The organism is Streptomyces sp. NPDC003016 (genome assembly GCF_053591455.1).
The window spans coordinates 114884-170963 of record NZ_JBSFTV010000001.1 but is presented as its reverse complement, the minus strand read 5'-3'; the positions used below and the strand labels follow the sequence as shown (position 1 = coordinate 170963).

At 71.1% G+C, this 56080-nt stretch carries 51 protein-coding genes and 1 pseudogene (1 of these 52 only partly in view); 19 read left to right on the top strand and 33 right to left on the bottom strand.

Annotation, left to right across the window (positions count from 1 at the left end):
- The 3 genes in view from zwf to pgl are tightly spaced (each overlapping or abutting the next) and all read left to right on the top strand, a layout consistent with a single transcriptional unit that may run on beyond the window.
- Nucleotides 1-579: the final stretch of a glucose-6-phosphate dehydrogenase gene (gene zwf / locus ACWDZ4_RS00720; RefSeq protein ID WP_451506288.1), read on the top strand. The gene continues 945 nt to the left of window position 1, outside the view; only the last 579 of its 1524 coding nucleotides appear in the window; the start codon falls outside the window, past its left edge; its stop codon occupies nt 577-579.
- Nucleotides 576-1628 carry a glucose-6-phosphate dehydrogenase assembly protein OpcA gene (gene opcA / locus ACWDZ4_RS00715; RefSeq protein ID WP_451506287.1) on the top strand — a complete coding sequence of 351 codons (1053 nt, stop codon included), beginning with the start codon at nt 576-578 and terminating at the stop codon, nt 1626-1628. Before zwf ends, opcA begins: the two co-directional genes overlap by 4 nt.
- Nucleotides 1625-2407, top strand: coding sequence for a 6-phosphogluconolactonase (gene pgl / locus ACWDZ4_RS00710; RefSeq protein WP_451506286.1), 783 nt, complete (start codon nt 1625-1627; stop codon nt 2405-2407). Before opcA ends, pgl begins: the two co-directional genes overlap by 4 nt.
- A gap of 307 nt (nt 2408-2714) precedes the next feature.
- Here the strand turns inward: pgl and ACWDZ4_RS00705 are convergent, their stop codons facing one another.
- From ACWDZ4_RS00705 to ACWDZ4_RS00635, 15 genes are all read right to left on the bottom strand, one after another.
- Nucleotides 2715-4256, bottom strand: a complete 1542-nt coding sequence (locus ACWDZ4_RS00705; protein WP_451506285.1) for a PH domain-containing protein — start codon at nt 4254-4256, stop codon at nt 2715-2717.
- Nucleotides 4253-4756, bottom strand: coding sequence for a PH domain-containing protein (locus ACWDZ4_RS00700; RefSeq protein WP_451506284.1), 504 nt, complete (start codon nt 4754-4756; stop codon nt 4253-4255). Before ACWDZ4_RS00700 ends, ACWDZ4_RS00705 begins: the two co-directional genes overlap by 4 nt.
- A 27-nt stretch (nt 4757-4783) precedes the next feature.
- Entirely contained in the window at nt 4784-6436 is a 1653-nt protein-coding gene (pgi, locus tag ACWDZ4_RS00695; protein ID WP_451506415.1) for a glucose-6-phosphate isomerase, read from the bottom strand.
- A gap of 58 nt (nt 6437-6494) precedes the next feature.
- Entirely contained in the window at nt 6495-7727 is a 1233-nt protein-coding gene (locus ACWDZ4_RS00690; RefSeq protein ID WP_451506283.1) for an MFS transporter, read from the bottom strand.
- A 124-nt stretch (nt 7728-7851) separates the two neighbouring features.
- A complete protein-coding gene (locus tag ACWDZ4_RS00685; RefSeq protein WP_451506282.1) occupies nt 7852-8187 on the bottom strand; it encodes an RNA polymerase-binding protein RbpA in 336 nt (111 codons plus the stop codon).
- A 203-nt stretch (nt 8188-8390) separates the two neighbouring features.
- Nucleotides 8391-8621: a preprotein translocase subunit SecG gene (secG, locus tag ACWDZ4_RS00680; RefSeq protein ID WP_344498424.1), complete on the bottom strand. Its 231-nt coding sequence runs from the start codon at nt 8619-8621 to the stop codon at nt 8391-8393.
- A gap of 122 nt (nt 8622-8743) precedes the next feature.
- Complete coding sequence (gene tpiA, locus ACWDZ4_RS00675; protein ID WP_451506281.1) at nt 8744-9532, bottom strand: triose-phosphate isomerase; 789 nt, start codon at nt 9530-9532, stop codon at nt 8744-8746.
- A 6-nt stretch (nt 9533-9538) separates the two neighbouring features.
- Nucleotides 9539-10750: a phosphoglycerate kinase gene (locus ACWDZ4_RS00670; protein ID WP_451506280.1), complete on the bottom strand. Its 1212-nt coding sequence runs from the start codon at nt 10748-10750 to the stop codon at nt 9539-9541.
- Between the two features lie 104 nt (nt 10751-10854).
- Entirely contained in the window at nt 10855-11859 is a 1005-nt protein-coding gene (gap, locus tag ACWDZ4_RS00665; RefSeq protein ID WP_451506279.1) for a type I glyceraldehyde-3-phosphate dehydrogenase, read from the bottom strand.
- 220 nt (nt 11860-12079) lie between these two features.
- Nucleotides 12080-15067, bottom strand: a complete 2988-nt coding sequence (locus tag ACWDZ4_RS00660; protein ID WP_451506278.1) for a M14 family zinc carboxypeptidase — start codon at nt 15065-15067, stop codon at nt 12080-12082.
- A 150-nt stretch (nt 15068-15217) separates the two neighbouring features.
- Nucleotides 15218-16207 (bottom strand): DNA-binding protein WhiA, encoded by a 990-nt coding sequence (gene whiA, locus ACWDZ4_RS00655; protein ID WP_093801389.1) that lies wholly within the window; start codon nt 16205-16207, stop codon nt 15218-15220.
- Nucleotides 16198-17232, bottom strand: a complete 1035-nt coding sequence (locus ACWDZ4_RS00650) for a gluconeogenesis factor YvcK family protein (protein WP_451506277.1) — start codon at nt 17230-17232, stop codon at nt 16198-16200. The genes whiA and ACWDZ4_RS00650 overlap by 10 nt, the downstream gene beginning before the upstream one ends.
- A complete protein-coding gene (gene rapZ / locus ACWDZ4_RS00645; RefSeq protein ID WP_451506276.1) occupies nt 17229-18182 on the bottom strand; it encodes an RNase adapter RapZ in 954 nt (317 codons plus the stop codon). The genes ACWDZ4_RS00650 and rapZ overlap by 4 nt, the downstream gene beginning before the upstream one ends.
- Nucleotides 18179-20242 carry an excinuclease ABC subunit UvrC gene (gene uvrC / locus ACWDZ4_RS00640; RefSeq protein ID WP_451506275.1) on the bottom strand — a complete coding sequence of 688 codons (2064 nt, stop codon included), beginning with the start codon at nt 20240-20242 and terminating at the stop codon, nt 18179-18181. Before uvrC ends, rapZ begins: the two co-directional genes overlap by 4 nt.
- A 139-nt stretch (nt 20243-20381) precedes the next feature.
- On the bottom strand, nt 20382-20807 hold the full coding sequence (locus ACWDZ4_RS00635) for a Rieske (2Fe-2S) protein (protein WP_451506274.1): 426 nt from the start codon (nt 20805-20807) through the stop codon (nt 20382-20384).
- 177 nt (nt 20808-20984) lie between these two features.
- Here ACWDZ4_RS00635 and ACWDZ4_RS00630 point away from each other — a divergent pair, with 177 nt between their 5' ends.
- The gene (locus tag ACWDZ4_RS00630) at nt 20985-21896 is read left to right on the top strand and encodes a carbohydrate kinase family protein (RefSeq protein WP_451506273.1); all 912 of its coding nucleotides are present in this window, start codon (nt 20985-20987) and stop codon (nt 21894-21896) included.
- Nucleotides 21897-22058: 162 nt separating this feature from the next.
- Here ACWDZ4_RS00630 and uvrA read toward each other — a convergent pair whose 3' ends face one another.
- The gene (gene uvrA / locus ACWDZ4_RS00625) at nt 22059-25064 is read right to left on the bottom strand and encodes an excinuclease ABC subunit UvrA (RefSeq protein ID WP_451506272.1); all 3006 of its coding nucleotides are present in this window, start codon (nt 25062-25064) and stop codon (nt 22059-22061) included.
- Nucleotides 25065-25251: 187 nt separating this feature from the next.
- On the opposite strand from uvrA, the gene ACWDZ4_RS00620 reads away from it, so the two are divergent.
- The 3 genes from ACWDZ4_RS00620 (at nt 25252) to ACWDZ4_RS00610 (ending at nt 28007) form a co-directional block, all read left to right on the top strand.
- Entirely contained in the window at nt 25252-25938 is a 687-nt protein-coding gene (locus ACWDZ4_RS00620; RefSeq protein ID WP_451506271.1) for a maleylpyruvate isomerase family mycothiol-dependent enzyme, read from the top strand.
- A 9-nt stretch (nt 25939-25947) separates the two neighbouring features.
- On the top strand, nt 25948-26604 hold the full coding sequence (locus ACWDZ4_RS00615; protein ID WP_451506270.1) for an MBL fold metallo-hydrolase: 657 nt from the start codon (nt 25948-25950) through the stop codon (nt 26602-26604).
- Between the two features lie 125 nt (nt 26605-26729).
- Nucleotides 26730-28007: an MFS transporter gene (locus tag ACWDZ4_RS00610; RefSeq protein WP_451506269.1), complete on the top strand. Its 1278-nt coding sequence runs from the start codon at nt 26730-26732 to the stop codon at nt 28005-28007.
- Nucleotides 28008-28102: 95 nt separating this feature from the next.
- On the opposite strand, the gene ACWDZ4_RS00605 is transcribed toward ACWDZ4_RS00610, so the two are convergent.
- From ACWDZ4_RS00605 to ACWDZ4_RS00585, 5 genes are all read right to left on the bottom strand, one after another.
- Nucleotides 28103-29104, bottom strand: a complete 1002-nt coding sequence (locus ACWDZ4_RS00605; protein WP_451506268.1) for a TerC family protein — start codon at nt 29102-29104, stop codon at nt 28103-28105.
- Between the two features lie 242 nt (nt 29105-29346).
- Nucleotides 29347-31317, bottom strand: coding sequence for a TerD family protein (locus ACWDZ4_RS00600; RefSeq protein ID WP_451506267.1), 1971 nt, complete (start codon nt 31315-31317; stop codon nt 29347-29349).
- Between the two features lie 119 nt (nt 31318-31436).
- A complete protein-coding gene (locus ACWDZ4_RS00595; RefSeq protein WP_451506266.1) occupies nt 31437-32015 on the bottom strand; it encodes a TerD family protein in 579 nt (192 codons plus the stop codon).
- 133 nt (nt 32016-32148) lie between these two features.
- The gene (gene uvrB / locus ACWDZ4_RS00590) at nt 32149-34281 is read right to left on the bottom strand and encodes an excinuclease ABC subunit UvrB (protein WP_451506265.1); all 2133 of its coding nucleotides are present in this window, start codon (nt 34279-34281) and stop codon (nt 32149-32151) included.
- 50 nt (nt 34282-34331) lie between these two features.
- Nucleotides 34332-35135 carry an MHYT domain-containing protein gene (locus tag ACWDZ4_RS00585; protein WP_451506264.1) on the bottom strand — a complete coding sequence of 268 codons (804 nt, stop codon included), beginning with the start codon at nt 35133-35135 and terminating at the stop codon, nt 34332-34334.
- A 251-nt stretch (nt 35136-35386) separates the two neighbouring features.
- On the opposite strand from ACWDZ4_RS00585, the gene ACWDZ4_RS00580 reads away from it, so the two are divergent.
- The 4 genes from ACWDZ4_RS00580 (at nt 35387) to ACWDZ4_RS00565 (ending at nt 38946) form a co-directional block, all read left to right on the top strand.
- Nucleotides 35387-36268 (top strand): glycerophosphodiester phosphodiesterase, encoded by an 882-nt coding sequence (locus ACWDZ4_RS00580; protein ID WP_451506263.1) that lies wholly within the window; start codon nt 35387-35389, stop codon nt 36266-36268.
- 48 nt (nt 36269-36316) lie between these two features.
- On the top strand, nt 36317-36871 hold the full coding sequence (locus tag ACWDZ4_RS00575) for a methylated-DNA--[protein]-cysteine S-methyltransferase (protein ID WP_451506262.1): 555 nt from the start codon (nt 36317-36319) through the stop codon (nt 36869-36871).
- Nucleotides 36872-36937: 66 nt separating this feature from the next.
- Nucleotides 36938-37570: a hypothetical protein gene (locus ACWDZ4_RS00570; protein WP_451506261.1), complete on the top strand. Its 633-nt coding sequence runs from the start codon at nt 36938-36940 to the stop codon at nt 37568-37570.
- A 56-nt stretch (nt 37571-37626) separates the two neighbouring features.
- Nucleotides 37627-38946 carry an MFS transporter gene (locus ACWDZ4_RS00565; protein ID WP_451506414.1) on the top strand — a complete coding sequence of 440 codons (1320 nt, stop codon included), beginning with the start codon at nt 37627-37629 and terminating at the stop codon, nt 38944-38946.
- Here ACWDZ4_RS00565 and ACWDZ4_RS00560 read toward each other — a convergent pair.
- A complete protein-coding gene (locus ACWDZ4_RS00560; RefSeq protein ID WP_451506260.1) occupies nt 38936-39298 on the bottom strand; it encodes a cupin domain-containing protein in 363 nt (120 codons plus the stop codon). The two genes, ACWDZ4_RS00565 and ACWDZ4_RS00560, sit on opposite strands and share 11 nt — an antisense overlap.
- A gap of 250 nt (nt 39299-39548) precedes the next feature.
- Here ACWDZ4_RS00560 and ACWDZ4_RS00555 point away from each other — a divergent pair, with 250 nt between their 5' ends.
- Nucleotides 39549-41009: a WGR domain-containing protein gene (locus ACWDZ4_RS00555; RefSeq protein ID WP_451506259.1), complete on the top strand. Its 1461-nt coding sequence runs from the start codon at nt 39549-39551 to the stop codon at nt 41007-41009.
- A 49-nt stretch (nt 41010-41058) separates the two neighbouring features.
- Here the strand turns inward: ACWDZ4_RS00555 and ACWDZ4_RS00550 are convergent, their stop codons facing one another.
- Nucleotides 41059-41484: a VOC family protein gene (locus ACWDZ4_RS00550; RefSeq protein ID WP_451506258.1), complete on the bottom strand. Its 426-nt coding sequence runs from the start codon at nt 41482-41484 to the stop codon at nt 41059-41061.
- A gap of 89 nt (nt 41485-41573) precedes the next feature.
- On the opposite strand from ACWDZ4_RS00550, the gene ACWDZ4_RS00545 reads away from it, so the two are divergent.
- The 3 genes from ACWDZ4_RS00545 (at nt 41574) to ACWDZ4_RS00535 (ending at nt 44470) form a co-directional block, all read left to right on the top strand.
- Nucleotides 41574-42491 (top strand): pseudouridine-5'-phosphate glycosidase, encoded by a 918-nt coding sequence (locus ACWDZ4_RS00545; RefSeq protein ID WP_451506257.1) that lies wholly within the window; start codon nt 41574-41576, stop codon nt 42489-42491.
- Nucleotides 42488-43501: a carbohydrate kinase family protein gene (locus ACWDZ4_RS00540; RefSeq protein WP_451506256.1), complete on the top strand. Its 1014-nt coding sequence runs from the start codon at nt 42488-42490 to the stop codon at nt 43499-43501. Before ACWDZ4_RS00545 ends, ACWDZ4_RS00540 begins: the two co-directional genes overlap by 4 nt.
- Before the next feature lie 717 nt (nt 43502-44218).
- Nucleotides 44219-44470, top strand: coding sequence for a hypothetical protein (locus ACWDZ4_RS00535; RefSeq protein WP_451506255.1), 252 nt, complete (start codon nt 44219-44221; stop codon nt 44468-44470).
- 135 nt (nt 44471-44605) lie between these two features.
- Here the strand turns inward: ACWDZ4_RS00535 and ACWDZ4_RS00530 are convergent, their stop codons facing one another.
- The 4 genes and pseudogenes from ACWDZ4_RS00530 to ACWDZ4_RS00515 all read right to left on the bottom strand — a co-directional run.
- Entirely contained in the window at nt 44606-45292 is a 687-nt protein-coding gene (locus ACWDZ4_RS00530; RefSeq protein WP_451506254.1) for a uridine kinase, read from the bottom strand.
- Nucleotides 45293-45299: 7 nt separating this feature from the next.
- Nucleotides 45300-45545, bottom strand: coding sequence for a hypothetical protein (locus tag ACWDZ4_RS00525; protein WP_451506253.1), 246 nt, complete (start codon nt 45543-45545; stop codon nt 45300-45302).
- An 82-nt stretch (nt 45546-45627) separates the two neighbouring features.
- Nucleotides 45628-46101, bottom strand: coding sequence for a cupin domain-containing protein (locus tag ACWDZ4_RS00520; RefSeq protein WP_451506413.1), 474 nt, complete (start codon nt 46099-46101; stop codon nt 45628-45630).
- A gap of 339 nt (nt 46102-46440) precedes the next feature.
- Nucleotides 46441-46816 (bottom strand): annotated as a pseudogene (locus ACWDZ4_RS00515) (DUF7873 family protein); the annotation flags it as partial.
- Nucleotides 46817-46892: 76 nt separating this feature from the next.
- Here ACWDZ4_RS00515 and ACWDZ4_RS00510 point away from each other — a divergent pair.
- Together ACWDZ4_RS00510 and ACWDZ4_RS00505 are read left to right on the top strand one after the other, a co-directional pair.
- Entirely contained in the window at nt 46893-47351 is a 459-nt protein-coding gene (locus tag ACWDZ4_RS00510; RefSeq protein ID WP_451506252.1) for a hypothetical protein, read from the top strand.
- A 1-nt stretch (nt 47352) separates the two neighbouring features.
- Nucleotides 47353-48051: a DUF2293 domain-containing protein gene (locus ACWDZ4_RS00505; protein WP_451506251.1), complete on the top strand. Its 699-nt coding sequence runs from the start codon at nt 47353-47355 to the stop codon at nt 48049-48051.
- 234 nt (nt 48052-48285) lie between these two features.
- On the opposite strand, the gene ACWDZ4_RS00500 is transcribed toward ACWDZ4_RS00505, so the two are convergent.
- Both ACWDZ4_RS00500 and ACWDZ4_RS00495 read right to left on the bottom strand, forming a co-directional pair.
- Nucleotides 48286-49491 carry an SWIM zinc finger family protein gene (locus ACWDZ4_RS00500; protein ID WP_451506250.1) on the bottom strand — a complete coding sequence of 402 codons (1206 nt, stop codon included), beginning with the start codon at nt 49489-49491 and terminating at the stop codon, nt 48286-48288.
- Entirely contained in the window at nt 49488-52382 is a 2895-nt protein-coding gene (locus ACWDZ4_RS00495) for a DEAD/DEAH box helicase (protein WP_451506249.1), read from the bottom strand. The genes ACWDZ4_RS00500 and ACWDZ4_RS00495 overlap by 4 nt, the downstream gene beginning before the upstream one ends.
- A gap of 206 nt (nt 52383-52588) precedes the next feature.
- On the opposite strand from ACWDZ4_RS00495, the gene ACWDZ4_RS00490 reads away from it, so the two are divergent.
- Entirely contained in the window at nt 52589-52816 is a 228-nt protein-coding gene (locus ACWDZ4_RS00490; protein ID WP_451506248.1) for a hypothetical protein, read from the top strand.
- Between the two features lie 63 nt (nt 52817-52879).
- Here the strand turns inward: ACWDZ4_RS00490 and ACWDZ4_RS00485 are convergent, their stop codons facing one another.
- Nucleotides 52880-53356: a DoxX family protein gene (locus tag ACWDZ4_RS00485; RefSeq protein WP_451506247.1), complete on the bottom strand. Its 477-nt coding sequence runs from the start codon at nt 53354-53356 to the stop codon at nt 52880-52882.
- A 146-nt stretch (nt 53357-53502) separates the two neighbouring features.
- Between ACWDZ4_RS00485 and ACWDZ4_RS00480 the strand changes: the two genes are divergently transcribed.
- Nucleotides 53503-53760, top strand: a complete 258-nt coding sequence (locus tag ACWDZ4_RS00480) for a DUF6343 family protein (protein WP_451506412.1) — start codon at nt 53503-53505, stop codon at nt 53758-53760.
- Nucleotides 53761-53811: 51 nt separating this feature from the next.
- Here ACWDZ4_RS00480 and ACWDZ4_RS00475 read toward each other — a convergent pair whose 3' ends face one another.
- The 3 genes from ACWDZ4_RS00475 to ACWDZ4_RS00465 all read right to left on the bottom strand — a co-directional run bounded on the left by ACWDZ4_RS00475 (nt 53812) and on the right by ACWDZ4_RS00465 (nt 55781).
- The gene (locus ACWDZ4_RS00475) at nt 53812-54180 is read right to left on the bottom strand and encodes a tetratricopeptide repeat protein (RefSeq protein WP_451506246.1); all 369 of its coding nucleotides are present in this window, start codon (nt 54178-54180) and stop codon (nt 53812-53814) included.
- 77 nt (nt 54181-54257) lie between these two features.
- Nucleotides 54258-54866, bottom strand: coding sequence for a dephospho-CoA kinase (gene coaE, locus ACWDZ4_RS00470; protein WP_451506245.1), 609 nt, complete (start codon nt 54864-54866; stop codon nt 54258-54260).
- Between the two features lie 33 nt (nt 54867-54899).
- Nucleotides 54900-55781: a PAC2 family protein gene (locus ACWDZ4_RS00465; RefSeq protein ID WP_451506411.1), complete on the bottom strand. Its 882-nt coding sequence runs from the start codon at nt 55779-55781 to the stop codon at nt 54900-54902.
- Nucleotides 55782-56080 lie beyond the last annotated feature (299 nt).

The window sequence follows — 56080 nt, the reverse complement described above, 5'->3', positions numbered from 1 at the left end:
GCGAAGGCCGTCGGCTACCTCCAGGAAGAGGGCATCGACCCCAAGTCGAAGACCGACACCTACGCTGCGATCAAGCTGGAGATCGACAACCGCCGCTGGGCGGGCGTCCCGTTCTACCTCCGTACCGGCAAGCGCCTCGGCCGCCGCGTCACCGAGATCGCGGTCGTCTTCCAGCGCGCCCCGCACTCCCCCTTCGACCAGACGGCCACGGAAGAGCTGGGGCAGAACGCCCTGGTCATCCGCGTCCAGCCGGACGAGGGCGTCACGGTCCGTTTCGGCTCCAAGGTGCCGGGCACCTCGATGGAGGTGCGGGACGTGTCGATGGACTTCGCGTACGGCGAGTCCTTCACCGAGTCCAGCCCGGAGGCGTACGAGCGCCTGATCCTGGACGTCCTGCTCGGCGACGCCAACCTCTTCCCGCGTCTGGAGGAGGTCGAACAGTCCTGGCGCATCCTCGACCCGATCGAGGAGTACTGGGACACCCACGGCAAGCCCGCGCAGTACCCGGCCGGAACCTGGGGCCCGGTCGAGGCGGACGAAATGCTCGCACGAGACGGACGGAGCTGGCGTCGGCCATGAAAATCGACCTGACGGACACCACGTCCAGCAAGATCAACAAGGCTCTCGTCCAGGGCCGCCGCGCCATCGGCACGCCGGCCGTGGGCATGGTCCTCACACTGGTCATCGTCACCGACGAGGAGAACGCGTACGACGCGCTCAAGGCGGCCAACGAGGCCTCCCGCGAGCACCCTTCGCGCACCCTCGTCGTCATCAAGCGGGTCTCGCGCTCGCCGCGCGACCGCGCCAAGGCGCGCCTCGACGCCGAAGTGCGGGTGGGCACGGCGGCGGGCACCGGCGAGACGGTGATCCTGCGGCTGTACGGCGAGGTCATCGACCACGCGCAGTCGGTGGTGCTGCCCCTGCTGCTGCCGGACGCGCCCGTCGTGGTGTGGTGGGCGGCCAACGCGCCGCTCGACCCGGCGAACGACCCGCTCGGCGCGCTCGCGCAGCGCCGCGTCACGGACACGTACGCCGCCGAACACCCGGTCGACGAGCTGAGGGCGCGCGCCGAGGCCTACACGCCGGGCGACACCGACCTGTCGTGGACGCGCATCACGCCGTGGCGCTCGATGCTCGCGGCCGCGCTGGACCAGGTGGAGTGCGAGGTCACCTCGGTGGAGGTGGAGGGCGAGGAGTTCAACCCGAGCGTCGAGCTGCTCGGCATGTGGCTCGCCGACCGGCTCCACGTACCCGTGAAGCGTTCGGTGTCTTCGGGTCCGGGCCTGACCGGCGTACAGATGGAGACCAACTGCGGCCCGATCACACTCGGCCGGGCGGACGGCTCGCTGGCCTCCCTGTCCATCGAGGGGCAGCCGGACCGCGCGGTGGCGCTCAAGCGGCGGGAGACCTCCGAGCTGATCGCCGAGGAACTGCGCAGGCTCGACCCGGACGACACGTACGCGTCGACGCTGAAGTTCGGTGTCGATCGGCTCGGTGAGGGTCCGGAGGGCAAGGCTGCCTCACCGGCGGCGGACGAGCCCGCCGCCGCCACCAAGCCCGCGAAGAAGCCGGCTCCGTCTTCGGCCCCGGCTTCCTCCTCGGCCTCCAGGAAGGCGGCGTCGAAGTGAGGGCACCTCAGCTCGTCGTCCACCACGACAAGGAGCTGATGGCTCAGGCCGCGGCGGCGCGGCTGATCACGAAGGTCGTGGACGCCCAGACCTCGCGCGGCTCGGCGTCGGTGGTGCTGACGGGCGGCCGCAACGGCAACGGCCTGCTGGCCGCGCTCGCCTCGGCTCCGGCCAGGGACGCGATCGACTGGTCGCGTCTGGACCTGTGGTGGGGCGACGAGCGCTTCCTCCCCGCCGGGGACCCGGAGCGCAACCACACCCAGGCGTGCGAGGCGCTGCTGGACGCGGTGCCGCTGGACCCCGCCCGGGTCCACCCGATGCCGGCTTCGGACGGCGGGTTCGGGGCGGACGTGGACGCGGCGGCCGCTGCGTACGCCGCCGAACTGGCCGCGGCGGCGGGGCCCGAGGACCACGGTCCGGTGCCGACGTTCGACGTCCTGATGCTGGGCGTCGGTCCCGACACGCATGTCGCGTCGCTGTTCCCGGAGCTGCCGGCGGTCCGCGAGACCGAGCGCACGGTGGTGGGCGTCCACGGTGCCCCCAAGCCCCCGCCCACCCGGATCACCCTCACGCTGCCCGCGATCCGCGCGGCGCGCGAGGTGTGGCTGCTGGCGGCGGGCGAGGACAAGGCGAAGGCCGCGGTCGTCGCCCTGTCGGGCGCCGGGGAGATCCAGGCCCCGGCGGCGGGCGCGTACGGCCGCCGCCGGACGCTGTGGCTCCTGGACGACGCGGCGGCCTCCCGGCTACCGCGCGACCTCTACCCGCCGGCTTCGGCCTGATCACGCCGCTGTGGCCCGGCTGCGGCCCGGTTCGCCCTCGGGGCGGCCCGGGCCGCAGCTTTTCTCCCGTGCCCGCCCCTTCCCGGACCGGGGGGCGGCCCCGGCGCCCGGACGGGCTACGGGCGTTGTCCTCGATCGCCGGACGGGCTTGGATTTCGGTTCCCGGTGCGGCTGCGTCTTCCGCTCCCGTCACGGGAGCCCCTCCCGCCCGTCCGGTGATGGGGAGGCGGGTCCGGGGCGGCGCCCGGTCCGGGAGGGGGCGGGACGGGGACAGCTCCGCGCAGCGGACCCTGCCGCCCGGCCTCCGCTACCCCGGCCGCTCCAGGAACGGCTCCAGCAGACCCGGTACCGCCGCCTCCGCGAAGGCCAGCGCCTCCGGCTCCCGCGCGTCGTAGACCGAGTACGCCCCCGCTCCCGCCGCGGTGGTCGCCGTCAGCGTGATCAGGCCGGCCCGGCGCTGGAAGTACGACTGCTTCACCGTCCACCCGACGATTCCGCCCCGCTGGAGCGCGACCGTCGTACGCCGCACCGTCCCCGACCGTGCCACCAGGTAGCCACCGCTGATGGCGTGCCCGAGGCTGCGGTACGCGTCCAGTGCCAGGAGCACCGCGAGCGGCAGCACCACCACCGCGCACGCCCCGGCGGCGTACAGCAGGACGTCGGTCAGCACCGCACCGAGGACGGCGAGGGCGAGCACCGGGACCAGCGCCGCGCCCACCGCCCAGCGCAGCCGGCGCGTACGGGCGGCCGGCGGGTGCGGCGTGAGGCCGGCCGCGCCCGTCGGTGAGACGGCCTCGCGCAGGACGCGCGCCGTCACCCTCTCCGCGGTGGCCCGCGGCGCGGCAGGCAGCAGCGTCTTGTGGTCGGCGTGCCGGCTGTCCTCGTCCGCCGCCAGCCCGGTGGCGACCGCGTCCACCCGCGCCGCCCCCAGTGTCCGCACCCCCAGCGGCTCGACGAGCTCCACACCGCGCAGCCTGCGCTCCTCGATGGAGATCGACCGCGTGGTGAACAGGCCGCGGCGGACCCGCAGCGTGCCCCCGGGCTCGCGCTCCAGCCGGTAGTTCCACCACATCTCGACCCACAGGCCGAGCGCCCCCACGACCCCCGCCGCGCACGCTCCGACGACGAGCACCACGATCGTCCAGGCGACCGGCGTGTCGTGGAACCGGTCCCGCACCCAATCGATCAACTTCCCCTGCGCGCCGAACCATTCACTGACCTGCATCAGCCCGCCGGCCGCCGCGCCGCCCAGTGCGGGGGCGACGAAGGAGAGCGGAGCGTACCGGATCCAGGCGGGGTCGAGCGTGGCCAGTTCGCCCTCCCGGTGGGGGCCAGGTCCTGCGGTGGTCCCGCGGTACAGCAGTTCCCTGCGCAGCCGCTCGCCCTCCTCCCGTGTCACCGGGTCGAGTTCGAGCGTGGACTCGCCGCCGCCGGTGTTCTCACCGGTGCCGATACGGACCTTCACGAGGCCGAGGACCCGCAGCAGCACATTGGCCGTCAGGTCGACGCTGCGGATGCGTTCACGGGCCAGCGAGCGGCGCTTGACCAGCAGCAGCCCCGTGTGGAGTTCGGCGCGCTCGGCGCCGATGCGGTACCGCGTCCTGCGCCAGCGCACGTAGTCGAGCGCGGTGCCGCCCACGATCAGCAGGAAGGCTCCGGTCCCCGCCCAGGCGAGCGCCTGCCCCACCGGCCTGCTCCCCGCGAGCCCGAGGAAGGCCGGCACTCCGGCGCCCACCGCGATGCCCGCCATGACCAGCGCGGCGGCCAGGACGGTGCGTGGGGCCAGCCGCCGCCAGCCGCCGCTCTCCGGCCGCGCCCCACTCCCGGGGGCTCCTCCCGGGACGCTCACGTCGCATCCCCGGGAGTGGCCCGCGTCATCAGGGTCAGCCGCTCCGCCAGCTCCGCGGCGAGCTCGTGATCGAGCCCCTCGATCTTCACCGCGCCCTTGGAGGACGCGGTGGTGACGATGACCGTGGCGAGTCTGAACGCCTGCTCCAGCGGTCCGCGCACGGTGTCCACGGTCTGGATCCGCGACATCGGCGCGATCCGCCACTCCTGCCAGAAGAAGCCGGTACGCACGTACACCGCGTCGTCGGTGACTTCCCAGCGGTGCACCCGGAACCACCACGGCGGCAGGAACACGGCGGTGGCCGTGCCGAGCACCGCGAGCACGCCGGCGGACAGCAGCAGCCACGGCCGTGCGGGCACGACGAGCGTGCCCAGCACGGCCAGTACCGCCACCGGGACCGCGGTCAGCAGCAGCCACTGTGTCCGCCACCAGCCGATGACCCGCCGGTCGAGCGTGTTGTTCGGCGGCCTGAGCCGCACACTCCCCGTCCCCCCGGCCATCGGCCTTGCCTCCCGTCCGCCGGCCGGTCAGCGACCGCGCAGGGTACGGTACTTGGCGGCCAGGGTCGCGGTCGAGCTGTCCAGCTGCTCGCCTCCTGTGCCTTCCGTCAGGACCGGCTCGATCTTCTTGGCGAGGACCTTGCCGAGTTCGACGCCCCACTGGTCGAACGAGTCGATGTTCCAGATGGCTCCCTGGACGAACACCTTGTGCTCGTACAGCGCGATCAACTGGCCCAGCACGGACGGGGTGAGCTCGTCCGCGAGGATCGTCGTCGTCGGGTGGTTGCCGCGGAACGTCTTGTGCGGCACCAGTTCCCCGGCCACGCCTTCCGCCCGCACCTCGTCGGGCGTCCTGCCGAAGGCCAGCGCCTGTGTCTGGGCGAAGAAGTTCGCCATGAGCAGGTCGTGCTGCGCCTCCAGGCCCGGCATCAGGTCGGCGACCGGCCTGGCGAAGCCGATGAAGTCGGCCGGGATCATCTTCGTGCCCTGGTGCAGCAACTGGTAGTAGGCGTGCTGTCCGTTGGTGCCCGGCGTGCCCCACACCACCGGTCCCGTCTGCCAGTCGACCGGGTTGCCCTCACGGTCCACGGACTTGCCGTTGGACTCCATGTCGAGCTGCTGGAGGTACGCCGTGAACTTCGACAGGTAGTGGCTGTACGGGAGGACCGCGTGCGCCTGCGCGTCGTAGAACTCCCCGTACCAGACGCCCAGCAGACCGAGCAGCAGCGGCGCGTTCTCCTCGGCCGGCGCGGTGCGGAAGTGCTCGTCGACCAGGTGGAAGCCGTCGAGCATCTCGCGGAAGCGGCCGGGGCCGATCGCGATCATCAGGGACAGGCCGATGGCCGAGTCGTACGAGTACCGCCCGCCGACCCAGTCCCAGAACTCGAACATGTTGGCCGTGTCGATACCGAAGTCCGCGACCTTCTCGGCGTTCGTGGACAGCGCCACGAAGTGCTTGGCGACGGCACCGCTGTCCGCGCGGAGGTTCGTCAGCAGCCAGTCGCGCGCCGACGTGGCGTTGGTGATGGTCTCGATCGTGGTGAAGGTCTTGGACGCGATGACGAACAGCGTCTCGGCCGGGTCCAAGTCCCGCACGGCCTCGTGCAGATCGGCTCCGTCGACGTTCGACACGAAGCGGACCGTGAGGTCCCGGTCGGTGAAGGAGCGCAGCGCCTCGTACGCCATGGCGGGACCGAGGTCGGAACCGCCGATGCCGATGTTGACGACGTTCTTGATGCGCTTGCCGGTGTGGCCGGTCCACTCCCCCGACCTGATCCGGTCGGCGAAGCCGGCCATCCTGTCGAGCACCGCGTGGACGGCGGGGACGACGTTCTCCCCGTCGACCTCGATCACCGCGTCGCGCGGCGCGCGCAGGGCGGTGTGCAGCACCGCGCGGTCCTCGGTGGTGTTGATCTTCTCGCCGCGGAACATCGCGTCCCGCAGCTCGGCGACCCCGGCTCCGCGGGCCAGGTCGCGCAACAGCCCCAGTGTCTCGTCCGTCACCAGGTGCTTGGAGTAGTCGAGGTAGAGGTCCCCGACCTTGACGGTGTATCCGGTACCCCGCTCGGAATCGGCGGCGAACAGTTCGCGCAGATGCGTCTGGCCCAGCTGCTCGCGGTGCTTCGCGAGAGCGGTCCACTCGGGCATCCGGTTGAGCCTGGTACGGCTTTCTGCGTTCATCTCGGACATCAGCCCACTTCTTCTCGTACCTGCGTGCATGCCCCCTGGCAGCTCCAACCTAATTGATCAGAGCGGCCAGCGATGCTATGGCGGCCGTGAAGAGCGCCGCCGCCAGCAGGGCGGGGGTGTTCAGACCCCAGGCGGAGGCGGCCGCACCGCCCAGCAGCGCGCCGAGCGGCGCGCCCGCGATCGCGAGCGTACGGAAGGCCGAACTGATCCTTCCCAGCATGGCCTCCGGGCTGCGCTCCTGCATGAGCGTCACCTGGTGGGTGTTCCACACCAGCCCCATGAGTCCGAACAGCGCCATCGCCGTGACCGTCACCCACAGCTCGCGGACGAGTCCCATCGCCGCCAGGCAGCAGATTTGCACGGCTCCGGCCACGAACACACTGCGTATCCGCCCGATCCGCCGGGAAAGCCGGCCGGCCAGCAGTCCGCCCGCCACACTGCCCACGCCGTACGCCGTGATGGCCGCCGCGTAACCGCCGTGTCCGGCGTCGAGCCAGCCGGTGACCTGGAGGACCAGGGTGGCGATGAGCGCGGCCATGCCGATGTTGCACAGCGTGGTGGCGACGCAGAGCCCGCGCAGCACGCGGTCCCGCCACAGCACCCGCAGCCCCTGCGCGATGTCCCCGCGCAGCGTGCTGCCCGGCGGTCTCGGCGCCCGCTCAGGCGCCGTCACCCGCAGCGAGGCGATCAGCACGGCCCCCAGGACGTACGTCGCGGCGTCCGCGGCGTACGGCACGGCCGCGCCCGCCAGCAGCAGCACCGGCACCAGCGGGGCGGCCAGGAAGCCTCCCGCGATCTGCTGTCCGGTCAGCAGCCGGGCGTTGGCGCTGCCCAGGGCGGCCTTGGCCACCAACGAGGGCAGCAGGGCCGTGGCGGCGTTGTCGAAGAGGGTCTGGAGGGTGGTGAGCGCGAAGGCGAGCGCGACGAGCAGCGCGATCGAGGCGTGGCCGAGGGCGACCGCCACCGCGAAGGCGGCCATCAGCGCGGCCCGCACCAGGTCCACGGCCCACATCGCCCGGCGCTGGTCCACCCGGTCCGCCACCGCTCCGCCCAGCAGTCCGAACAGCAGCCACGGCAGGTAGCCGCACGCCGTCACCAACGCCACCAGCACGGGGTCGGACGTCAGCGAGGCGGCCAGCAGCGGCATCGCGGCCGTACGCAGCGAGTCGCCGAACTTCGAGACGACAGCCGCGGTCCACAGCCGGCCGAACCCCCCGCGCCAGGCCGGGGCCCGCGCCTCTTCCGCCGCCGGTTGCGCGGCCGCGGCCCCGTTCGTCGTCACAACTCCCCCTTCCGGTCCCGTGATTCAAGAACCGTAGAGGGTGCCACTGACAACCGGCCCGGAGAAGCAGTCCGGAGAAGCAGTCCGGCCGGGCACCCGAAGGTGTCCGGCCGGATCGCAATTCCTAGATCTCGCCCCGCAGCTTCGCGAGCGCCTCGGCGAGAATCGCCTCGCCGTCCGCGTCGCTGCGCCGTTCCCGTACGTACGCGAGATGCGTTTTGTACGGTTCCGTGCGCGGCGGGGCCGGCGGATCGTCCCGGTCCTGTCCGGCCGGGAACCCGCAGCGCGGGCAGTCCCACGTGTCCGGAACCTGAGCGTCATGGGCGAAGCTCGGCTGTGTCTCGTGCCCGTTGGAGCACCAGAAGGAGATGCGGAGACGGGGGGCGGACTCGCCGCGCTCGGCCTCACCCATCGGCCCCGCTCCGACCCGGCTTCCCCGGATCGCGTTGCCACTTGCCACGGTCGTAACTCCCTGCGTGATGGTGCTGCGCTGCATCAATCAGCGGCTACCGCCGCGGAGTCGTCAAACAGCTCAGCTGCGAGCGCCCCACTCTACGCAGGGCCCAACGCGCGTCCAGGGACTGGAGTTGCACCCCCGCCCCGCGAACGCGAGCCGCCGGGGCCATGATAGGCCGCGCTCCCGTCTGCGTACCGGACTACGGGTCAGGTGTCCAGCTTCATCAGCAGACCGAGCACGATAATGCAGGCAAACCAGATCAGACCGATTACCACCGTGATGCGGTCGAGGTTGCGCTCGGCGACCGAGGACCCACCGACGGACGACTGCATGCCGCCACCGAACATGTCGGAGAGACCGCCGCCCTTCCCCTTGTGCATCAGAACCAGCAGCATCAGCAGCAGGCTGAAGACGATCAGGGCGATCGAGAACCCCATAACCACGGCTGGACCAACTTCCTCGGACTTCGGACTTCGGAGACGGACAACGGGGGCCGGGCGGCTGTTGCGTAACAGCCCCGGCCCCCGCCAGGGTACGACGGATCGGCCCTAGGGCCTACTCACTGGTCGCGGAACCGAATGATCTTGACGAACTCGTCGGCGTCCAGCGCCGCGCCGCCCACCAGGGCCCCGTCGACGTCCGGCTGCGCCATGATCGCGGCGACGTTCCCGGACTTGACCGAGCCGCCGTACTGGATGCGGACCTTGTCGGCCAGCTCCTGCGAGTACAGCTCCGCGAGACGGCCGCGGATCGCTCCGCAGACCTCCTGCGCGTCCTCGGGGGTGGCGACCTCGCCGGTGCCGATGGCCCACACCGGCTCGTACGCGATCACGACGGACTCGGCCTGCTCGGCCGGGATGTCCTTGAGGCCGCCGTCGAGCTGGGCGAGCGTGTGCGCGACCTGGTTGCCCGCCTTGCGGACGTCGAGGCCCTCGCCGACGCACAGGATCGGGGTCAGGCCGTGCTTGTACGCGGCCTTCACCTTGGCGTTGCAGACCTCGTCGGTCTCGTTGTGGTACTGCCGGCGCTCGGAGTGGCCGACGGCGACGTACGCGCACTTGAGCTTGGCGAGCAGCACGCCCGAGATCTCACCGGTGTACGCGCCGGAGTCGTGCGCCGAGATGTCCTGGGCGCCGTACTTGATCTTGAGCTTGTCGGCGTCCACCAGCGTCTGCACGGACCGCAGGTCGGTGAAGGGGGGCAGGACCGCGACCTCTACGGAGTCGTAGTCCTTGTCGGTGAGCGCGAAGGCGAGCTTCTGGACGTGCGCGATGGCCTCGAGGTGGTTGAGGTTCATCTTCCAGTTGCCCGCCATCAGCGGGGTACGGCCTTGGCCGATAACAGTCATTGAGGGTCAGTCCTCCAGTGCGGCGAGACCGGGAAGCGTCTTGCCCTCGAGGTATTCGAGGCTGGCGCCGCCACCGGTCGAGATGTGGCCGAATGCGTTCTCGTCGAAGCCCAGGATGCGGACGGCGGCGGCGGAGTCGCCACCACCGACCACCGTGAAGGCGGGGCTGTCGACGAGGGCCTGGGCGACCGCCTTGGTGCCCTCGGCGTAGTCGGGGTGTTCGAAGACGCCCATCGGGCCGTTCCAGAAGACGGTGGCCGCGTCGGCGAGCTTCGATGCGTACAGCTTGCGGGTCTCCGGACCGATGTCCAGACCCTCCTGATCGGCCGGGATGGCGTCCGCGGCGACCGTCGTCGGGTTGGCCGGAGCCTTCGTCTTGAGGTCCGGGAAGTCGGCCGAGACCAGTACGTCGACGGGGAGCACGAACTCCACGCCCTTGGCCTCGGCCCGCTCCAGGTACTCCAGGACCGTCGGGACCTGGTCCTCCTGGAGCAGCGAGATGCCGACCTCGTGGCCCTGGGCCTTGAGGAAGGTGTACGCCATGCCGCCGCCGACCAGGATGCGGTCGGCCTTCTCCAGCAGGTGGTCGATCACGCCGAGCTTGTCGGAGACCTTGGCGCCGCCGAGGGCCACGACGTACGGCCGCTCGACGTCGTCCGTGAGCTTCTTCAGGACACCGACCTCGGTGGCGATGAGGCCGCCGGCGACGTGCGGGAGGCGGGCCGGGAGGTCGAAGACCGAGGCGTGCTTGCGGTGCACGGCGCCGAAGCCGTCGCCGACGTACACATCGGCGAGCTCGGCCAGCCGGTCCGCGAAGGCGCCGCGCTCGGCGTCGTCCTTCGAGGTCTCGCCGGCGTTGAAGCGGAGGTTCTCGATGACGGCGACCTTGCCGTTGCCGAGGCCCGCGACGACGGCCTTGGCGGACTCGCCGACCGTGTCGGTCGCGAAGGCGACCTGGGTACCGAGGAGTTCACCGAGGCGCGCGGCGGCGGGGGCGAGCGAGAAGGCCGGCTCCGGGGCGCCCTTGGGGCGGCCCAGGTGCGAGGCGACGACGACGCGGGCGCCCGCGGCGGCGAGCTTCTCGATCGTCGGCTGGACGGCGCGGATACGGCCGTCGTCGGTGATGGTGGTGCCGTCGAGCGGCACATTGAGGTCGGCGCGGACGAATACCCGCTTGCCCTCGACCCCTTCGGCGAGAAGTTCGTCGATCGTCTTCATCTGTTACTGGACTCCTTGGGAGACAAAACACGTGACAGGGCCCGGCCAGCGCCGCGTTGCGCTGGCCGAGCCCTGTGCTCACATCGAGGTGCCTGCCGGACGGATCAGAGCTGGCTGCCGACGAAGACCGTGAGGTCGACGAGGCGGTTGGAGTAGCCCCACTCGTTGTCGTACCAGCCGATGACCTTGACCTGGGTGCCCTCGGCCATGGTCAGCGAGGAGTCGAAGGTGCAGGACGCCGGCTCGTTGACGATGTCGGAGGACACGATCGGGTCGGCCGTGTACTCGATGATGCCCTTGAGCTCGCCCTCGGCGGCCTTCTGGAAGGCCGCGTTGATCTCGTCCTTGGTGACCTCGCGCTCCAGCGTGATGACCAGGTCGGTGACCGAGCCGGTCGGGACCGGGACGCGCATCGCGATGCCGTCGAGCTTGCCCTTGAGCTGCGGGAGGACCAGCGCGGTGGCCTTGGCGGCACCCGTGGTGGTCGGGATGATGTTCTCGGCGGCGGCGCGTGCGCGACGCAGGTCGGAGTGGGGGAAGTCCAGGATGCGCTGATCGTTGGTGTACGCGTGCACCGTCGTCATCAGGCCCTTGACGATGCCGAAGTTCTCGTCGAGGACCTTGGCCATCGGCGCCACGCAGTTGGTGGTGCAGGAGGCGTTGGAGATGACGTGGTGGTTGGCCGCGTCGTACTTGTCCTGGTTGACGCCCATCACGATGGTGATGTCCTCGTCCTTGGCCGGAGCCGAGATGAGGACCTTCTTCGCACCACCTGCGAGGTGCTTCTGGGCATCGGCCTTCTTGGTGAAGATGCCGGTGGACTCGATCACGACGTCGACGCCGAGCTCGCCCCACGGGATGTCCGCCGGGTTGCGCTCGGACAGCACCTTGATGGTGTGGCCGTCGACGGTGATGGTGTCCGCCGTGTGCGACACCTCGGCCCTGAGGCGGCCGAGAATGGTGTCGTACTTCAGAAGGTGTGCCGTGGTCGCAGTGTCACCCAGGTCGTTGACAGCCACGATCTCGATGTCCGCACCCTGCTCCAGCAGCGCCCGGAAGTAGTTGCGCCCGATGCGGCCGAAGCCGTTGATGCCTACGCGGATCGTCACGAAACCGATCTCCTCGTTGGTACGCCGGGTTTCGACGCCGGCGAGATGTATGGGATGTCCCCGACCGCTTCCGACCCTACCTCTACGCGGCGCTGTGGGTGACATCGAGCGGGCCCGGACGCGGCCCGGCGGTCCGTACTCCCCAGTAGGAGCACGGACCGCCGGGACCTGCGGCCCTTCCGGACCGGTTACGCAGAGTAAGCGCGGACCCGTTGCGGGGTCAGCGCCGCAGCGAACCCAGCGCCTTGCCCAGCAGCGCGGTCCGCTCCGCGGCGTCCGGCACGTGTTCCAGGCCGAAACCGAACAGAACGGTGTCACGCGTAGTGACTGCCGCATAGGACTTGAACAGCTCGCCCGACCGGGCCCAGTCGCCCCCGACAGCGGGACTTCCGGCCGGGGCCCCGGGGACCGTCCAGGCGCCGAGCGAGGTCTCGAAGCCCTCGCTCTCCCCGTCGGCCCCGCCGACGGTCAGCCGCGCGTCGTCCACGAAGACGCCGCGGCCGCCGCTGCCGGGGTCGGTGATGGAGCTGAGCGCCAGCTCGACCTTCTTGCCCGCGTAGGCGCTGAGGTCGAAGGAGACCTGCTTCCAGCCGCCGGACGAGCCGGTGAAGCTGTTCCAGGCGCCGGTGGTGCCGGTCGCCCTGCAGCCGCCCGCCTCCAGGGTGAGGTAGTGGCGGAGGAAGGGGTGTCCGTTGATGAAGTAGCCCTGCTCGCACTCGGCCGGCACGGTCGTCCTGGTGGCGCCGCCCGCCTCGGGGAGCGTCGTCCAGTCCTCGGCGCCCCCGGTGTGCGCCTCCAGGACCGCGTGGTCGTAGGCGTCCTCGGTGTTCCAGTTGAGGGCGAGACGCAGCTGCGGCTTGTCGGCGGCGCTCACCGCGGTGAGGTCGACCGTACGGGCGAGGCGCTTCCAGTCGCCGTCCTCGTGCGCGGCGGCCGCCATCCACTGGCCCGTGAGCGGGGCGTACGGGTTGGTGATCCCGGCGTACCGGCCCGCCTGCGCGCTCCGGAACTGCGGGAACCGCTCCACCGGCAGCGTGTCCGAGGTGACGGTGTACGCGCCCGCCGCGTCCAGCGGGTTTCCGGGCGCTCCCGTGAGCGGGCCGGCCGTTCCCGCGAGCGGTCCCGCGCCGGTGAATCCGGTGGCACCGTCGGCGTTCGTACGTCCGTAGGCACCCAGGTAGTACTGGCTGAAGTCGTTGGTGACGGCCGGACCGACGACCGCGTTGCCGCCCGCCATCTCACCGGCCTCGATCAGCTTGCCGCCCTCGTTGAGGAAGGCGCGTACGGCCAGCTGGGTGGGGCCGGCGGGCGCCTTGGCGCCGGTGTAGTGGACAGCGGTGCGGAAGTGGGAGAGGACGCCGAGGGCGTGCGGAGCTCCCTGGGCGGCGACGTCCCAGACGGCGGCGGTGCGGCCGTTCGCCCTGAGGGCGTCGACGTACTTCTGGGCGTGCTGCGCGGGTGCGCCCTCTTCGGCGATCACCAGGGTGTCCGCGCGGGAACGCTCGGCGACCGTGTACGTGAAGTGCTCGCTGGAGGTGCGCTTGCCCGCCTTGGTGCGGCCGGTGAACCAGACCTCCACCCTGTCGCCCGGTCCGGCGTCCTCGACCTCCGCGCGGTACTCGTCGAACCAGAGGTTGTCCTCGCCGCCGTACGTCTCGCCGCCCTTCCAGCGCTCCAGGTCCTCGTCGTGCGTACGGCCTCCGTTGACGCGGTAGTTGAGCTCCTTGTCGCGTACGGACTTGCGGGCCGTCACGGCGATCTCCTGGTCACCGCCGCGTGTCGCGTAGGAGGTCGTGAAGGTGTCGGGCGTGAAGTCGGGGGCGTCCATGCCGACGGGCGAGGACGGCCGGTCGGGGTGGGCGGCGGTCTCCGCGACGGAGAGGGCGAAGGGGACGTTCTTGGCGAACTCCGCCCGGATCAGTTTCTCGTCGTCGGGGAAGTTGAATCCGGACTGGCATTCCTCCGGCTTCCACCGGTCGTCGGGGTCGATGTCCGACGCCGTCTGGCAGGTGGTCATCTCGGGGGTGAACATCATCGTGCCGTTGACGTTGGCCGCGTGTCCGTCGGCTTCGCCGTTGGTGGTGTAGAGCTCGGAGGAGACCTGCGGGTGGTACCCGGGAACGGCGGGCTTTTCGGGGGTTCCCGCGAGCGCTCTGTAGAGCACGTCGTCGGGGGTCGGGGTGGCGACCTGCCAGCCGACGCCGTAGAGGATCAGCTCGGCGGCGGAGTGGTAGTTGATGCCGTACTCGAAGCCGATGCGCTTCTGGAAGCGGTCGAGCACCTGGGTCTCGGGCTCGGACATGGGGGACGCGCCGCGGTAGGTGGCGCTGGCGGGGTTCGGCGAGGAGCCCTCGTTGTCGTAGCCCCACTTGTACGCGAAGTTGCGGTTGAGGTCGACGCCGTCGCTCGCGGTGTACTTGCCGTCGGCGTCGATGTCGCGCATGTTCTTGCGCCAGAGGCGGTCGCCGTCCGGGTCGTGGGTCCAGTCGTAGCCGTCCGGGTTGGCGGAGAGCACGAACCACAGTTCGGTGGAGTCCACGATCTTCGTGATGCGGCGGTCCTTGCCGTACCGGTCCAGGTAGTGGTGCATCAGCCGCCGGGTCATCTCCGGGGTGATCCACTCACGGGCGTGCTGGTTGGACAGGTACAGCACGGAGGGCTTGGCGCCGTCCTTGGTCTTCTTCGCGCCCCTGGTGAGCTTGAGGGCGAGGATGTCCTTGCCCTGGAGGGTCTTGCCGAGGGAGACGACCTTGGTGAGGCCCGGGTGCGCCTGACCCGTCTTGACGATCTCCTCCTGGAGATTGCCCTTGCCGCTGTACGGGCGGTAGACACCGTCCCCGGCGGCGGCGAGGCGCGACTGCGTCCCCGCCGGGACCTTGCGCTCGGTGAGGTTCCTGACGCCCTTGGCGGCCAGGTCCTCGGCCTGGGCGTCGGTGAGGAAGAGCTCGACGCGCGCCGTGCCCTTATCCGGCGCCCGTTCGCCCATCTCGTGGGCGTCCTGACCGGCTGCCAGGAGCAGGGGGATCTGCTCCTTGGTGACGTCCGCGTTGAACACCTTGACGGCGTCGGCGCCCGCGTCGGCGCTGTCCGCTCCGGCGCTCGCCGATCCGGTGTTCCCCGCCCCCTCCGCCTGCGCGACGGGTGCCACCACCACACCGCCGAGCAGCAACGCGCCCGCTGCGAGGACCGATCTCGCTCTGCGTCTCATGAGCCACCCTTGCTGTTGTCTGCCACATAAGTGAACAAGCGCCAGGCTCATGACAGTCCATGGTCATGTCAATAGCGCGTCAGGGGTGTGAAAAACCGCTGTCGGCACCCGTGGGGCACCGGCAGCGGCCAGTCGTACGGCAGGGGCGGATCAGCCGATCAGCCCGTCGGCCATCTCCTCGGTGATCGTGGACTCCGTACCGGGGATGCCCAGATCCTGGGCCCGCTTGTCGGCCATGGCCAGCAGACGGCGGATCCGGCCGGCGACCGCGTCCTTCGTCAGCGGCGGATCGGCCAGCGCGCCCAGCTCCTCCAGGGATGCCTGCTTGTGGTCCATGCGCAGCCGCCCGGCGGCGGCGAGGTGCTCGGGCACCTCGTCACCGAGGATCTCCAGCGCACGCCCCACCCGGGCGCCCGCGGCGACCGCGGCCCGCGCGGAGCGGCGCAGGTTCGCGTCGTCGAAGTTGGCCAGGCGGTTGGCGGTGGCGCGGACCTCGCGGCGCATCCGCCGCTCCTCCCAGGCCAGCACGGACTCGTGCGCGCCGAGGCGGGTCAGCAGGGCGCCGATCGCGTCCCCGTCCCGTACGACGACGCGGTCCACGCCGCGCACCTCGCGCGCCTTGGCCCCGATGGAGAGCCGGCGGGCGGCGCCGACCAGGGCGAGGGCGGCCTCGGGCCCCGGGCAGGTGACCTCCAGCGAGGAGGAACGGCCGGGCTCGGTGAGCGAGCCGTGGGCGAGGAACGCGCCGCGCCAGGCGGCCTCGGCGTCGCACGTGGCACCGGAGACGACCTGCGGGGGCAGCCCGCGGATGGGCCGGCCGCGGCCGTCGACCAGGCCGGTCTGGCGCGCCAGCTGGTCACCGCCCGCCACCACCCGTACGAGATAACGGGAACCGCGGCGCAGCCCGCTCGGCGCCATCACCACCAGCTCCGAGTGGTGCCCGAAAATCTCAAGAATGTCCTTCTTGAGTCTGCGGGCGGCGAAGCTCACGTCCAGCTCCGCCTCGATCACGATCCGGCCGCTCACCAGGTGCAGCCCGCCCGCGAACCGAAGAATCGCCGAGACCTCCGCCTTCCTGCAGCAGGTCCGGGTGACGGGGAGCCGGGAGATTTCGTCCTTCACCGCTGCCGTCATCGCCATGGGCCGATCCTTCCATGCATCCGAAAAATACGGTCGTACGCGGCGGCCAACAGCTCCGGATCGTGCACCGGGGAACCGTCGGGCGCGGCGACCGGCGCCAGCTCGACCGCGGCTCCGAACCGCTTGGCGGCATCGGCGAGGGACTCGCGATCGGGCACGGCAGCCTCGTCGGCCAACACCACGTCCAGGGCGAGTTTAGGGGCGTGTCGTCCCAAAACCTCCAAATGACGCTGCGGAGAGAAGCCATCGGTTTCTCCGGGTTGCGGCGCGAGATTGAGCGACAGGACCCGACGGGCCCGCGTCTCGACGAGGGCGTCGAGCAGCTCGGGCACCAGGAGGTGCGGAATCACGGAGGAGAACCAGGAGCCGGGACCGAGCACCACCCAGTCCGCGTCGAGGACGGCGGCGACGGCCTCCGGGACGGCCGGCGGGCCCTGCGGGACCAGGTGCACGGACTGCACCTCGCCGGGGGTGAGCGCCACGGTCGCCTGACCGCGGACCGTGTCCACCTCGTCGGGGCGCCCGGGATCGTGCCCCCGTACGAGCGCCTGGAGCTCCAGCGGCACGGCGGACATGGGCAGCACCCGGCCGTGCGCGCCGAGCAGCTTGCCGACCAGGTCGAGGGCCTGGACATGGTCGCCGAGCTGCTCCCACAGGGCGACGATCAGCAGATTGCCGACGGCGTGGTCGTGCAGGTCGCCGCGGCTGGAGAAGCGGTGCTGGATGACGCGCGACCAGGTCTGGCCCCAGTCGTCGTCCCCGCACAGCGCGGCGAGCGCCTTGCGCAGGTCACCCGGTGGCAGTACGCCCAGCTCGTCGCGGAGCCGCCCGCTGGAGCCGCCGTCGTCGGCGACCGTGACCACCGCGGTCAGATCGCCGGTGATGCGGCGCAGCGCCGTGAGCGACGCGGAAAGACCCATACCGCCGCCGAGGGCGACGACCTTGGGCTGGGCGCCGCGCTTGCGCAACGGCCGCGCGGCATCACTGCCGCGCAGCCGGCGCAGGCGGAAATTGCGTCCGGTCACTCGCGCCCCATGTCCCGGTGGACGAGGACCGTCTCGACGCCTTCGGAGGAGAGGCGGGCCGCCAGCTTCTCGGACATGGCCACGCTGCGGTGCTTGCCGCCCGTGCAGCCGACGGCGATGGTGACGTACCGCTTGCCCTCGCGGCGGTAGCCGGCGGCGATGAGCTGGAGCAGCTCGGTGTACTGGTCGAGGAACTCCTTGGCGCCCGGCTGGTTGAAGACGTAGCCGGAGACCTCTTCGTTGAGGCCGGTGAAGGGACGGAGCTCCGGGACCCAGTGGGGGTTCGGCAGGAAGCGGCAGTCGACGACGAGGTCGGCGTCGACCGGCAGGCCGTACTTGTAGCCGAAGGACATGACCGTGGCGCGCAGCTGCGGCTCGTCGTCGCCCGCGAACTGGGCGTCCATCTTGGCGCGCAGTTCGTGGACGTTGAGGCTGGAGGTGTCGATGACCAGGTCGGCGTCGCCCCGCAGCTCGCGCAGCAGGTCCCGCTCGGCCGCGATGCCGTCGGTGATCCGGCCGTCGCCCTGGAGCGGGTGGGGGCGGCGTACGGACTCGAAACGGCGCACCAGGGCGTCGTCCGAGGACTCCAGGAAGACGATCCGCCGGGTGACCTCCTTGGCGTCCAGGTCGGCCAGGGACTCGCGGAGGTTGTCGAAGAAGCGCCGGCCGCGGACGTCCACGACGACGGCGATGCGGGCGACATTGCCCTGCGAGCGGGCGCCGAGCTCCACCATGGTGGGGATCAGCGCGGGCGGCAGGTTGTCGACGACGAACCAGCCGAGGTCTTCGAGGCACTTCGCGGCGGTACTGCGGCCCGCTCCCGACATGCCCGAGATGATCACCAGCTCGGGGATGGCCGGCTCGTTCGCCTCACCGTTGTGCCCGGTCTGCCCGGTCTCCCCGGTCGTGCCCGTACTCACGTGTGCTCCGTCTCCGTCGTGCTCGGTCATTCCTGCTGCCCCCGTTCCGACGGGGAGGCCGCGGATGCGTGCGCAACGGCGCCCGCGGCTTCCCCGACACCTTCCTCGTCGTCTTCAATGATCTCTCCTGTCGCCGTGTTCACGGCGGGCGCGGCCGGCGTGGCCCGCGCGAGGAACGCGGCGACGGTCTCGGCCGTCTTGCGGCCTATCCCCGGAACCTCGCAGATCTGGTCGATTGTCGCGGACCGAAGCTTTTTCACCGAACCGAAGTGCTTGACCAGAGCCTGCTTGCGCGTCTCGCCGAGGCCGGGGACGGCGTCGAGCGGTCCTGCCCTGAAGCGCTTGGCGCGCTTGGTGCGCTGGTAGCGGATGGCGAAGTCGTGGGCCGTGTCACGCACCCGCTGGAGGAGGTAGAGACCCTCGCTGCTGCGGGGCAGCACCACCGGATCGTCCTCGCCCGGCAGCCAGACCTCTTCGAGGCGCTTGGCGAGACCGCAGACGGCGACGTCGTCGATGCCGAGCTCGTCGAGGGCACGCTGGGCGGCGGCGACCTGGGGCTGTCCGCCGTCGACGACGACGAGCTGCGGCGGGTACGCGAAACGTCTGGGCCTGCCGTCGTCCTCCACGTTCGGTTCCGGTTCGGCGGGGACCTCCATGGCCCCGTTCTCCTCGGTCCACTCCCCCGTCTTCTCCTTCTCCTGGAGATAGCGGCGGAAGCGGCGGGTGAGCACTTCGTGCATGGCCCGGACGTCGTCCTGGCCCTCGAAGCTCTTGATCTGGAAGCGGCGGTACTCGCTCTTGCGCGGCAGGCCGTCCTCGAAGACGACCATGGAGGCCACCACGTCGTCGCCCTGGAGGTGGGAGATGTCGAAGCACTCGATGCGCAGCGGGGCGGAGTCCAGGCCGAGCGCCTCGGCGATCTCCTCCAGGGCGCGGGAGCGGGTGGTCAGGTCGGACGCGCGCCTGGTCTTGTGCAGGACGAGGGCCTGCTGGGCGTTGCGCAGGACCGTCGCCATCAGGTCCTTCTTGTCGCCGCGCTGCGGGATGCGCAGCGACACGTTCGAACCGCGCCGCACCGCAAGCCACTGGGACACCGCGGGGGCGTCCTCGGGCAGGGCCGGTACGAGGACCTCCTTGGGCACCGCGTCGCCCTGCTCCTCGCCGTACAGCTGCTGGAGCGCGTGCTCGACGAGTCCCGCCGTGTCCACGGCCTCGACCTTGTCGGTGACCCAGCCGCGCTGGCCGCGGACCCGGCCGCCGCGTACGTGGAAGATCTGGACGGCCGCTTCCAGCTCGTCCTCGGCGACGGCGATCAGGTCGGCGTCGGTGGCGTCGTTGAACACCACCGCGTTCTTCTCCAGGGCGCGGCGCAGGGCCCCTATGTCGTCGCGCAGGCGGGCGGCCTTCTCGTACTCCATGTCCTCGGCGGCCTCGTGCATCTGCTGTTCGAGGCGCTTGAGGTACTGACCGGTGCGGCCGGCCATGAAGTCGCAGAACTGCTCGGCCAGTTCCCGGTGCTCCCCGGGTGTGACGCGGCCCACGCAGGGCGCGGAGCACTTGCCGATGTAGCCGAGGAGGCAGGGGCGGCCGGTCCTCGCGGCGTTCTTGAAGACGCCGGCCGAGCAGGTGCGCACGGGAAAGACGCGGAGCATCAGGTCGACGGTCTCGCGGATCGCCCAGGCGTGTCCGTACGGGCCGAAATAGCGCACGCCCTTCTTCTTGGGGCCGCGCATGACCTGGACCCTGGGGAACTCCTCGCCCAGCGTCACCGCGAGGGACGGGTAGCTCTTGTCGTCGCGGTACTTGACGTTGAAGCGGGGGTCGAACTCCTTGATCCAGGAGTACTCCAGCTGGAGCGCCTCGACCTCCGTGGAGACCACCGTCCACTCGACGGACGCGGCCGTGGTGACCATGGTGCGGGTGCGCGGGTGGAGATTGGCCAGGTCCTGGAAGTACGAGGAGAGGCGCGGGCGCAGGCTCTTCGCCTTCCCGACGTAGATCACCCGGCGGTGCTCGTCGCGGAATTTGTAGACCCCCGGCGAGTCGGGGATCTGTCCCGGCTTGGGGCGGTAGCTGGAGGGGTCTGCCATGCCACACACCCTACTTGCGGGCAGTGACAACGCGGTGTGACCGGAGGTCGGGAAGGCGGGTGGGAAAGCGGGCGGGGCGGACGGAGCAAGCGGGGCGGACGGAGCAGTCGGAGCGGGCGTTCGGAGCGGGCGGGGCCAATCAGGCTTCCGGACCTGCGACGAGCCTGCCGCCCTCGACCTTGACCGGTATCGCGGGCAGCGGCACGGTCGCCGGGCCCTGGAGCACGTCCCCTGTCGTCACGTCGAAGCGGCTGCCGTGGCAGGGACAGTTGCCCTCCTCCTTCTCGATCTTGTCCAGGACGCAGCCCGCGTGCGTGCACTGCGCGCTGAACGCCTTGAATTCGCCCTCGGCCGGGCAGCTGACGATGATCCGCTGCTCGCGGTAGAGCTTGGAACCGCCGACCGGGACCTCGTCCGCCGCGCCGAGGCTCACGGGCGTGGACGGCAGCGGCTCGGCGTGGCCGAGCTTCGACTCGGTGGAGCAGGCCGCCACGCCCAGTCCTGCCGCGCCGGCGAGGACGGCGCCCTTCAGCACGGTACGGCGGGGGGCTGACTGGCCGGACATGCGATCTCCACTGGTCAGGGGGTGTGCGGCAGACGGGTGACAGACCCGACGATACCGGCGGAGACCGGCGGCTCTCGCGCGGGCCGTCCTGCGGTCGTCCTCCAGCTGTCCTCCGGTTGCCCTCCAGGCTGTTCTGCGGGCTGTCCTGCCGGGCTGCGATGGGTTACGTTCGGGCCCGTGATCGTCGTCGCCGGAGAGTCCCTGATCGACCTGGTGCCGCAGGGGACGGGCGCGCTGGCGCCGCGGCTGCCGCGGCTCGGCGGCGGACCGTACAACACCGCTGTCGCCCTGGGGCGGCTGGGCGCCCGTACCGCGTTCTGCTCCCGGGTCTCGACCGACGGCTTCGGCGAGGCTCTCGTCGAGGGGCTGCGGGCGGCCGGGGTGGACACCTCGCTCGTGCAGCGCGGCCCGGAGCCGACGACGCTGGCGGTGGCGTCGCTGGGCGCCGACGGGTCGGCCGGGTACGGCTTCTACGCCGAAGGCAGCGCGGACCGCCTCTTCGCTCTGCCGGCCGCGCCGCTCCCCTCCGGCGTACGGGCGCTGGCGCTCGGCACGTGTGCGCTGGTGCTGGAGCCGGGGGCGAGCGCGTACGAGGCGTTGCTGCGGCGTGAGGCGGGGCGCGGACTGTTCACCCTGCTCGATCCGAACGTCAGGGCCGGCCTGATCCCGGAGCCGGACGCCTACCGGGCCCGCTTCAGGAGCTGGCTGCCGTACGTCTCGCTGCTGAAGCTGTCGGAGGACGACGCGGCGTGGCTGGGCGGGTCGGTGGAGGAGTGGCTCGCGGCCGGGCCCGCGGCGGTGGTGCTGACGCGGGGCGCGGAAGGGCTGACGGTACGGACGCGGGGCGGGGCGGCCCTGGACGTCCCTGCGGTACGGGGCGAGGTGGCCGACACGATCGGTGCGGGCGACACGGTGAACGCGGCGTTGCTGCACCGGCTCTCGGCCCACGGCGCACTGTCGGCGGGGGCGCAGGCGGCGCTGTCCGCGGCCGCCTGGACCGACATCCTGGCCTTCGCGGCCCGCGCGGCCGCGATCACGTGCTCCCGTCCGGGCGCGGATCCGCCGTACGCGACGGAACTGGCGCCGTAAGGGCGGCGCTTCCGAGGCGTCCGACGGTGCTGGCGGGGCCGACGGGTCCAAGGGGGCCGATGGGGTCGGGGGCCCGGCGGGACCGGGGGCCTTTTCCTCTGCCCGTCCGCGCGTGCGGCCCCTCACCCGGGCTCGGGTGAGGGGCCGCACAGAAAACGCGCGTCACGCCTTGCGGGAGCGTGCCGCCTTCACAGGAGCGGTCGCACCCGGGGCCTTCTTCGCGGTGCCCGTCTTCAGCGTCGCCGACTTCCGCGCCGGGGCCGACTTCGCCGCCGCCACCGCCCGCTTCGCCGGTGCCTTCTTCTTCGCCGGCGTCGCGTCGCTCACGCGGTCGCCCAGGATGTCCCGGAGGAACTTGCCGGTGTGGCTGGCCGGCACCGCGGCCACCTGCTCGGGGGTGCCCTCGGCGACGACCAGGCCACCGCCGCTGCCACCCTCCGGACCCATGTCGACCACCCAGTCGGCCGTCTTGATGACGTCCATGTTGTGCTCGATGACGATCACCGAGTTGCCCTTGTCGACCAGGCCCGACAGGACCTTGATGAGCTTCGAGATGTCCTCGAAGTGCAGACCCGTGGTCGGCTCGTCCAGGACGTACACCGTGCGTCCCGTGGAACGCTTCTGGAGCTCGGAAGCGAGCTTCACACGCTGCGCCTCACCGCCGGAAAGAGTCGGCGCCGACTGGCCGAGGCGGACGTACCCGAGACCCACCTCGGTGAGGGTCCTGAGGTGACGGGCGATCGTCGGGACGGCCTCGAAGAAGTCCAGGGCCTCCTCGATCGGCATGTCCAGCACCTCGGCGATGGACTTGCCCTTGTAGTGGACCTCCAGGGTCTCCCGGTTGTAGCGCGCCCCGTGGCAGACCTCGCACGGGACGTACACGTCCGGCAGGAAGTTCATCTCGATCTTGATCGTGCCGTCGCCCGAGCAGTTCTCGCAGCGGCCGCCCTTGACGTTGAAGGAGAAGCGGCCCGGCAGGTAGCCGCGCACCTTCGCCTCCATGGTCTCCGCGAACAGCTTGCGCACGTTGTCGAAGACACCGGTGTACGTCGCCGGGTTGGACCGGGGTGTCCGGCCGATCGGCGACTGGTCGACATGGACGACCTTGTCGACGAGGTCGTCGCCCTCCACGCGCGTGTGGCGGCCCGGCACCGTGCGGGCGCCGTTCAGTTCGCGTGCCAGGTGCGTGTAGAGGATGTCGTTGACCAGCGTCGACTTTCCGGACCCGGAGACGCCGGTGACGGCCGTCAGCACGCCGAGCGGGAACGACACGTCGATGTCGCGCAGGTTGTTCTCACGGGCGCCGTGGACGGTGAGCTGCCGCGCGGGGTCCACGGGGCGGCGGACGTCCGGCATGGCGATGGACTTCTCGCCGGCCAGGTACTGACCGGTGACGGACGCCTTGTTGTCCAGCAGCTCCTTGAGGGAGCCGCTGTGGACGACCTTTCCGCCGTGCTCGCCCGCGCCCGGACCGATGTCGACGATCCAGTCGGCCACCTTGATGGTGTCCTCGTCGTGCTCGACGACGATCAGGGTGTTCCCCATGTCGCGCAGCCGGACCAGCGTCTCGATGAGGCGGTGGTTGTCGCGCTGGTGCAGGCCGATGGACGGCTCGTCCAGGACGTACAGCACGCCGACGAGGCCGGAGCCGATCTGGGTGGCGAGCCGGATGCGCTGCGCCTCGCCGCCGGACAGGGTGCCGGCCGCGCGGTTGAGCGACAGGTAGTCGAGGCCGACGTCGACCAGGAACTTCAGCCGCTCGTTGACCTCCTTGAGCACCCGCTCGGCGATCTTCTTGTCACGGGCGTTCAGCGTCAGCCGGCCCAGGAAGTCCGCACAGTCGCTGATCGACATCGCGGCGACCTCGGCGATGGACTTCTCCATGACCGTGACGGCGAGGACCAGGGGCTTGAGGCGGGTGCCGTGACAGGTCGGGCAGGGCACCTCGCGCATGTAGCCCTCGAAGCGCTCCCGGCTTGAGTCGCTCTCGGCCTCGGAGTGGCGCCGCTTGACGAACGGCACCGCGCCCTCGAAGGACGTGGTGTACGCCCGCTCGCGCCCGTACCTGTTGCGGTAGCGGACCTCGATCTGGGTCTTGTGGCCGTGCAGCAGGGCCTTCTTGGCGCGCTGCGGCAGCCCCGCCCACGGGATGTCCGTGCGGAAGCCGAGGGCGTCGGAGAGCGCGCCGACGAGGCGCGCGAAGTAGTCCTTGGACTGCCCGTGGGACCAGGGGCTGATCGCCCCCTCGTCGAGGGACTTGTCCTCGTCCGGGACGATCAGCTCCGGGTCGACCTCCATGCGCGTACCGATGCCGGTGCAGTCCGGGCAGGCGCCGAAGGGCGAGTTGAAGGAGAAGGACCTCGGCTCCAGCTCCTCGAACGACAGGTCGTCGTAGGTGCAGTAGAGGTGCTCGGAGTACATCCGCTCACGCTCGGGGTCGTCGGCGGGGAGATCGACGAAGTCGAGGATGACCATGCCGCCGGCCAGCCCGAGTGCGGTCTCCACCGAGTCGGTGAGCCGGCGCTTGGCGCTGTCCTTCACCGTCAGGCGGTCGATGACCACCTCGATGGTGTGCTTCTCCTGCTTCTTGAGCTTGGGCGGCTCGCTCAGCTGGATGGTCTCGCCGTCGACCCGGGCGCGGCTGTACCCCTTGGTCTGGAGGTCGGCGAAGAGGTCGACGAACTCGCCCTTGCGCTCGCGCACCAGTGGGGACAGGACCTGGAAACGGCTGCCCTCGGGCAGCTCGAGCACCTTGTCGACGATGGCCTGCGGCGACTGGCGCGTGATCGGACGGCCGCACTCGGGACAGTGCGGCTTGCCGATACGGGCGAACAGCAGGCGGAGGTAGTCGTAGACCTCGGTGATCGTGCCGACCGTCGAGCGCGGGTTGCGCGAGGTCGACTTCTGGTCGATGGACACCGCGGGCGACAGGCCCTCGATGAAGTCCACGTCGGGCTTGTCCATCTGGCCCAGGAACTGGCGGGCGTAGGAGGAGAGCGACTCGACGTACCGGCGCTGCCCCTCGGCGAAGATCGTGTCGAACGCGAGGGAGGACTTGCCCGATCCGGAGAGCCCGGTGAACACGATGAGGGAGTCACGCGGGAGGTCGAGCGAGACGTTCTTGAGGTTGTGCTCGCGAGCGCCACGAACGATGAGACGGTCGGCCACGCCGGTCCGCACCTTTCTTGAGAGAGGCAGAGAGGACTGAGCCCCCCGGTTCTCAGACTATGGGGGTAACCACAGCGAGGTGGTAAGGATTCCTGATGCCTCCGACGAGCCTATAGCACGTGCATTCGATTTACGGCCTCCCCCAAACAGCTTCACCCGATCGTGTGGCCGGACTATGGTCGGGGCCATGAATGATCACGTGCGCGACCTGGTCTCTGTACGCGAAGCGACCGACCGGCTCCTCGCCGCGACCGGCAAGCTGGACAACGCCGCTGTGACGCAACCGTCACGGCTTCCCGGCTGGACCCGCGGTCACGTGCTGGCCCATGTCGCCCGTAACGCGGACGCCCTCGTGAACGTTCTCGAGGGCCGGCCCATGTACGCCGACGCCCAGGTCCGCGACGCCGACATCGAGCAGGGCGCCCCGCGCCCGCTCGCCGCACAGCTGGAGGACGTGCGCGACAGCGCGGCGCGTTTCCAGGAGGCGGCCGCCGCTCCTGCCGACTGGTCCCGCACGGTCGCCCTGCGGGGCGGCGTCACGGACGCGGCCTCCCGCATCCCCTTCCGCCGTCTCGTCGAGGTCGAGCTGCACCATGTCGACCTGGGGGTCGGCTACGAACTGGAGGACCTGCCGGACGACTTCACGGAACGCGAGATCGCGTTCCTCGCGGAACGCTTCGCCGGGCACCCCGACGTACCCGCGATCGCGCTGCACACCACCGACGGACGGCAGTGGCGTACGGGAAGCACGGAAGGCGATCCCGTGACCGTCACCGGCACCGCCCCCGATCTGCTGGGCTGGCTCGCGGGCCGCCGCGACGGGGCCGCGCTCGACGCCGCGGGGGCCCCGCTGCCGGCACTGCCGCCGCTATAGGCTGACTCCATGACGTACAGCGGAGCGGTCAAGGTCGGCGGTCCTGCGGATGTGCACGAGCTCAAGGACCTGATGATCTCCAAGGTCGCGGTCGGGGCCATGAACAACAACGCGTATCTGCTGCGCTGCCGGGAGACCGACGAGCAGCTGCTGATCGACGCGGCCGCCGAACCGCACACCCTCCTCCGGCTGATCGGTGACGACGGCATCACGTCCGTCGTCACCACCCACCGGCACGGCGACCACTGGCAGGCTCTTGCCGAGGTCGTCGAGGCCACGGGGGCGCGTACGTACGCGGGCCGGTACGACGCGGAAGGCATCCCCGTCCCGACCGATGTCCTGCTCGACGACGGCGACACCCTCCAGGTCGGACACGTGAAGCTCACCGCCCGTCATCTGGCCGGGCACACCCCCGGCTCCATCGCCCTGGTCTACGACGACCCGCACGGGCACCCGCACGTCTTCACGGGTGACTGCCTGTTCCCCGGCGGTGTGGGCAACACGTGGGAGGACCCGGATGCCTTCGCGAGCCTGATCGGGGACGTCGAGGAGAAGCTGTTCGGCCGGCTTCCGGACGAGACCTGGGTCTACCCCGGCCACGGCGACGACACCACGCTCGGCAACGAGCGCCCGCACCTGCCCGAATGGCGCGAGCGCGGCTGGTAGAGCGCGCACCGGCTCGTGAAGTGCTTCGCGAGCCGGTGCGACTGCTTCCGTTGCTTCCACGCGCCCCGTAACCGCATTTCACGGCGGGCAGTTGTGGCCGCATGCACCAAGAACGACCTCCCTCCATGGCCCGCCTCGCCACCGCGTCGCTCGCCGGAACAGCCATCGAGTTCTACGACTTCTTTGTCTACGGAACGGCCGCCGCGCTCGTTCTCGGGCCGCTCTTCTTCCCGACCTTTTCACCGCTCGCGGGAACGCTCGCAGCGTTCGGCACCTTCGCCGTCGGTTTCATTTCACGACCGCTCGGGTCTGTCGTCTTCGGGCACATCGGCGACCGTTACGGACGCCGTCCTGTCCTGTTCGCCTCACTGTTGCTCACGGGAATCGCGACCGTCGCCGTCGGCTGCGTACCGACGTACGGGTCGATCGGAGCCGCGGCGCCCGTACTCCTTCTGGTGCTGCGCTTTCTGCAGGGTCTGGGGCTCGGCGGCGAGTGGGGCGGCGCGGTGCTGCTGACCGCCGAACACGCCCCCGCGAACCGCCGCGGACTGTGGGCGAGTTTCCCCCAGATCGGCCCCTCCGTCGGTTTCCTCCTGGCCAACGGTGTGATGCTGGCGCTCTCGGCCTCGCTGACCGACGCGCAGTTCGCGGCGTGGGGATGGCGCGTGCCGTTCTGGGCGGCCGGCCTGCTGGCCGCGGCCGGACTCCTGCTGCGTACGTCCGTACCGGAGACCCCGCAGTTCAAGCAGCTCGCCGAGACGGGGCAGCGCGCGAGCGCCCCGCTCACCGAGGTCGTACGCGGCCACTGGCGGCTCGTTCTGCTCACGGCGGGCGCGCTTGCCGTCGGATACGCGTTGTTCTACGCCGTGTCGACCTGGTCCCTCTCGTACGCCACGGAGCACCTCGGCGTCAGCCGTACGGTGATGCTCACCTGCATCATGGCGGCCGTGGCGGTCAAGGGCGCGGCCACTCCGTTCGCCGCGATGCTCGGCGACCGCTACGGCCGCAAACCACTGTGCCTGGCGGGCTGCACGGCGGCAGCGCTGTGGATGTTCCCGATGGTGGCGCTGCTGCACACCGCCGAGCCGCTGCTGATGTTCCTCGGCTTCCTGGGGGCGATGCTGGCCTTCATCACCATGTTCGCGGTGGTCGCCGCCTATCTGCCCGAGCTGTACGAGCCGAGGGTGCGCTGCACGGGCGCGGCTGTCGGCTACAACCTGGCGGGGGTCCTCGGCGGAGCTCTGACCCCGCTCGTCGCGACGGCGATGGCACACGGCGAAGGGCCGCCGTGGGGCGTCGCCGCGTATCTCACAGCCCTCGCGCTGCTGAGTCTGGCGTGCTTCGCGCTGCTGCCGGAGACCAGGCCCGTGCCCACTCCTGTGGTGGAGGCCGCCCCGGCCTGATCCCCTGCGCCCCCTGCACACGCACCGGCCGGTGCGGACGGATCGCTCCGCCCGCACCGGCCGGTGCGGGAACCCAACCCGGGTGTCGCGGGCGGTCAGGACTCGACGCTCTCCTTGTCGGCCGCCTCGGCCGCCTCGGCCTCCGCGGCGCGCTGTTCCGTCTTCTTGTTGGCGATCAGGCTGGTGATCGTGGTGATGATCAGCACGCCGCAGATGACCGTCAGCGAGAAGGGGATGGAGATCTCGGGAACGTGCACCCCGGACTCGTGCAGGGCGTGCAGCACCAGCTTGACGCCGATGAAGCCCAGGATGACCGACAGGCCGTAGCTCAGGTGGACCAGCTTCTTGAGCAGTCCGCCGATGAGGAAGTACAGCTGCCGCAGACCCATGAGGGCGAAGGCGTTGGCGGTGAAGACGATGTACGGGTCCTGGGTGAGGCCGAAGATCGCCGGGATCGAGTCCAGCGCGAACAGCACATCGGTGGTGCCGATGGCGAGCATGACGACCATCAGGGGTGTCAGGACGCGCTTGCCGTTGTTCCGGATGAAGAGCTTGGTGCCGTGGTACCTGTCGGCGACACCGAAGCGGTTCTCGATCGACTTGAGGAGACGGTTCTCCTCGAAAGCCTCTTCCTCCTCATCCGCGCGCGCCTCCTGGATGAGCTTCCAGGCGGTGTAGATCAGGAACGCGCCGAAGATGTAGAAGACCCACGAGAAGTTGGCGATGACCGCGGCACCGGCGGCGATGAAGATCGCACGCAGTACCAGGGCTATCAGCACACCGATGAGCAGCACGCGCTGCTGGAGGTGGGTCGGCACCGAGAACTTCGCCATGATCAGGACGAAGACAAAGAGGTTGTCCACGCTGAGCGACTTCTCGGTGATGAAGCCGGCGAAGAACTCTCCGGATGCCTGCGCGGTGCCGAATATCAGCAGCCCCAGGCCGAAGAGCACAGCCAGGACGATCCAGACGACCGTCCAGATTCCGGCTTCCTTGATCGATACGTCATGGGGCTTGCGCCCGATGAGGAAGTCGACGGCGATCAGGGCGACCAGACCAAGAATGGTCAGTGCCCAAAGGGTCATAGAAACGTCCACTGCGCCTCCGGCAGGTAGCTACGGCAACTCGTTCAGCGTCGTCGCTGCCGGAGGTCTCTTCCACCCGGACGCTTTTCCGCGCCTCGGGCCGACGCCCCGGGACCGATGGCGGTCCGTATTGACGGGTACGTCGCAGCCGGGAGTACTCCCCTCCGCTCCTCGAAGGGTACAGGAAAACCCAAGAAAAGGTAAAGGGATGACTAAGGGGAACTCAAAAGCGCTGGTCAGTAGGGAGTTTGCAGTTACCGCCTCGCTGCCGCCACCTGTGCCAGCACCTGCTGTACGACCTGGCTGCCCACTGGCGGCAGCAGTGGTTCGTACGTCCAGGTGTGACCGACCCACGGGTCGATCAGGTGGTCGTCGGGCACCGGTGTGACACGCAGCAGCGCCCGCCACAGCGGGTCGAGCACCGGGCCGTACGCGCTCGCGTCCTCGCGGTCGGCGACCATCATCAGATGCACGCCGACCGACGGCCCCTCGTCGGCCAGATAGCGGAGCTGGGTGACGGCGCGGTCGTCGAAGCCGTGCGGGAAGTCATTGACGATCAGCAGCTGCTCGGCCGTGTCCAGGCCGGGCGGGAGCGAGTCCGCCGCTCCGCCCCGGATCGCCATCTGGACCAGGTCCACGCGCTGCGTGAGCTTGGCCAGCACCGCCGCCACGCCCTGGGCACCGGCTGCGGGGGGTGCGTCGAGCACCCCCGATCCGGTCAGCGGGGCGAGCACGGGCGTGCCCGTGCCCGCCGGGTCGATGACATGGACCGTGAACTCACCTGCGGGATGCACCGCCAGCAGGCGTGCCGCGTGCGCGACGGCCGACTCCATGGCCGCCCTGCGCAGCTGGTCGGACTCCAGCATCAGCGCGGCCCCGGAACCGGAGCGGCCGCTGTCGATCCACAGGCCGCGCTCCAGCGGCAGGCGCAGCAGCATGGGAATGCGCAGGTCCGGGCGTTCGGGCAGGTGCAGATCGCCGACGCGCAGCGCCATCGGGATCTCCATGGGGACCCGGTAACCGTGCCAGACCGGGTTGTCCCAGGAGGCGAGGGCGGGGGGCAGGGCGGGTTCGACGACATCGGACTCGGCGGCGAGCTGGGACAGGTCGCGCTCCAGTACGTCGCGGGCCCGGCCGACGAGCTCGTCGTGCTTGGCCCGGGCCGTCGCGCGGGCGGTGTCACCGGCGGTGCCGATCCGGCTGCGCAGGTCGGAGAGGGCCTTGTCGAGCTCCTGCTCCATCCGGGACTCGGCGAAGTCCACCGCGCTGCGGTACGCCGCGGTGGTGCGGGCCAGGTCCTCGAACATGCCCCACACCTGGTTGTACAGCCGCTCGTCCATGGACCAGCCGGCCGCGTCGCCCGCGACGAGCTGCGGGTGCTGTCCCGGCGGAGCCGGCGGCGCGGTGGGCTGCGAGGACGGGGGCGGGGTGTTCCGGCGACGCGGATGCGCGTAGTCGATGGGGTCGCCGGGTGCTGCCTGCGGCGCACCGCTGTCCGGGCCGCTCGCCGCCGCGGGCGAGGGGGCGGGAGCGTGCGGCGGCGCGGGAACAGCTGTGGGCGGTGGCGGGGCGTCGGTCTGCGCGTCGTGTCCGCCGTTCGCCGTCCGGGACGGCGTACGGCGTGTCCGGTCACCGTCCTGGGAGCGGGCCGGGGGCACCGCGACCGAGCGGGCCAGACCGTTGCTGACCGCGTCCTGGATGGCGGCGGCGAGCTCGTGGGCCTGTGCGAGGCCCTGGTCGCCGAACATCTCGGCGAGGCCGCCCGCGTAGCCCTGTCCGACGGCGCGCACCTTCCAGATGCCCTGCCTGCGGTAGAGCTCCAGGACGACGACCGCCGACTCGCTGTCCAGCCCGGTCACGGTGTAGCTGGCCACCTCGGAGCCGTCGAGCCCGGTGACGGAGACGAAGGGCGCCGCGAGGGCGCCGAAGCGGTCCGGACCGCCCCCGCCCTGGGGAAGGGCGAGCAGGATGTTCACCCGGTGCACGGTCTCGGGCAGTGCGCCGAGGTCCACGGCGAGCCGGTGGTCGGCCGCGGCCTGCCTGGACACTTCGAGCCCGGGGAGGTTCGGCGAGCCGGGGTGGGCGACCCACTCCGTACCGCGTACGGTGCCCTGCTCGTCGCCGAGGGTGGCACCGGCCACGACCGGTTTGCCGGCCGAGACCCGGATCTCCAAACGGGCCTGGGGCAGGGGGTGGTTCTGCCCCCGGACCAACTCGGCCGTCATCGCCTGTCTCCCCCGCGTCGCATCGTCGGCGGCCACAGCGGTGGCCGGTGGTGGCAAGTGGTGCAGCTCCCGGCGGCACGGTGCCTCCGGGAGCTGCGTGTACTGCGGCAGATGCCTGCTTACAGGTGCGGCAGGATCGACGGCATCAGGTCCTGGAAGGTGCGGCCGTTGGCGGGGTTGCCGATGGCCGTCATCTTCCAGCCGGCGTCGGCGCGATGCACCTTGGCCATGATCTGGGCGGTGTACTGGCCGCCGCCGTCGAGCGTGTAACGGGCCATCTCCTGGCCGTTGGTCTCGTCGACGATGCGGCAGAACGCGTTCTGCACTTCCTGGAACGTCTGGCCGGTGAAGGAGTTCACCGTGAAGACGATCTGGTCGATGTGGACCGGCACACGCTGGAGATCGACGAGGATCGCCTCGTCGTCCCCGCCCTGACCGGCGCCGCCGACCAGGTTGTCACCGGTGTGCTTCACCGAGCCGTCGTCGCTGACGAGGTGACGGAAGAAGACGACGTCGACCGGCTGCTTGTCCGCGAACAGGACCGCCGAGGCGTCGAGGTCGACCTCCCGGGTGCGCGAGCCGAACAGACCGCGACGCGGCGCGGCCTGCCACCCGAGCCCCATGCGCACAGCGGTCAGGGTTCCCCCGTCGCTCTTCTGCAGGCTGATGGCCTGACCCTTGGTCATGTTGACCGTCACGCGCTGTCCCCTCTCCACAAACGCCACCACCGCCCGTGTGTGCGGCTGTCCAGCACCCTACGCAGTCACGCCGAGGCCGACACAACCCGCGGGTACTTTGTGTCGGTCTTGCAACACACCAGGTGCCGTCCCGTCAGGCCTGTCCCGCCTCCCTCATCTGTCGCAGCTCCTTCTTCAGCTCGCCCACCTCGTCGCGCAGCCGCGCGGCCACCTCGAACTGCAGCTCGGCGGCCGCCGCGCGCATCCGTTCGGTCATCTCCTCGATGAGCGAAGCCAGTTCCGCGGCCGGGCGGTCGGTGAGCACTTCGCCCTTCCTGCCCGCCTTGCCACCGGCCTTGGCCGCCTTGCCGCCGAGCGCCGGGACCGGAGCCTTGGCGCCCTTGCCGTCCTTCGCCTGCCGGAAGCCGGAGCCGAGAAGCTCTTCGGTGTCGACCTGTTCGCGCGCGATCGTCGCGACGATGTCGTTGATCTTCTTGCGCAGCGGCTGCGGGTCGATCCCGTGCTCCGTGTTGTACGCGATCTGCTTCTCCCGGCGCCGGTTGGTCTCGTCGATGGCCCTCTCCATCGCCGCGGTGATCCTGTCGGCGTACATGTGGACCTGGCCGGAGACGTTGCGCGCCGCGCGGCCGATGGTCTGGATCAGGGAGGTTCCGGAGCGCAGGAAGCCTTCCTTGTCGGCGTCGAGGATGGCCACCAGTGAGACCTCGGGCAGGTCGAGGCCCTCGCGGAGCAGGTTGATGCCGACCAGGACGTCGTACTCACCGGCGCGCAGCTCGCGCAGCAGCTCGACGCGGCGCAGGGTGTCGACGTCGCTGTGCAGGTAGCGGACCTGGATGCCGAGTTCGAGGAAGTACTCGGTGAGGTCCTCGGCCATCTTCTTCGTGAGGGTCGTGACCAGGACGCGCTCGTCCTTGTCGGTGCGCTTCCTGATCTCGTGCACCAGATCGTCGATCTGCCCCTCGGTGGGCTTGATGACCACCTCGGGGTCGATGAGACCGGTGGGGCGGATGATCTGCTCCACGAAGCCGTCGGAGCGCGAGAGTTCGTACGCGCCGGGGGTGGCCGAGAGGTAGACCGCCTGGCCCACCCGCTGCTGGAACTCCTCCCACTTCAGGGGGCGGTTGTCCAGGGCGGACGGCAGCCGGAAGCCGTGGTCGACGAGGGTCCGCTTGCGGGACGCGTCGCCCTCGTACATCGCGCCGATCTGCGGCACGGTGACATGCGACTCGTCGATGACCAGCAGGAAGTCCTCGGGGAAGTAGTCGATGAGGGTGTGGGGCGCGGTGCCGGGCGCGCGGTCGTCCATGTGCATCGAGTAGTTCTCGATACCGGAGCAGCTGCCGATCTGGCGCATCATCTCGAGGTCGTACGTGGTGCGCATGCGCAGACGCTGGGCCTCCAGCATCTTGCCCTGCTTCTCCATCTCGGCGAGCCGCTCCTCCAGCTCCTTCTCGATACCCCTGACGGCCTTCTCCATGCGCTCGGGTCCGGCGACGTAGTGGCTGGCCGGGAAGACGTACAGCTGCTGGTCCTCGCTGATGATCTCGCCGGTGAGCGGGTGGAGGGTCGAGAGCGCCTCGACCTCGTCGCCGAACATCTCGATGCGGACGGCCAGTTCCTCGTAGACCGGGAAGATCTCGATGGTGTCGCCGCGGACCCGGAAGGTGCCGCGCGTGAAGGCCACGTCGTTGCGGGTGTACTGGATGTCGACGAAGCGGCGCAGCAGCTGGTCGCGGTCGATCTCCTCGCCGACCTTCAGGGGCACCATGCGGTCCACGTACTCCTGCGGCGTACCGAGGCCGTAGATGCAGGAGACGGAGGCGACCACGATGACGTCGCGGCGGGTGAGCAGCGAGTTCGTCGCGGAGTGGCGCAGCCGCTCGACCTCCTCGTTGATCGAGGAGTCCTTCTCGATGTAGGTGTCCGACTGCGGGACGTACGCCTCGGGCTGGTAGTAGTCGTAGTACGAGACGAAGTACTCGACGGCGTTGTTCGGCAGGAGTTCGCGGAACTCGTTGGCCAGCTGGGCGGCGAGGGTCTTGTTCGGCGCCATGACGAGGGTGGGGCGCTGGAGCTTCTCGATCATCCAGGCGGTGGTCGCCGACTTGCCGGTGCCGGTCGCGCCGAGCAGGACGACATCCTTCTCACCTGCGCGGATGCGCCGCTCCAGCTCGGCGATGGCCGCCGGCTGGTCGCCGCTGGGCTGGTAGGAACTGACGACCTCGAAGGGCGCCACCGTACGTTCGATCTTGGAAACGGGCCGCATGCATCAACCGTACGACCCGGCACTGACACTCACGCGGCGATCGCGCCGGGTCACCGGCGCCGCGACGCCGCGTCCGGGACCGGACGTAAGGCGTCCGCTCCGGCGGGACGCTGCCGGCCGGGGCGTCCCCTCACCATCAGCGGGTCGAACATCACGGCCGCGCCCGCCAGGAACAGGAAGATCACCGGACCGGTCAGCATCGGCGCGAGGAGCAGGAGGGACGCCTCGCCGCCGACGGCGCCCGAGGCCCCGTGGAGATGGACGCTGAGCGCCGCCATGCCGGTGTAGTGCATGCCGCTCACGGCGAGGCCCATGACGAGGCCGGCACCCAGGCCGGGCAGGAGCCCGCGGATCGAAACGGCGGCCCAGAGCGCGGCGGTCGCGGCCACCACCGCGATCACCACGGAGAGCCCGACGGTGAGGGTGTCGTACTCGAGCCGGCCTCGCAGACGCATTCCGGCCATGCCGAGGTAGTGCATGGAAGCGATCCCCAGGCCGGTGACGGCGCCGCCCGTGACCAGGGCCATCGGAGTGGCCCCCTGGTACCCGACGATGAAGACGCCGATGCCGACCATGACGACGGCGACACCGAGACTGGCGTACGTCAGGGGGGCGTCGTAAGTGATCGGGGTCTCCTCCACCGTGAACCCCGTCATCGCGATGAAGTGCATGGTCCAGACGCCCGAGCCGATGGCGGTCGCACCGAGCGCGAGCCAGCCGGGCTTCCAGCCGCGCTCGTGCAGGAGCGAGCGCGCGATGCAGCGCAGTCCGAGCGCGCCGCCGAGGCACGCCATGAGGTACGCCGCGACCGGGGTGACGAGGCCGTGGCTGAATCCGTCGACAGTGCCCTGCATGCCCTGTGTGCCCTTCGGCCGCGGTCGCTGGGGGAGAGAGCCCTGCCGGTGGTACGGAGGCCCGGTCGGGCGAGAGTAGGCCGGGCCGAGTGACCCGCACACCTTCTTTCAGCAATTCGTGGAGGGTAAAACCGCCGTGCGACGCGACACGGGTGGTTTCGTTCATTTCGTGGCCATCCTTCGCCTGTCCATCGTTGGTCATTTGCTGTCACTCTCGGACTGTCCGTGATCACTCGATGTGAGGAGTCCTTGTGTACGCACGCACCGCCTCGGCCAGGACCGCCGCACTCCTGGGCGCCGCCGCACTGCTGCTGTCCGGCACGGCCGCACAGGCAGCCACTGCCGCCGGCCCCCACGACGAGCCCACCGTCATCGCCCACCGGGGCGCGTCCGCGTACGCGCCCGAGAACACGCTGGCGGCGGTCGACCTGGCCGATCGGATGGGCTTCGCGTGGGTCGAGAACGACGTCCACCGCACCAAGGACGGCGAACTGGTGGTCGTGCACGACGACAGCCTCGCCAGGACCACGAACGTGGAACAGGTCTTCCCCGGCCGGTCGCCGTGGAAGGTCAAGGACTTCACCGCGGCGGAGATCGCCACGCTGGACGCGGGCAGCTGGTTCGGCCCGCAGTTCACGGGCGCGCGCGTGCCGACCCTGAAGCAGTACGTGAACCGGGTCGAGCGCAACCGCCAGAAGCTGCTCCTGGAGATCAAGAAGCCCGAGATCTACCCGGGCATCGAGAAGGACACCCTGCGCGTGCTGCGCGAGGAGGGGTGGCTGAACCGCCACCACGTCAAGCACAAGCTCGTCATCCAGAGCTTCGGAGCGGACAGCGTGGAGGCGGTGCACGAGCAGCGGCCCGACGTCACGACGGGCTTCCTCGGTACGCCCCCGGTCGCCGACCTGCCGAAGTACGCGGAGTTCGCGGACCAGATCAACCCGACGCACACCTCGCTCACGGCCGACTACGTGGCGGCCGTGCACAGGCTGAAGGGCGCACACGGCAAGCAGCTCCAGGTCAACACCTGGACGGTGAACACGGCGGCGGCCGCGGCGCGGGTCGACGGCTTCGGCGTGGACGGGATCATCACCAACAACCCCGACATCGTCCGGGACGCCGTCGGCCGGTGAGGCCCGGAACCGGCCGGGCTGTCAGTGCCCGGCCGTACCGTGGTGCGCATGGACAGCGACGGGCAGTTCGTGGAATGGGCGGTCGTCGGCAGTGGCGACAGCGGCGTCGGCCCGCTGCTGCTCGCCGCCACCGGTGAGGGGTTGGTGTGCGTGGTCTTCCACGCCGGTCCCGAGGTGCGGGAGAAGACGCTCGGCCGGCTGCGGGCGCGGCTGGGCGCCGAGGTGGCGGAGGCGCCGGCCTCCGCGCGGCTGACCGAGCCCATACGGCAGCTCACGGCGTACTTCGCGGGTGACCTGCGCGACTTCGACCTGCCACTGGACTGGTCGCTCACCTCCGGATTCAACCGGCAGGTGCTGCGCGAGCTGGCGACCGGTGTTCCGTACGGCACGGTCGTCGGCTACGGCGATCTGGCGGGGCGGGTCGGGCAGCCCGGTGCGGCGCAGGCGGTCGGCGCGGCGATGGGGTCGAATCCGCTGCCCGTGGTGGTGCCCTGCCACCGGGTGGTGGAGAGCGGCGGCGGACTCGGCGGGTTCGGCGGCGGCCTGGAGACCAAACGGGCGCTGCTGGCTCTCGAAGGGGTGCTGCCGCGACCACTGTTCTGAGCCGGGGCGGACTTCGCGGAGGTTTTCTCGGTTCCGTACGTGCGTAAGGGCTGGCACACTGCGGCGGTGACTACCCTCCCTGCCGCACACGAGCCAGGATCCGGTTCCTTCGCCGACCGTCTGCCGATCGGCGAGAGCCTGCCGGTCTCCGAGGATTCCTCTGTCACCTGGGACATCTTCCCGCTGGAGGGGGAGATGCGGGTCAAGCCCCTCCAAGCGCCCGTGCTGCCCGAGTCCCCGCGCGACGGCGAGGACGAGCCCGAGGGCTGGGGGGTGTGCGGACGGACGGCGGAGGACGCGCTGTGGGCGGACGAGCACGGGCGGGTGGACGTGGCCCCGGGGTCCGCCGGACTGTCCGCGCTCGTGATGCTCGAGCCGCACGGCCCCTATGACCTGCCGGACCTGCCTGCGGGCCGGGCCGCCGAGGCCGGCCCGATGCTCCGGCGCGTGGAGCGCGCGACCATGTCGCTGGGCGGCATCGCGCGCGTACACATCACCAAGAGGGGTGACGGCGGGGCCCACTTGCACTTCCGGCTGCTCGGCCGCCCGGCCGGGATGATGCAGCTGCGCGGACCCGCGCTCTCCCTCCGGGACGGCCTGCCGTCCAAGGTGTCCGACGAGGGGCGGCGCAGCACGAACCGCCCTGTCACCGCAGCCGCAGCGTTCGCGGCCGCCGGCGGAAAGGCTTGCACACGGTGAGCACGGCCGACAAGACGACCGGCAGGACAGCCGGCACAACAGCCGCGCCAGCGGCCGTGCCCGGGCCCGAGGCACTGCGCGCACTCCGGCGGCGTACCTCGGCCGTACTCGTCGTGAGCCAGATCCTGGGCGGTCTCGGCGTGCCCATCGGTATCGCCCTCGCGCCCGTCCTGGCGGTCGAGGTCAGCGGCACGGAAGCCGTGTCGGGACTCGCTCCGACCGCCTCCGTCGTCGGCACGGCCCTGCTGTCGATCCCCCTGGCCTCCTTGATGACCTCACGCGGCCGGCGCCCGGGACTCGTCCTCGCCTATCTGATCGGCGCACTGGGCGCGGCGCTCGTGGTCGTCGCCGCCGTCATCGGGAACTTTCCGCTGCTGCTGGCCGGCATGGCCGGATTCGGTGCCGCGTCCTCGGCCAACCTCCAGGCGCGTTTCGCCGCCGCCGACCTGGCGGAGCCGGACCGGCGTGCCCGCGCCATCTCGACGGTGGTCTGGGCCACGACGATCGGCGCGGTGCTCGGCCCCAACATCGCGGCCCCGGCGGGCCGGTCCTTCGCCGGCACCTCCATACCCGAGACGGCGGGTCCGTTCCTGTGGGCTGCCGGAATCTTCCTCGTCACGGGACTGGTCGTCGCCGTACTTCTGCGCCCCGATCCGCTCCTCACCGCCAGGGCCCTGGCCCCGGAGGAATCGCAGTCCGCGCAGAGCCGTTCCCTGCGCGCCGGGATCGCGGCGGTGGCCGCGTCGTCGCGGGCCAGGCTCGCCCTGGTGACGGTGGCCGTCACGCACACCGTGATGGTCTCGATCATGGTGATGACCCCGGTCGACCTGGGCCACCACGGAGCCCGTCTGGAACTCGTCGGCCTTGTCATCAGCGGTCACATCGCCGGTATGTACGCGTTCTCTCCGGTCATGGGCTGGCTGTCCGACCGGGTCGGGCGCCTCGCGGTCATCGGCCTGGCGGCCGGGCTGCTGTGCCTCGCCGCCCTGCTGGCCGGCACGGCGGGCCCCAGCCACGCCCAGACCGCCGCCGGTCTCTTCGTGCTCGGCCTCGGCTGGTCCGCGGGCCTGGTCTCGGGCTCCGCCCTGCTCACCGACTCGGTGCCGCAGCCCGCCCGCGCCGCGGTCCAGGGTCTGTCCGACCTGACCATGAACTCGGCGGCGGGCATCGGCGGCGCGGCCGCCGGCCTGATCGTCTCGCAGGCGGGCTACGGCTGGCTCAACGCGATCGGCGCCTGCCTGCTGCTGCCGATGGCCGTGCTCGCCCTGCTGTCGGCCCGCAGCCGCACGGCCGCCGCACCCCGGACAGCCGACCCGGTCGACCCGATCGGAGCAGGAGAACCGACCGAACCGGCGGAACCGACCGCTAAAGGCTGATGTGGTAGGCCTTGCGCAGCGTCTCGTGCACGGTCCAGGTCGTACGGTCCCCCTCGCGCAGCACACACGCGTCCCCCGGCCCGATCTCCAGGATGTCGCCGCCGTCCACCTCGACCGTCGCACGCCCGCTGACCACCACGAACAGTTCGTTGGCCTCGGTGTCGGTGACCACGCCGGGCGTGATCTGCCAGATGCCGCGCAGTTGCTTGCCGTCGGGCGACTCCCACAGCACCTTGCCCGTCACCACCGGATCGCCGGAGACGATCTGGTCGGGGTCGAGCGGCTCGGGCTCGAGGTCGGCGTCCGGGATGTGTACGGAGAACGAGGCGGGGCCTTGATCAATGGTCGTCATGGCGCGCCACCTTAGCGGGCATCCTTGCCGCTGAATTTGTCAGTACCGGTCAGCTGTCCGTACTGGCGGGGAGAAACCCGTACGTACGGTCCGGCTCGTTCCAGGTGAGAGCAGTCGGCCGTAGAAGTGCTGTGCCGTGATCCATGCGCCGACGCTGGTTCCTCGCCGAGGGCCGGCTGTCAGTGGTCGCCTCTACTTTGGGATCAGTGGAGACCGGCCACCACGGACGGTCCTTGGGGAGGGGTGTGCCATGTCCGCTGCTGCGGCGCGGGGAACGCGGGAGACGACGTATCTGGAGCTGTCCCAGGACGGTGGCGGTGCGCACAAGTTCTACGAGGTCACCGTGGACGGGACGACCGTGGGCGTGCGGTACGGGCGGATCGGCGCGGACGGACAGCGGCAGATCTCGGCCTTCCCGAGCCTGGAGAAGGCGAAGGCCGCCGCGGCGAAGAAGATCGGCGAGAAGGTCCGCAAGGGCTACGCGACAGCCGTACAGGGTCAGCGCGCGGCGCGTTCGGTGACACGGCGCCAGGTGACTTCGGCGCCGTCGACGGCCCGTGCGACGGCGCCGGTGCTGTGGCGGTTCCGTACGGGCGCGACGGCTCTCGGCATTCACATCGAGGAGGACCGCTGCTGGGTGGGCAACCAGAACGGCGACGTCTACACCCTGGGGCACGACGGCGAGGTGCTGGCCAGGTACCGGCTGCCGGACGGTGTGAAGTGCCTGGTCGCGGACGACTTCTGGATCTACGCGGGCTGTGACGACGGCAGGGTGTACGACCTGTCGTCGAAGCTGCCGTTCGCCGCGTACGAGATCGCGGAGGACGTCGACATCTTCTGGCTGGACATCCACGAGGGGGTACTGAACGTCGCGGACCGCAGCGGTGGCCTGACCGTGATCGACCACGAGGACGAATTCCAGTGGTCACGGCGTTCGACCGGCGGCAGTGCCTGGATGGTGCGGGCGGACGGGGAAGCGGTCTACCACGGGCACACCCGTGGAGTGACGGCCTACGCGACCGACGGCAGCGGGGAGTTGTGGCACACCACCACCACGGGGAACGTCCTGTTCGGCTGGCAGGAGGACACCGCCGTGTACGCGGGCACAGGCCGGCACGTCGTCGAGCGGCTGTCCAAGGCGACCGGCCGCGTCGAGGCGACGTACCGGTGCGACGCGTCGGTGTACTCCTGTGCCACCTCGCCGGGCGGCCGCTACGTCTTCGCGGGTGACTCGTCCTCGTCCGTGTACTGCTTCGACGCCGACGGCACCCGGCTGTGGAAGCTCGGCACGGGCAGTGGCTCGGCGCTGTCCATGCAGTACCGCGACGAGAAGCTGTACATCGTCACCACCGACGGCTCACTGGCGTGCATCGACGCGAGCGAGGCGGCGATCTCGGCGGCCCAGTCCGGTTCGGTGCCGGTCGCCCTCGACATCAAGCAGGCTGCGGCGCTGCCCACTTATGTGCCGACGGCGACCGTTGCCACGGTCAGTTCCGTGCCCTCGCCGGGGGCCGGAGTGGTCGTCGAATGCGTCCAGGGGGCGGACGGCCGGCTGCGGATCCACGTGGTGTCCGACGGCTACGATCCTTCCTGGAACGTCCAGTTCCCGCGTTCCATACGCCAGGTCGGCGCCCGCTATGTCGTGGACGCGCTGCACACCTCGCAGGGCGGGTTCTACCGGGTCCGGGGCGAGATAAAGCACTTGGTGTAGGCCACGCATCAGCCCTTGCTCGTCACTCTCACTCGTTGCTTGCAACTCGTCACCCGCCGTAGTGGCGGGCCTCGATGATGTTCCCGTCGGGGTCGCGGAAGTAGAAGGAGCGGGGAGCGGCCCCACGAGCGCCGAAGCTGTTGTGGGAGTACGGCGAGACGGCGACGCCGCTGTCCGCCAGCCGGCCGTGCAGGACCTCGAATGCCTGCTTGTCCATGGCGAGGCAGACGTGGTTCACCGGGTGGCCTGCCGTGCCCCCGGCGCCGGGGATGGCGTTCATGGCCCCGGCCATGGTGATCGGGGCGAGGTCGAGCAGCGATTCCGCGGAGACGCGCACGGAGGGGAAGGGCACTTTGCCCTCCGCGAACTCGGCGGCTCGTACGCCTGTCAGACCGACGGTCTTCTCGTAGAACTCCAGCGAGGCAAGGGGGTCGTTCACCCACAGCACGACGTGATCGAGATGCGTTTCTGTCATCCACACAGGCTGCGGCGTGATCGTCGACGGACACAAGGGACGCGCCGCGGAACGTTTGCGGGCCCGGACGGTGTGCCAGGAATGGGGGCATGCCTGACACCACGCTGCTGCTGTCCGGGGAGGTGCGGGAGGCGCTGGAACGGCGTCGCCCCGTCGTGGCCCTCGAATCGACGATCATCGCGCACGGTCTGCCGCGCCCGCGCAATCTGCGGGTCGCGGAGGAGCTGGAGGAGGTGGTACGTACCGTCGGAGCCGTTCCCGCGACCATTGCCGTCCTTGACGGCAGGGCTCATGTCGGCCTGGACAAAGCCCAGTTGGAGCGGGTGGCGAACGACGATTCGGTACGCAAGCTGGGTCATCGCGATCTCGCACCGGCGCTGGCGACGGGGGCGAACGGGGCGACGACCGTGTCGGCGACGGCGTTTCTGGCCGCACGGGCCGGTCTGCGTGTCTTCGCCACCGGCGGGCTCGGCGGCGTACACCGCGAGTGGACCGAGACGCAGGACGAGTCGGCGGATCTGGGGCTGCTGGCGCGGACGCGGATCACGGTGGTGTGCGCGGGGGTGAAGTCGATCCTCGACGTCCCGGCGACGTTGCAGCGGCTGGAGACGCTGGGGGTCGGCATCCTCGGGTACGGCACGGAGCGCTTTCCGGGGTTCTATCTGAGCAGCTCGGGGGAGTCGGTCGACTGGACGGCGCGGACGCCCGGTGAGGTGGCTGCGGTGATGCGCGCCCAGGACGCGCTCGGCGGGCCGGAAGCGGCGCTGGTCGTCGCCAACCCCGTACCGGAGGCCGAGCAGCTCGATCCGGCGCTGCACGACCGGGTACTGGCTCAGGCGCTGGAGGAGTGCAGGGAGCGCGGAATCGCGGGCCAGGGGGTCACACCGTTCCTGCTGGACTATCTGGTGCGGGGTACGGAGGGCGCCTCCCTGGAAGCCAACTTGGCGGCGGTGCGCGGCAACGTACGGCTGGCGGCGCAGATCGCGGCCGCGTGGGCGCGGGCATGAGCCGGGCAGCGCGAGAAGGTGCTGGAAGCAGGGTGGGAGGAGGCAGGAGAGGAGGTACGAGAGGAGGTACGGGCGACGGTGGCGACAAGGGCGGGACCGAGGACAGGCGCTCCGGTTCGGGCGGCGCGCTGCTGGTGGTCGGCGACGTGGTCACCGATGTCGTGGCCCGCCATCGCACACCGCTCGCGCCGGCGACCGACACGGCGGCGGAGATCAGGACACTACCGGGCGGGGCGGGTGCCAACGTGGCCTGCTGGGCGGCGTACACAGGGCTCGCGGACGTACGGCTGCTGGCGCGGGTCGGCGCGGACGCGGGTGCCTGGCACGAGGAACGGTTGCGGCGTGCGCGGGTGCGGCCGCAGGTCGTACTCGACGGGGAGACGGCGACGGCCACCGTCATATCCCTGGTCGACGCCGCCGCCGAGCGCACGTTCCTCACCGACAGCGGCGCCGCCCTGCGCCTCTCTCCCGCCGACTGGTCCGCGTCGTTCCTGGACGGCGTCGCCCATCTCCATCTCTCCGGCTACCTCTTCTTCGCCGATACGAGCCGGCGGACGGCCCGCCTCGCCCTTCTGGAGGCCCGGAAGCGAGGGGTGACGGTGAGTGTGGACCCGGCGTCGGCGGGGTTCATCGCCGAGCTGGGGGTGGACCGTTTCCTGGATGCGGCAGCGGGGGCGGACGTGCTGCTGCCCAACGAGGACGAAGCCCGGCTCCTCACCGGGCTGCCGGAAGCGGCCGACGCCGCAGCCGAGTTGAGCCGCCGCTTTCCACGCGTCGCCGTCACTCTGGGCGCCGGAGGTGCGCTGCTCGCCACAGCCGGCAGCGTACGGGACCGCGTCCCGGCCACCCTGGTGGAGGCCGTGGACTCGACGGGTGCGGGTGACGCGTTCAGCGGGGCGTTCCTTGCGGCGCGCCTCGCCGGGGCGGACGATGCGCAGGCCGCGGTGGCGGGATGCGCGGCCGGAGCGCATGCCGTGACGTTGGTGGGCGGGCGGCCGCCTCTCCCGTGACTCGGCACTCTTGCTTGACTCTTCGCTCTTACGGGAACCGTCGCTCTCGCGGTGGCTTGTTGTACTCGTGGTGGCTCGTAGCGCTTCCGGTGGCCGACTGTCGGTGCTCGACTCGGCCGTGCGACCGGCGAGCAGCGCCCTCTGCCGCCCGGTGCCAGAGGTACGGCTGGGAGGACGCCCGTGTCGTGCGTCGCCCGGCCGAGTGACCCCGGCCGAGTGACAGCGAGAGTTATGGACGGCTGGTTCTACAGGATCGGCGTGGAGGTGGAAGTGAAAATGAAAGTGGAAGTGGACGGGCGGGCGCGCGGCGTGGTCGAGATTCTGGTGGGCGTGGACGGTCTCACCCAGGTGCGGTTCGCCCTCTCCCCGCCCCAGGAGATGTCCTTCAGCCGGTGGGCGCTGCGCGACCCCGGCGAGTTCCCCCCCGCATCCGCACCGGTCGGAGCTGATACGCGAGGGAGTCCTCGGCACCGGAAGACCCCTCGACGCGGACCTCCTCACGGCCCTCGTCACCAACCGCCGCCGGCTGCCCGACTTCAGCACGCCGCGCCCCCGGGCCCGCACGTCGGGGATGGCGGAGGAGCTGGTGGCCGTACGGACGGCGGACCCGGCGAAGGCCGCGGCCGACCTCCTCGTCGGCGTACGCCGGCGAGGAGCTGCCGACCGTACTCCGCCACGCCCTGTCCACCGGTCCGGCCGCGCTGCGCGACCGGACCGGTGGACACCCTGGAGGCGTACTGGCAGCACGCCGTCGCACCGTCCTGGCCGCGCATGCGCGCCGTACTCGAAGCCGGCATCCTCCACCGCGCGCAGCGCCTCGCGGAGGGCGGGGCCGCCGCGCTCTTCACCGGCCTGCATCCGAATGTCCACTGGGAGCCGGGACCCGGGGGCCGGGGGCCGGGCCCGGGGTGCTGCGGCTGCGCCCGATGGGTGCGCACCACCGGGTGGAGGCGGCGGGGCACGGTCTGACGCTCTGCCCCACGCTGTACGGCCGCAAGGCCACGGCGCCGATCGGCGAAGTACCGCGGGTGGCCTACTCCGCGCGCGGGATCACGGACCGCATCACCCCTTCGCGAACCGGGGCTCCGCCGGGCAGAACACGCCCTAACCACGCAGCCTCGTCCACGCCGGATGCCTCGGATCATCGGCCCGTACGAGCACGTCGGCGGTCTCTCCCGGCCGCACCTCCCGCTCGTAACGGGCGAAGGCGGGCAGTGTCCACTTCGCCCTCTCCTCGGTCCGGCGCTCCAACGCCCCCGCGGACAACCGCACATGCACCGTCAGGTCGAACGGAAACCAGTGCCGCAGAAGCATCGGCCCGTGCAGCAACAGCACACCACCGGCCGGCAGTTGTACGTACGGACTGCGCGTCGCGCGGTCGGTGGCCGGGTCCCACAGGTCGGGCAGAACGCGCCCGGTCCCGCCGGGCTCCAGGGGCCCGAAGACCTCACGCCGCAGGGCGCCGATGTCGAACCAGCCGTCGTAGTACGAGTCGGGGTCCTCCTTGCCGAACTCGTAGCGGAGCGAAGCCGACCGCAGAAATCCCTCCGCGTCGACGACCACAACCGTCCGGCCGCGCAGCCGCAACGCCTCGGCGAGGCGCCCGGCGATCTCGCCGGTACGGGCGGCGGGCGCGCCGTCGACGGCGGCCTTGAGCCACGGCGACGGCTCCCCGCCCGCCGCCGGCTCCGGACTGCCCGGGTGGCCCCCGTGACCCGGGTGTCCCCCGTGACCCAGGTGGTCGGCGAGGGCGTCGGTCAGCCGTTCCCAGGTGATCGCTTCGAACTGCACAGCCCCATCATGCAGGCGGCACGGGCCGGTCCGCCTCATCCGTCTGATCCGACCCGCCCCGCTCGTCGAACCGGTCGGCGAGCACGACACCTCGCTCGGCGATCACGTCCTGACAGGCGCGCAGTCCCGGCCTCGGCGTGACGCCGGAGGAACGTATGGCGAAGACGGCCTGGACCGACCGCCCCTGGACGACGAGTTCGTCGACTTTCTCGCGTACGGCGGCGGGCAGCGAGGCCCAGAGGTCCGAAGTCATACAGCCGACCCTAGCCGCAGCCGCCACGCCCGCAGTCGCAGCCCCCTGAGCAACACCGAGCAGCACCTCCACCATGCGCCGCCTACTCCCCTGCCTTCCCCGTCTCACTCGTCTCACTCGTCTTGCCCGTCTCGCACGCCGGCGCGTCGGCGTCGACGGAGAGCGGACTGCCGGTGGGCAGCATGTAGGTCACGTACAGCACCACAGGCTCGCTCCCCAGGTTGCGCCCGATGTGCCGGTGCTTGACTCCGGACGGTTCGATGAAGGACTGGCCCGCTGTCGTCGTCTCGACGGAGCAGTCCTCCAGCGTCCGGGACAGCGTGCCCTTCTGTACGACGGCTATGAGCTGTCCGGGATGGTGGTGCCAGCCGGTGGAGCCGCCCGGAGCAATGGTGATGGTGCGTACGACCACATCGGTGGGCCCCTTGGTCTTCACCTTCATCGTCCCGGCGGAGGTGCCGGTGGCGAGCACCGTGCCGCTCACTCCGCTCCCGGGCGTCGCGAGTGCGGCGGACGGCACCATGCCGAGCGCCGCCAGGCACCCGCCAAAGACCATGCCCTTGCGCCCCCGCGCCTGCTTACCGCTCCGCACCAACCCCAAGAATCCCAAGATTCCCATGCGAAATCCTCCAACTCCCGGGCATCTTCCAGGGATTCGATCGGAGTCCCCGCCGCCGCGATCACTGAAATCACCGAAATCGCCTCACCGTATCCGAGACACACCACGCGCCCCAGGGGTTGCGCACGACGGTTTTGGAAAGATCGGAAACACGCTGCGACCGGCGTGCCCCGGCCCACCCGAGCCCGGAGGAAGCGGGGCCGGGGGCGTAGTCGGCCCCCGGTCCCTGTGTGATACCACCTGGTTGATGCGCCGCCCGTTGAAGAGGCCCGGATGCACGAAGGCGTAGATGTCCGTCAGCCGCTTCTCCAGGAAGAGCAGACAGGAGACCGGCACCGCGCTCACGAGCACCCACCCGTCGACGGTCACATCGGCGCGGGCCTCGCAGTTGGCCCAGTCCTTGGTGGCAGTCACGTCAAACAGCCAGGGCAGCGTCTTCGCGGTCTCCCGCAGGACGTCCTCGGCCTCGACCTGGACCCCGTGGACTCGGGCGGAACCTGCTCTCCCCCTCTTCCTCCTTGGGCTGGTACGTACGCGAGATGCCCGCCAGCAGCGCCGGCTTCCGGAGGCCGTGGTGGGCCGCCGCCAGGTCCTGCTGCGCCTTGGACTTGACGCCTTTCTCCACTGCGATGATCTGATTGAGTTCCGCCACATCCACGTCCACGACGCCAACGACATCGCCTGCCCGCACTCGAACGATTATTTGGGACTTCCGGGGAGTACGCACCATGGGGACAGCCCTCGTCGCCGTCATAGGCACCCTGCTCGGCTCGGTGGTGACGCACTTCTTCCAGCGTCAGACAGCAGAGCGCACCGCCGCCCTGGCCCGCGCCGAACAGCTCCGTCAGGAGCGGATCTCCGCGTACAGCGCCTTCGCCGGCGCGGTCGTCGACTACCGGCGCGGCCAGAACGACCGCTGGCACCGCCAGAGCGAGGCGCCGGGCAGCGACAGTGCCGAATCGGCCCGCATGGAGTCGTACCGGTTGCGCGTGGCCGCCCGGCAGGCGCTCTACCGCGTCCAGTTGGTGTGCGACGACAACGCCGCCGTACACCTGGCGGTCTCGGCCTTCGAAGCCACGAACCGCATGCACGAGGCGGCGGACGAGACGGAGCGCTCGCTGCGCTCGGAAGAGGCGCAGGAGGCGGTGCGCGCGTTCATCGCGGCCGCGGCGCCGGGAGTCCGCTGACGTGCCCGGCGCCGAACCGGTGGTCGTCGCTCCCCTCGTACCGCGCCTCCACTGCGCGGAGTGCCACCGGGGCCCGCTCCCCCTCCTCGTCCTGGAGCACAACGCCCCGTACTGCCTCGACTGCGCCGACCTGGGCCACCTCGTCCACCTTCCGCGCGGCAACGCCGCCCTCACCCGCCGGGCCCGCGAGGCCAGTTCGCTCTGGGCGGTCGTCGTCCGCCACAACAGGCGCCGCACCCGGTACGAACGCCAGGGCATCCTCGTGGAGGAGGCGGCCCTGGCCCGCGCCGAGGCCGCCTGCCTGGCGGACGCCGACGCCCGCGCCCGCCGCCGCGAACGCGACGCGGCACGCCGCGCGGCCGAGGACGTACGCTTCACCGCCGCCCTGGCCGCCGAGATCCTGCGCCTCTTCCCGTCCTGCCCGCCGTCCCGGGCCCAGGCGGTCGCCACCCACGCCTCGGAACGCGGCAGCGGCCGGGTCGGCCGCAGCGCGGCGGGCCGCTCCCTGGACGAGGGCGCGGTGACGGCGGCGGTACGGGCGTCCGTACGGCACGTCGACACGGCGTACGACGCGCTGCTGATGAGCGGCGTACCGAGAAAGAAGGCGCGGGCGAGCGTGGCAGCCGCGATAGACGCGGTCCTCACCGGCTGGCGAACACCGCCGCCGGGACTCACTCGAACGGCCTGTTCCGCCGACTGACCGATCGGTTCGTCCACGCGCACGGACAGAAGCAGTGGAGCAGTGGAGCAGTGCGAGGCCGGAGGCGATCTGCGAAAACGCCGCATCGCGCGTCATCCACCCCGACGTGCACTGTGCGGGCGGGCTCTTCGATCTGCGCGAGCGGCTCGCACCCGCCGGCGCCGCCGGCCCGTCGGGGACGGGTGCGCCTCGCCGGCCACGGGGCCACCGCAGAGGTGACTGCGCCGCGCCGTCTCAGGTGTCGAGCAGCGCGGTGAGTGCGTCCACCGGGTCCCTGTCCGGGGTGCCCGTCGGCCACCAGTCGTCCGTGCCGGGGTCCGATTCGTAGGGGTACCAGCGGTCGTCCTGGCCCAGGCGGAGCTGGATGCCGCGTTCCGCGTCGCCGAGGCGGTTGCGGTGGGGGCGCAGGCGAGGGAGGCCGGCGGCGGCCAGGGCCGGGCGGGCCCGGTCGAAGGGGCCCGCCGGGGGGTCCCAGGGGGTTTCGAGGACGGACAGGCCGGTCGGGCCGCCCTGTTGCCAGGCGGCCACCGCGCGGGCCAGGTCGGTGGGGGTGCGGCCGGTCGCGCGGGCGAGTGCGGCGTACAGGGTGCGCGTGGCGGCTGTCAGGCCCGAGCCGGGCTGGGCGGCCGCCAGGCGGACCGCGTCCTGCCAGGGCGTGAGCGTCGCGATGGGGTCGGTGCCGCTGGTCAGGAGCGTGTGGGCGCGGGCCGCCGCGTCCGTCACCAGGAGGTCCAGGGTCAGCGGGTCGGGGGCGCCCCGGGTGCCCGGGTACGCGCCACAGGCGTGGCCGGGGTGCGGAGGTACGGGCAGCGGGCCCGGCAGCGGCGGGAGCGTGCGCGGGGCCAGGGCGGCTGCGGCCTGGACACCGGGGAAGGGCGGCGGCGCCGGCTTCTCACGGACGGAGAGGGCGGCGTTGCGGCGGGCGAGGTCGTCGAGGAGGTCGCGCTCGGCCCGGCCGCGCATCAGGAGCAGGACGAAGGGGTCGGCGTCAAGCAGGCGGGCGGTCTCGTAGCAGAGAGCGGCCGCGTGCTTGCAGGGGTGGCCGCGGTCCGGGCACGAGCAGGAGGGGACCAGATCGCCGGGGGCCGGCAGCAGGTCCACGCCCGCCTCCGCCGCCGAATCCACCAGGGAGTGCGGCATGTCCTTGTCGAGCAGGGCCGCGATGTGGGCCGGGCTGGCCGCCGCCGTCGCCAGGAACCGCTCCCAGTCCTCGTCGTCGAGTGCGCGCAGGCGGATCTCCGTGCGGTACGGGCGGGGCCGGCTGCCTCGTACGTACGTGACGATCCGGCCCGGCGCCACACTGATGGCGCCGACGTTGCCCTCACTGGCGTACGTACGGCCGCGGGCGAGGCGGGCCGGGTCGAGCGACAGCGCTTCGAGCGCCTCGGTCCAGGCGCTGCCCCACCAGCTGCTGCCGGTCTTGCCGCCGCTCGCGCTCATGCCGGCCTCCGCAGCGAGACCAGGTCGGCCAGCTCGCGGTCGGTGAGCTCGGTCAGGGCCGCTTCTCCGCCGCCCAGGACCGCGTCCGCCAACGCCCGCTTGGACGCGATCAGTTCGGCGATGCGGTCCTCCACCGTGCCCTCCGCGATCAGGCGGTGCACCTGCACGGGCTGGGTCTGTCCGATGCGGTACGCCCGGTCGGTCGCCTGGTCCTCGACCGCCGGGTTCCACCAGCGGTCGTAGTGGATGACGTGGGCGGCCCGGGTGAGGTTCAGTCCGGTGCCGGCCGCTTTGAGGGAGAGCAGGAAGACGGGGACCTCGGCGGACTGGAAGCGGTCCACCATCTCCTCGCGCTGGGCGACGGGCGTTCCGCCGTGCAGGAGCTGGGTACGGACCGCGCGGGCCGCCAGGTGGCCGGCGAGCAGGCGCGCCATGGTCACGTACTGGGTGAAGACCAGGACCGAGCCGCCCTCCGACAGAATCGTGTCGAGGAGCTCGTCGAGGAGCTCGAGCTTGCCGGAACGGCCGGTGAGGCGCCGGGTGTCCTCCTTCAGATACTGCGCGGGGTGGTTGCAGATCTGCTTGAGGGAGGAGAGGAGCTTCATGACGAGACCTCGGCGCGCGATGCCCTCCGCCCCCTCGATGGCCGCCATGGACTCCCGTACGGACGCTTCGTAGAGGGACGCCTGCTCCCGGGTGAGGGAGACGGGGTGGTCGGTCTCCGTCTTGGGCGGCAGCTCCGGCACGATGCCCGGGTCGGACTTCTTGCGGCGCAGAAGGAAGGGACGTACGAGACGGGCGAGGCGCTCGGCCGCCTCGTCGTCCTCGCCGCTCTCGACCAGGCGCGCGTGGCGGGCGCGGAAGGAGGTGAGCGGGCCGAGCAGGCCCGGCGTCGTCCAGTCGAGGAGGGCCCACAGCTCGGAGAGGTTGTTCTCCACGGGCGTGCCGGTCAGGGCGATGCGCGCGCGGGCGGGGATGGTACGCAGCGCCTTCGCCGTGGAGGAGTACGGGTTCTTGACGTGCTGTGCCTCGTCGGCGACGACCATCCCCCAGGTGTGCGCGGCCAGTTCGGGGGCGCTGGTGCGCATCGTGCCGTACGTCGTGAGGACGAAACCGCCGTCGGGTCCGCCGGTGTCGTGGAGCGTGCGGGCCGCGCCGTGGAAGCGGCGGACGGGGACGCCCGGCGCGAAGCGGGTGATCTCGCGCTGCCAGTTGCCGAGGAGGGAGGCGGGGCACACGACGAGGGTGGGGGCGCTGCGGGCGCGCCGGAGATGGAGGGCGATGACCGTGATCGTCTTGCCGAGGCCCATGTCGTCGGCGAGGCAGCCGCCGAGACCGAGGGAGGTCATCCGGTCCAGCCAGGCGAGACCGCGCAGCTGGTAGTCGCGCAGGGTCGCGTCGAGACCGGGCGGCTGGGGCACGAGCGCCTCCTCGCCGGTGCCGGCCGTGAGGCGGTCGCGGAGCGCGGCCAGGGCGCCCACGGGGACCGCTTCGACCTGCTCGCCGTCGACCTCCGCACTGCCCGTGAGGGCTGCGGCCAGCGCGTCCACCGGCTGCAGCAGGCCCAGTTCACGCTTGCGCGCCTTGCGCACGAGCGCCGGGTCGACGACGACCCACTGGTCCCGGAGGCGGACGATCGGGCGGTGCGCCTCGGCGAGCGCGTCCATGTCCGCCTCGCTGAGCGGCTCGCCGCCGACCGCCAACTGCCAGCTGAAGGCGAAGAGTTCCTGCGCGTCGAAGAAGGAGGTGCCGTCGGTCGCGGACCCGGGCGCGGGACGTACGACCGCGGTGGCCGTGAGCGTACGGGCCAGCCGGCGGGGCCAGTGGACGGCCACGCCGGCAGCGCCGAGCCTGGCCGCCGCCGGGCCCAGCAGCTCGTACAGCTCGTCCTCCGACAGCGGCAGTACGTCGGGGACCGGGCGGCTCAGGAGGCGGCCGAGCGGCGGCCACACACGGGCCGCGCGGCGCAGCGCCAGCACCGCGTCGACGCGGGCTCGGGGGCCGAAGCCTTCGCTGCCGCCGTCGGCCCACAGGGCGGCCGCGTCGATGACGTGCGTCGGGTCGGCCAGGCTGTGCACCTGGACCAGGGCCGCGCCCGCCCGGCGCTGGTCGCCGCCGTCCCCGTCGACGGCCCTGTCCGTCTCCTCGCTTCCTCCGCCCCCTCCGTCCCCTTCGCCCTCTCCGTCCGGTGATCCGTGGTCCGTGCTGTTGAAGATCTCGAACTGGGACAGGTCGAGGCGCAGTGACACCCGCACCCCCGCGTCCACCCCGGCCGCGACCTCCGCCGCCCACTCCCGCAGCTCCGGAAGGTGCTGGGCGGCGCGGGCCGCGAAGGGCGCTCCCACGGCGTACGCCGCGGAAGGTGTCCGGGGCAGCATGTCCGCGACCGCGTCGAGGAACGCCTTCACCAGGGCTTCGGGGTCGGGCAGCTGGAGCGGTGTCCGCCCGGCGAGCGGGACCGCGTGCGCCTCGGCGGGCATGGCCGCGGCGATGGCCCGTACTTGCGCGATGTCGTCGGCGTCGAGCGGCCCGGCACGCCAGGCGTCATGGTCCCCGGAGGTCAGTCCGGGCAGCAGCCGGCCCCGCGCGGCGAGGTGCAGGGCGTGCAGCGCCGCCGCGCCCCAGCAGCGGGCGGCGGGGTGGGCGGCGGGATCGTGGCGGGCCCGGACCAGCAGCGGCAGCGCGTCGCAGAGGGGGAGGAGAACGGCGGGCACGGTGTGGCGGCGTACGGCGGTGCCCCGGGCCCCGTGCCGTCGTACGACCGTGATCTCCGCGGAGGTCTCGGGCAACGCGGAGGTCTCGGGCAGGGCGCCGCCCTCGGGGTCCCAGAGGGCGATCCTGCCTTCGCGCGGCAGCTCGGCGGGGAGGAAGACCGCGGCGCGTCGTCCCATGCCTGCCATCGCTTCACCCCCCGTCCCGCACATCCCGCGTCCCGCTCGCCGCGCTTGTCTCTGTCCACGTGCGAGTTTACGGGTGGGGTCTGACACTGGTTCCCGGGCGACGCCGCGCGGGCGCGGGGACGGTGTGCGCATGAACATCACGGGACGAGGCACCCGGCCCGGACCGATCCGGTCGTCCGAGGAAAACGAGCACCCCCATGACCGAACACCGCGACAAGCCCGCCACCGCCGCCGACGAGTTCGCGGAGGAGATCAAGCAGTCGGGGCCCCACACGGCGGAGAGGGACCCCGCCCGCGGGGAGGTCGACGGCGAGGGCGGCGACGCCCTGTCGCCCAGTCTGGGCGCCCAGGAGTCCGCCCACCGCCACGACGAGCACGGCAAGCACGGCGAGCACGGCAAGCACGGGAACCGGCGCGGGCACTGAGGCCCCTGGGGCCGAAGAGGGCGCCGCTGGACAAGTGCCGTCGCCCCGCCGCCGTCAAGGCCGTCAGCGCGAAGACCGGCGACGCGCCAGTGCGACGAGCTCCGCGTTGTGGTGGCGGCGGGACCAGGCGATGGCGGCGAGCGGCACCAGCAGGATCAGCGGCGTCGCGGCGTTCTCGCCGTCGAAGGCCATCAGCTGGGTGAAGAACGCCCCGACCATCAGCGCACCGAGAGCGGGAGCCGCCACTCCGGACAGGACGGGAATCAACAGCGCGATCGCGCCCGCCAACTCCAGGCCCCCGACCAGGTACATGAACCAGTCGCCGAAGCCGATCCTGTCGAAGCTCTCCGCCGCCGAGGAGTGAGCGACCAGCTTGGGACTCGCGCTGGGCACGGCGAAGAACAGGGCCAGCAGGATCTGAAGGGCGCGCATCGTGATCCGTACGCGTCGGCCCGGTGCGGCCGGTGCGTCATCCGGCACCCGGGAGGCGGCGGTCGCGGTGACAGTGGCGGTGGCGACGGTGGTCGTTGCGTCGGACATGCAGTCTCCCCCGGAAGCGCTGCATCGTGTGTTTTCACAGGTACAGACCGCTCCGCATCCCGGAACTCATCGCCGGACGGCCTGTGAAAGTCAGGACCGGGTACGCGTCTGTGGGGATCGTGGGGAAGAGGCGATTAATCATGATCATGCGTACCGGGAGCGAACCGAGAACCGCACGCAGTCCCCTCCGGCTGCGGCTCTGGCTGAGCCTGTGGGGCCTGCTCTGGGCCGTCGGCGGAACGGCCGCCTTCGCGGCCGCCGGCCGCACCGGCTGGGCCGTCGTCTGTGGCTGCCTCGCCGTCGTGGTCACCGCGGACCTGGTGATGGTCGTACGCCACCTCCGTCAGGGCGCGCACTACCAGCCCGGCCGCGACATCCCGCCGTACGATCCGCCGCACCGGTGAACACGTCCGCCCCACCCGGGAGCGCGCGCGGCCGCGCGGCCGCCCCTCGTCTCACTCGTCCGCGTCGAACCGCGCCGCCGCCAGGTACTCCGGCTTCGGGTCGAGCGCCGCCGCCAGCCTGAAGTGGCGTTTCGCCCGGTCCGCACGCGAGGCACGCTCGTACGTGCGCGCAAGGGCGAAATGAGCGAAGGCGTTGTCGGGCTCACGCTCCAGTACGAGCTGGAATTCGAGCTCGGCGGAGCGCAGTTGAGCCGACGCGAAAAAGGCACGGGCGCGCAACAGCCGAGCCGCCGTGTTCTCCGGATGGGCCGCTATGACCGAGTCCAGGAGTTTCACGGCTCCGCGCGGATCACGCGCGGCCAGCAGGTGCTCCGCCGCGCGGTAGTCGATGATGTGGGTTTCCGGGCTGCTTTCGGGCACGCTGAAATCCTTCCGCTCGCCCTTCAATCCTTTCCAACGGCCCCGGCAGCATGCCGTATTCCGTCTACCGCCTTCTGTCAGGACGCCGGCCGCGCGGCCCGTCCGGTCAGTTCCGCCCAGACCTTGCGCACCTGCGGCTCGAGCGCTGTCAGCGGTCCGTCGTTGTCGATCACCAGGTCCGCGATCGCCAGCCGCTGCTCCCGCGTCGCCTGGGCGGCCATCCTGGCGCGCGCCTCGTCCTCGGTCATGCCGCGCAGCCGCACGAGCCGGTCCAGCTGCGTCTGCGGGGACGCGTCCACGACGGCCACCAGGTCGTACAGGGGTGCCAGGCCGTTCTCGGTGAGCAGGGGGACGTCGTGGACGACGACGGCGTCCGTGCCCGCTCCGCCCTCCAGCTCCGCCGACCGGGCGCCCACCAGCGGGTGGACGATCGCGTTCAGCGTCGCCAGACGGGCGGCGTCGGCGAAGACGATCGAGCCGAGTTTCGGGCGGTCCAGGGTCCCGTCCGGGGCGAGGACGTCCTCGCCGAAGGCTTCGACGACGGCCGCGAGCCCCGGCGTTCCGGGCTCGACGACCTCTCTCGCGATCTTGTCGGCATCGATCAGCACGGCCCCGTACGAGACGAGCAGCCGCGACACTTCGCTCTTTCCGGCACCGATTCCGCCGGTCAGGCCCACTTTCAGCATGCGCGGAAGCCTAGACCAGTGGCCTGGGCGGGCCTAGACGTCGCCCTCCCGCTCCGCGAGAAAGCGTTCGAATTCGAGGCCTATCTCGTCGGCCGACGGCAGGTCGACGGGTTCGGCGACCAGGTTGCCCCGCGACACCGCGCCCGCCACCGCGTCGTACTGGTGCTCCAGGCCCTGCACGAGCGAGACGAGCTCCTCGTCGCCCTCACCGACCTGCCGGTCGATCTCGTCCTGGGTGCGCCTGGCCTCCGTACGCAGCGCGTGGGCGACGCCGGGCAGCACCAGACCGGTCGCCGCCGTGATCGCCTCCAGGGCGGTCAGTGCGGCGTCGGGGTACGAGGAACGCGCGACGTAGTGCGGCACGTGCGCCGCGACACCGAGCACGTCGTGCCCGGACTCCGCGAGCCGGAACTCGACGAGCGCCTCCGCGCTGCCCGGCACCTGCGCCTCGTCGAACGGGCTGCGGTGGCCTGGCATGAGGTCGGTGCGGTTGCCGTGCGGGGTGATGCCGACGGGGCGGGTGTGCGGGACGCCCATCGGGATGCCGTGGAAGTTCACCGAGAGCCGCACACCGAGCCGCTCGACGATCTGCCGTACGGCGAGGGCGAACCGCTCCCACTCCACGTCCGGCTCGGGGCCCGAGAGCACCAGGAAGGGCGCCCCGGTCGCGTCCTGGACGAGCCGGACGTCGATCTCCGGCACCTCGTACCCGGACCACTTGTCGCGCCGGAAGGTCAGGAGCGGGCGGCGGGCGCGGTAGTCCACCAGCCTGTCGTGGTCGAACCTGGCCACGACCTGGTTGGGCAGGGTGTCCAGCAGTTTCCCGACGATCTGCTCGCCGGTCTCGCCCGCGTCGATGTAACCGTCGAAGTGGTAGAGCATGACCAGTCCGGCCGATTCCTGCGCGAGCGCCATGTCGACGACGGCCACGCCCTTCGGCTCCCACTCGTACAAATCCTGCGGATCAAGCACGATTACCGCTCCTCCTCGTGTTCCTACGGAAGAACGTGCCGCAGGGCACAGGCATTCCCGTCCACGCCCCCTTCGCCGGAGCGCGGTCTGCCGGCTCCCGTACAGCCGTGGCCCGCCTCCCCAGTTCGTACGCCGCTGCGGGCCGGCGTGCCCGCGCCGACGTCCACGGGCTCGGCGCGGGCATGAGTAAGGCCCGCCCCCCAGGGGGAGCGGGCCTTACTTTCAGCCGGTTACCAGCTGGA

Coding starts and splice junctions, on each gene's coding strand:
- ACWDZ4_RS00465 (WP_451506411.1), bottom strand. CDS start 55,781: ATGGCGCTCGCGCAGGAATCGGCCGGACTGGTCATGCTCTACCACTTC.
- ACWDZ4_RS00660 (WP_451506278.1), bottom strand. CDS start 15,067: ATGAGACGCAGAGCGAGATCGGTCCTCGCAGCGGGCGCGTTGCTGCTC.
- ACWDZ4_RS00610 (WP_451506269.1), top strand. CDS start 26,730: ATGGCCCGCCTCGCCACCGCGTCGCTCGCCGGAACAGCCATCGAGTTC.
- pgi (WP_451506415.1), bottom strand. CDS start 6,436: ATGAACGCAGAAAGCCGTACCAGGCTCAACCGGATGCCCGAGTGGACC.
- ACWDZ4_RS00490 (WP_451506248.1), top strand. CDS start 52,589: ATGACCGAACACCGCGACAAGCCCGCCACCGCCGCCGACGAGTTCGCG.
- coaE (WP_451506245.1), bottom strand. CDS start 54,866: ATGCTGAAAGTGGGCCTGACCGGCGGAATCGGTGCCGGAAAGAGCGAA.
- ACWDZ4_RS00545 (WP_451506257.1), top strand. CDS start 41,574: ATGCCTGACACCACGCTGCTGCTGTCCGGGGAGGTGCGGGAGGCGCTG.
- ACWDZ4_RS00600 (WP_451506267.1), bottom strand. CDS start 31,317: ATGACGGCCGAGTTGGTCCGGGGGCAGAACCACCCCCTGCCCCAGGCC.
- ACWDZ4_RS00550 (WP_451506258.1), bottom strand. CDS start 41,484: ATGACAGAAACGCATCTCGATCACGTCGTGCTGTGGGTGAACGACCCC.
- tpiA (WP_451506281.1), bottom strand. CDS start 9,532: ATGACTGTTATCGGCCAAGGCCGTACCCCGCTGATGGCGGGCAACTGG.
- ACWDZ4_RS00635 (WP_451506274.1), bottom strand. CDS start 20,807: ATGTCCGGCCAGTCAGCCCCCCGCCGTACCGTGCTGAAGGGCGCCGTC.
- ACWDZ4_RS00670 (WP_451506280.1), bottom strand. CDS start 10,750: ATGAAGACGATCGACGAACTTCTCGCCGAAGGGGTCGAGGGCAAGCGG.
- ACWDZ4_RS00480 (WP_451506412.1), top strand. CDS start 53,503: ATGCGTACCGGGAGCGAACCGAGAACCGCACGCAGTCCCCTCCGGCTG.
- ACWDZ4_RS00575 (WP_451506262.1), top strand. CDS start 36,317: ATGGACAGCGACGGGCAGTTCGTGGAATGGGCGGTCGTCGGCAGTGGC.
- ACWDZ4_RS00500 (WP_451506250.1), bottom strand. CDS start 49,491: ATGAGCGCGAGCGGCGGCAAGACCGGCAGCAGCTGGTGGGGCAGCGCC.
- rapZ (WP_451506276.1), bottom strand. CDS start 18,182: ATGACCGAGCACGACGGAGACGGAGCACACGTGAGTACGGGCACGACC.
- uvrC (WP_451506275.1), bottom strand. CDS start 20,242: ATGGCAGACCCCTCCAGCTACCGCCCCAAGCCGGGACAGATCCCCGAC.
- secG (WP_344498424.1), bottom strand. CDS start 8,621: ATGGGGTTCTCGATCGCCCTGATCGTCTTCAGCCTGCTGCTGATGCTG.
- ACWDZ4_RS00540 (WP_451506256.1), top strand. CDS start 42,488: ATGAGCCGGGCAGCGCGAGAAGGTGCTGGAAGCAGGGTGGGAGGAGGC.
- ACWDZ4_RS00495 (WP_451506249.1), bottom strand. CDS start 52,382: ATGGGACGACGCGCCGCGGTCTTCCTCCCCGCCGAGCTGCCGCGCGAA.
- ACWDZ4_RS00615 (WP_451506270.1), top strand. CDS start 25,948: ATGACGTACAGCGGAGCGGTCAAGGTCGGCGGTCCTGCGGATGTGCAC.
- uvrB (WP_451506265.1), bottom strand. CDS start 34,281: ATGCGGCCCGTTTCCAAGATCGAACGTACGGTGGCGCCCTTCGAGGTC.
- ACWDZ4_RS00485 (WP_451506247.1), bottom strand. CDS start 53,356: ATGTCCGACGCAACGACCACCGTCGCCACCGCCACTGTCACCGCGACC.
- ACWDZ4_RS00510 (WP_451506252.1), top strand. CDS start 46,893: ATGGGGACAGCCCTCGTCGCCGTCATAGGCACCCTGCTCGGCTCGGTG.
- ACWDZ4_RS00525 (WP_451506253.1), bottom strand. CDS start 45,545: ATGACTTCGGACCTCTGGGCCTCGCTGCCCGCCGCCGTACGCGAGAAA.
- opcA (WP_451506287.1), top strand. CDS start 576: ATGAAAATCGACCTGACGGACACCACGTCCAGCAAGATCAACAAGGCT.
- ACWDZ4_RS00620 (WP_451506271.1), top strand. CDS start 25,252: ATGAATGATCACGTGCGCGACCTGGTCTCTGTACGCGAAGCGACCGAC.
- ACWDZ4_RS00585 (WP_451506264.1), bottom strand. CDS start 35,135: ATGCAGGGCACTGTCGACGGATTCAGCCACGGCCTCGTCACCCCGGTC.
- ACWDZ4_RS00700 (WP_451506284.1), bottom strand. CDS start 4,756: ATGGCCGGGGGGACGGGGAGTGTGCGGCTCAGGCCGCCGAACAACACG.
- ACWDZ4_RS00555 (WP_451506259.1), top strand. CDS start 39,549: ATGTCCGCTGCTGCGGCGCGGGGAACGCGGGAGACGACGTATCTGGAG.
- ACWDZ4_RS00520 (WP_451506413.1), bottom strand. CDS start 46,101: ATGGTCTTTGGCGGGTGCCTGGCGGCGCTCGGCATGGTGCCGTCCGCC.
- ACWDZ4_RS00560 (WP_451506260.1), bottom strand. CDS start 39,298: ATGACGACCATTGATCAAGGCCCCGCCTCGTTCTCCGTACACATCCCG.
- whiA (WP_093801389.1), bottom strand. CDS start 16,207: ATGGCGATGACGGCAGCGGTGAAGGACGAAATCTCCCGGCTCCCCGTC.